The sequence below is a fragment of the Carnobacterium sp. GW821-FHT04C06 genome (genome assembly GCF_059420345.1).
On record NZ_JBWKTN010000004.1, the window covers coordinates 175162 to 232832 of the forward strand.

Genomic DNA, 57671 nt, shown 5'->3' on the forward strand with positions numbered 1-57671 from the left:
TCATTGTTACTTTCAAAGGTTTGAGCCTGCGCGCGGGCTTCTACAATTCCAAAGTCGATGCTTGGAACATGGTCTAATCTTAAAGCACCAGTTGTTTTGTTTCCTGTTTCTGGAACAACTTCTTCGTCTTTTGATCCTGGTTTGATGACTGGACCACTTGGATCAGTTGGCGCTTTAAATTGTACTTTTCCTGTTGTATCTGCTGTTTTTGTCGTTTCTGCATCGGCCGTGATTGGAACGATTCCTGCTAAAATGATGGTACTTGCTAGTGTAATAACGCTTAATTTAGTTGCTTTCATTTTTTTGACTCCTCCAATTTTTAGAATGTTATAGGGCTTCACTTAATGTCCATGTCAATGTACTTTCGTAAACTTTTCCGACTTCAATAATATCTAAATTTCCTTTTTGTAATTCAACTCCAGCATTCCTATCTGTTTCTGCATATTCCGTTGCCTTATCGTAGCTTGTGTTAAAAACACTTGATGTTTGCGATCCAGTTGTTGACTTGCCAGCTTTTGTTTTTAAAATTTCAACTGACGTTTTTCCATCTGTCGAAATCGCTGTGCCTTTTGCATCAAATCCATCAAGTATTGTTGTTAAATCTGTCGCTGGTGTTTGGAAATCAAAAACTGTATTTGTGTGTTTTTGTTCATTTAATAAAATTTTTGTTTGTTTCAATTCGTCAGTTCCATTTTTGAAAACATCGCCAGTTACTGAAAGTGTCCAACCTTTTGTGATATCCCCACGCTCATCCGTTACTTGAACAAAGTTAGGCATATAGTACTTTTTAGCTGGATCCGCGTCATTTGGTTTAGTGTATGCTTCCATTTGCGCTGGGTATTTTTTTGTGCCATTTACATTATCAACAATCCCAAACTTAAATGCAGGTGCATGTTGAATTCTTAATGCACCTTTCGAACTTCCTCCTCCACCATCTGGATCAGGTAAAATTTCTTCTTCATCTTCGCCTGGTTTGATGACTTTTCCTTCTTCTTCGTCTCCTGGTGTTTTAAATTGTACGCTTCCTTTTGTAGTTGCTGTACCTACCTCTGCTGCTGAAGCTACTCCTGCAAAACTTGATACTACCACCGTACTTAATAATGCTGTTGCAATAATTGTCTTTTTCATTTTTAGTTCCCCCATGTTTTTATTTTTATAAATTATCTGAAATATTCCAATTTAAAACGGATTTATAAGCTTTGTCTGGTTGTATGATTTGTCCGGCTGGAATCTTCAATTCAACAGCGGGATTGCGCCCAGCTTTAGTTTCGTCGATTTTTCCAGTTGTTCCAAGCCCGTCTTCTCCTTGACCGGTAGTTTTATGATCCACTGATCCCATTGGCATCGTCCAAATTCCGTAACCTTGTTGCTTAGTTGTATCGGCATTTAACAAGAGATGGTCAGTATTATCGCTAATAGTCACTGCTGTCGTTGGGACAGTTGGAAACATACTTGGCTCTTTGATGTTGCTGCCTGAATAAACACTGAAATCTTTTAAGGTGATGGCAGCGCCTTCGATTTTATCTCCTGTAGAAGATGTAAATACGCCATCATTTGAAACGGATACTTTCCATCCTTTCGTGCCTCCACGTTCATCTGTTACTTGAAGATAATTTTCAAATTCTGTTTTTTCAGTTTCTGAAAATTTGGTTCCTGTTACAAACTTTGCATAGTACTTTTGTTCTGTTGCTTTGATTTTATTGTTGTTTCCAAAATCAAAGCTTGGTGTTACATCCATTCTCAATGCGCCTTTAGTAGGCTTTGGATCTGGATCTGGCTGAATAGGCTTGGTTGGATCTGGATCAACTGGAATCAACGGATCGGTTGTTCCATCATTATCTGTTTTAAATCCTACATCTGCATCTGTTGCTTGAAAAACTGGTGCTGCGTAGCTTACTAAATTTGTTGACCCTAGTGCTAGAACAGCTATTGCAGATACAAATCCTATTTTTTGAATTTTGTTCCATTTCATGCTCTTTCCCCCTAATAATTTATAATGAATCCCCTAAAGTCCAAGTTAAAGTAGTGCTGTATGCACCATCTTTTTTTGGTGTCTTTTCAGGAATCGTTACTAAAATACTTTCGATGCCTTCTTTTTCATCTTTTCCAAAACTGATACTCCAGCTGCCCATTCCAGTACCTTTTTGAGCAGTAAGGATTAAGCTGTTTGTTATTCCATTTGGACTTAAGGAAACAGGTTCCGTCGGAATTGCTGTTGGCTGTTTCCCAACACCATCCAGTGAACGAGGTGTTATCTGTTTAAAAGAAATAATTGCCCCTTCCAATTGCTCTCCTGCTTGATTTTGAAGTTGTCCATTCTGTTTAACTGTTAGATTCCATCCAGCATTTGATCCTCGATTATCTGTCAATTCCACAAAATTCGCACGTTTTTGTGTTTCTGATGCATCTAAATATTCAATCTTATCTAGTTGTGCGTAAAACACTTGCGTTGAATTGGAACGTTTATGTGTACCAAATTGAATGTCTGACACATAATTTAGACTTAAAGGTCCTTTAGTCGGCGGATGAACCGGTTTAATTGGTTTCTCTGGTTTCTCTGGATCAACTGGCTCAGTGGAATCATCGCTTAATTGAAAACCAGCACTAGCATCTGTTTGATTTGCAACGACAGTTGGGGAGTTGACAAGTAAAAAGAAAGCAATCGCTAACCACAAAAGAATGATACGGTTTTTATTTAGTTGATTAGTGATCATCTGTCTCTCTCCTCTTTGATTGTCGTCTTTTTGAAATAATAACCCCATACACACTTACAACCACACATAGCAAGCCACTAAAGAAAAGAAAACTTCCCATCTTTGCTTCACCGGTTTGTGGCAAACGAGTGATTAGATTATCAATAAATTCTTGAATGGGATCGTCGGTTTCGGTTTCTGGTAAAAAATCAGCTGACTCTTCTCCTTCAAACACTAACCCTACGTCAGTTGTCATTTCGCTTGCCTGACTAGTGGTCGGGAAAATCCCAGTTAAACCAATCACAGCTATTGTCAATTGACAGATGACTAGGACTTTAAAAAGAAGAGGTTGTTTTCTTTTGTTCATTTTCTCGTCTCCTTTTAAAGTGCATCGGTTAGCGTCCATTGAAGTTCTCCTTGATAGCTTCCAATTTTATTCATTCCTGCTTTTTGTTGTAGAAATAGACCTTGACCTTTTGTTCGGTCCCAAATTAAATTAGATGTTCCATTGCTTGCTGGATTTTTTTCGTACACTTGACTTGCTGTTTTGCTTAATTCAATGACAGATCCTGTATCTGTTACAAAGGTTAATCCGCCATTTAATAGGCTCGTTCCATTTGTAAATTCTTGGGTAATGGTTGCCATAATTTTCCAACGTTCGTTGGTTCCTCTGGTATCTTCTACGAGCATTTCAATATTCTTGTCTGGAGCATGTCGTTTTTCAGAAATACTGATCAGTTCTTGTACACCAAAATCCAATGAGGAAGTTGTTGTGAATTGCAACGTTCCTTCGCTTACTGCTAAATTAATATTTCCTGTAATCGGCTGAATAACTTGACCTTTTGAGTTGAGCCCTTCGATGCTAACAGGAGTAACAAGCGTTTCATTTAATCCAACATTGACACTGATTTTACCTGTGTATGTTAGGATTAGTTTACTACCACTTTCAGTGAAGGCATTAGTTGCTTCACTCGTTTCAAAAACAACTTTTTGAACTCCTGATTCGGTTATCAGCTTTAGTGGAAGTTCAATATCTGTTTGATGAGGGCGTCTTAAGATAGCCTTATCTACTGTGATATTTTCAAGATTATTTGGAATTGTTGCAACTATTTTTTGATTGCTCCAAACGGTATAATCATTGGTCAAAGTCGCTTCAATTGTATAATTGACTAGATCATTAGGATTAGCTTGAATTGTATCAATCCAACTACCTTCGCTTTCTTTTTGAACTTTCCCAGCAAATTGAACTTGTGGTTCTGCGTAGTCTTCCACTGTTAATTTTGCTGTTCCACTCACGTCGATTGGTGTAAAATTACTATCTTTTCCAGCAGCACTTACCTTCGTTTCATACGTTTGACCTAACGCTTTGTCTTCTACCTTTGTTTGAAACTGAATCATAATTGTGGCATCTGTCGAAAGAGTATTTTTTAACTTCGCAGTCAATTCGCGGGCGTTGCTATCGTATTGGATTGGTTCTGCTAATTCGATTTCTGTATTATTTTCATCCTTTACAGTTACGTTCCCTGTCTTTGGAAATGTGACGCCCTCTGGGACATTCATTTTTAAAGTGGGTTCCAACCAAACAGAATTAGCGATTGTTTTAACTACTTTCCCTTGGAAGGTAAGTTCATCATTGATATGAGCGGATTGGTTTGCTGAAAAACCAAGATTTTGAGTATCGTTTCGAATAGCTCCGCTAACGTTGATTACAGGGACTGGATCATTATTGGCAATCGTAACGTCAACGATAATTTTCTTTTCTATACCTTGAGCTGTCACAATGACAACTGTCACTTTTGCTGTTCCTGGTTTTGAAGTATCCGGTATATTTTCAAATCGAACTGCTTCTACAGGCTTATCAAGCGGCGAATCTGTGTCTACTCTTAAATTGGTCACAAAATCAGATGGATTTAATAAGTTGAAATCTTGATTGATTTTCACTTTTTTATCCATAACTGGATCACCATCTGGAATGCCTTTGTATTTCACATAAGAAATAGCTTTATCTTCTTCGCCTTCTTCTAATAGATTTGGGTCTTGTGTAATGGTTTTTCCATTAATGACAAATTCATTTTGGGCAGTTACTGGAATCGCTAAATAGCCTGTTGCAGGATCATAAGTTTTTACTCGATTCCCTGTTTTTCCTTTGTAATTAGCAAAATCAAAACTACTGTTGACTGTTCCTTCAACATAAATTTCATACATATCATCATTAAAAGAACTTGATTTTGGATTTATTGCTTCAATCGTTAATGTTCGTTTATCTGCTGATAAAGTCGGTTGTTTAAAATCGGTTGAAACTGTACCGTCTAATACATTCATAATTTTGATTGAATTTAAATCAATATCAAAATCGGTTGGAAAAGTTGTTGTCAACTTAAATGAATCTGAATAATAAACGGGTAGTTGAGCTGGTATTTCTTGTAATATATGGTATTTCAATCGCTTAGGGTCTTCATTGGATATTTCTCCTATAACTTCAGGTCGCCCTGGATAAATTCGAGTCAACGGAGTACGGTTATACATTAAAATCATTCCTGTCGAATAATCATCTTCTTTAGTAGCAAGATTCATAGTGATTGGATATTCCGCTACTTTACTAAATAAACTTGTTAAGTAAGTATCTGGACCTGATTCGTAACCATCTGCAGTTCCCCAAAATCTTGCAGTACCTGGAGTTGGAACATCTCGTTTATAATAAACAGTTGTGTCATTATTAGCATATAAGGAACTCATATGTTTTGAATCTGTTGGAATTTGGGCTTGCTTTTCTTCGTTCAAACGTTGATAATTCCACATTCCTGACATGGTGCTAATTCTTTTTTGTGAATCATGCTCATAAAACTCATAATGGTATTTAAAGGAATCGCCTTTAGTTGAACCTTCATAAGCACCAACTGACATAAAGTAATCAGCAAAGGTTCCTGTTTCCCCTAATCCAAAGTCAATATCCTTTGTATCATAGGTTGTCGTTGCAACTGAGAACGCACCACTCGTACTTTTAGCAATTACCTCGTCTACAACTAATTTAACGTCAATCCACTTTCCTCGATAAATACCTGCATTTTTAACCAGTACATAGCGATCTTTTACTGGATTGGCTGTTGTATCATAGAAAATAAACCCTGGCAGATGACTCCAATCGTAATTGCCTCGATAATCTAAGTCATAGCCTTTTGCTTCATAAGATAGACGATCTGACAATCGCATTACAAATCCATTTTCTCCAGGGATAACTGGATTGTTGACTGTATTAATTGGATCAATCAGATTGATTCCTGGATAATTTTGTACAGGCTGATAGTCACTATCTGCAAATGGAGCGATCACATCATCGATTAACGACGGTGCAAATTTTTGAGAAATAGGTTCTACAGGTACAACCTGAAGCTTAAGTGGTGGTGTAATCTGTAGGTCATTGGCTACTTTTTGCGTTGCTTCAATTGAATAATCGCCATACGTTTCAGCCCTAAAACATAATTTAATTTCTCTATTATCTGCTTCTGAATTTAGGTACACGGCTAGTTTAGATTGTTCTTCATTCAATGTAATTTCTTGATTATCGTGTCCATCGTTAAGTTGTTTTGTCATTTCAAGATCAACTACTAAACCTTTTGGAATATTCATCATAATCGGTTCTTTAGTTGCTTTTTGATTACTTTTAAGCGTGAGTGTGACTGTCTCTGCTGGTAGTATTTTTTGTTTATCACTAGTCAATACCAACGGTGTATCCGCTTGAATTGCCGCTCGTTTAAAATAATGATTTCCTGCTAAAAAACCGCTCCCTACGAATAGAAAAAATAAAAACATATAGCTTATTTCTTTTTTTCTAAAATGTCGCATTGCTCTCCTCCTCCTTCTTTATTTCTTTTTCTCCAATTGTGGTTCTCTTGACTAAAAAGAAAGTACTCAACCACAACCACTAGTTTAGCTTAAAAAAAACAGTTTGAATTTTATAATAAAATCAAAAATTTAGAAAATAATTAAATCATTCCTTAATAGACGGTCTAGTCGACCTATTCAAGAAAAGTGGATTTGTTTGTTTCAGTTTTTAATAAATAATGATTAAACTTTTGAATCATCAATTCTTCAATAATTTTTATAATTCTCATAAAATCCTTTACTTTAGGGTTTTCATTCCAAATAACAAGTGGCGCTACTGATTCGTCAAGCTCTTCATAATGGCGATCTGAAATTATTAAATCTACTTTTTCTCCTAGAGTATAGCTAAACTCAATTTTCTCTTCACAAATTTGCTGTAGTTTGGTTGTTAATTGAATGGTTTCTGCTTTCCCATAAACAGACAATAACTGTATTCGAACAGGACGATAATCGATTTCTAATTTAATAAATTTTCTAGCTAGTAAAGTATAATTAAGTAGTAAGTCGTTTTTATGCTTCAAAATGGGGTAATATTTACTCTCTTGAAGCAATTCCTTATAAAAATACGCCATCATTAAATGATACACATCTTCCTTTTTATGAATCTCATCCTCTCTTGAAAAGAAAGAACTTTGCTCTCCTTCAAAAAAATAAACACGAAAATGTAAATGGACTAAGTTAGTGTAAATCGCTCCATACTCCGCTGCCGATAAATTTAAACGAAAAAACTCCATATAACGTTTAAGCCAATAATTTGTTGCTTCAAAAACAAGATGTTCTTTGTTTTGCGAAAAAACAAGCATTTCACTAATCAGTGGATCTTCTAGTTCATATTGTGTGTAAATAAACAAAATAGTAAATAAAAATTTGATTTCATTGTGTATTTGACTTTCTTCTAGTGAAAAGAGTTCTTTAAAAAGTGGGTACATTTTTTGCGAGAATAGCTCAAATTTAGGATTTCCATCTATAACAATCTCCATTAAGGGGCTGTCTTCTATTGCATGTTGATTTTGAATTCTCACTGAAATAACACCTAACCAATAGAAGAAAAATTCTTGTTCCGAAATCATAAGCGGGCTGTTTTTAAATTGTTCAATTGCTTCAATAAAAGGAAGCAACTGCTTTTTTTTTATTCCTTTAAAAGGCCATTCCATTCCCCATGATGAATTCCAATAAAAATGAAAGAAAAAATAACGCAATTGCTTTTCTTCTCCTAAAAAATGCGCTTTATTGTTTGGTTTAAACTCTAACTGATATTGTTTTAATACTGGTCGAATTGCAATCAAGCGACCGTATAAAGTACTGTAGCTGATATAGTTTTCATTTGAAAAAGTTGCAATATCAACAAAGTCACCGTTAAAAATAGCATCACAAGCTTTAAAAATATGTGACTCTTTCAAATAACTTAATTCAATCACTTTTAGTGAAAATTTCTCGGACGTTTTTAATTGAATTTCCTTATTTTCTTTTACGACTAATTGAACTGTATTTGACCATTTTTGTAGTTCAAATTCTAATACTTCAATCATTTTTAAAATTGTTTTAGTCGTATATCCTAATTTTATCGCTAGTTCTTTTACTGTAAACGGTCGACTTTCTGAATAGAGCAAACTCAATATATTCATTTTCCTTAATAATATTTTCTCTAAAAATATATTCAAACAAAAAAACTCCTCTCTATTAAAATAACAACTCCTTTGAATAGTATACCGAATCAGCACTGATTTTCTTTTTAATTTTTTTCTTATTTATCCGCTAATAAATAAATTTGAAAAATGGCTAAAATAGTTTATAATCTAATACATTAAAAATTCAATAGCTCTTTACATTTTCTCTCGCTTAAAAATATTCCGGTTGTAATAATAGTTATTTATATGGTTTAACTAATGATTTGACTATTCAATATACCAATCATGAGTAATTATTATCGTAATAATAAGAAATTCTTTCACTTAACTATCAGAATTTTTTTTTCGCTTGTTTAAACGAAAAAAAAGATTTACGTGACGAAAAAAATAGCAAGTAAACTCATTTTAATTCTTCATAAAATGAGTTTACTTGCTATTATATAAAAATGATCTTTGAGCAATTTTAGTTTTTTCTACTTGTTGTAATTGCTGAGCCAATTTTTTCCACTCTGCTTGTGTAGGAGAACTATTCCAATAAAATATAGTTGCATGATTTGCCTTGATTTCGATACTATCGCTAATAATACAATCGCTAAGTTCTTGAGCTTTTTTATTAATTTCCACATTGTAAGGCATTTTTTTAATTTCTTTTATCAATAGAGTTTCTTCTATTTTTCCTTTTTTAGATAGTAGGTTCACATATAATCGTGGTCGATAATGATTGCTTTCAATGATGGTGCTTAATAATTGCTGAATATAATGATAGAAGCGTGTATCTAATGATACGCTCTCTTCTTTTTTTGCTAGATAAATGGATTGAAATTTTTCTTTAAATAAAGATGGAATGCCTTGAAGCTCTTCTTCAAACTCTAAATAAAAAATAAACTGATCATTCAAATAACGATGGTAAAACAACGCCTCAAAAAAAGATCCTTCTATCAACAGTGACTCATCTGTCGAGATCACTTCAAAAATTTGATGAAATTGGTTTAAATATCCTTGTGTTTGTTTGTATAAATTTGAGTCTGGTAACTGCTTTGTTTGGGCTTCTTCGATTAGCCTGTTAGTCACCTGAGGTTGAGCAATTAAAAAGAAGATAAAATATAAGAACTCCAATTCATTTCTAATTTCACTCTCGTTTAATTCACTATTTTCTGTAGCAATGATTTTTTTTAGCCATGGTAACAAACGTTGATAGCTTGTACTTGCCCTTGCTATTTCATGAAATAAATTTATTTTTGGAAGAGCATGCTTTGTTGATATTCTAGTTTTTTGAATGCCAATCCAATAAGCCATACGTTCTCTTGAAAGCTCTGTTAAATTCAGTTCAAGGAGCTCTTCTGCTTCTTTTATCTGTTGCTTAACGCTGGATGGTTGGATATCTAAAAATGGCCACTTATTACTCTCATAATGATCCCAGAAAAAATGATATGAAAAAAAGCGAATTTTAATTTCTTCTCCTACAATACTTAGTGGATCGTTTTCAAAATCTAAATCAAAATGCTTTAAATAGTTACTTAATCCCTTTTTCTTTTTATAAAAATGACTGTAGCTAAAAAAATAGTTTTTTGAAAATGCTGTTGAGCTTTCATGTTTTTCAAAGAAAAGGGTTGTATAAAATAGATAGAAAAACGTTTTTTGTTTCAAATCTGAATAAACTATTTCGATATTGAATGTATTTTTTTTAATTAGTTTATAGTTGGTTTTCTGTTTTACTAACTGAATTTGGTCGTTCCATTTTGCTAAATAATCCTTCACGTCAGATAATTCTACTATCGTTGTTTTAACGCTTAAATCAATAAAATTTGCTAGCTCTGATAATGGAAAAAAATCCTCAGTTGAATTCAAAAGTTTCAATAACTTAATTTTTCGATCAATTACTTTATCCATTAATGGTTCCATTGTATCGTTCTAACTCCTTTAATAGTAACCCGTCTCCTAATTCATCAATAAATAATGTTTTTTTTACATTTTGAAATTTAGTTCCTACCATCTGTTCTATTTCTTTGCTAGTATATTTTTTTGGCAATACAATAAATTTCGTAATCTTTCGTTCGATTTGTTCCGCTGTTAAAAACTGTACGCAATAAATAAATCCATCGTTCCAATGATCTTCAATTTTCATTATTTTTCTCCTTTCTATTCCTCATAATGGTTAGGTTTTACTCCAAATAATAGTTTGCCTGTAATTCCTGCACAAACTTGACTAATGTAACTCGGCTCATCTGATGCTCCTCCACCTCCCTCGTCATCTTCGTTGGTAGTTAAAACAACCGTTTGATTTTCTAATAAGCAAAACCGTTTGACTGGATATTTAGGTGCATTTTTAACTTTGATTCGCTCGGGAACCTCACCATTAGGCAATGGAATTTCACTTCGATTTGGTTGTGGATTGTTAACTTCTTCCGTTTCCGACTCAAACGACGCCTCTCTTTGCTTTTGTTGATGAGGTACCGGTGTGATTTCCACGCTCGGATCTAAGGGATCAACGGGATGAGAACGAACAACGTTTTGTTCCTCATTCGAAGGATCATCTTGAACCTCTGCTTGAGTGACTTTATTAGGAACTAAGTAACCTAATGACAAAATACTGCCAAAAAGAATCCAATTTTTGATAGATGAATACTTCGTTAGTTTATCCATTGGCAATACCCTCAGTTTCTTTATTTTTTTTAATTCTCATTAAAGCTTCTCCAACATTTGCCCAATCAGATGCTGTTGGTGGCATATTCCAGACTAAATATTCACAATTCACTAATTTTTCATTAAAGTAATAGTCAGAAATCAATAAATCTGTCTCACTGGTTAAGGTATCAGAGACTTCAATATTCAAATAGCTAAACGTTTGTAAGTTCGTCAAAATCATTTTGTTGTAGTTCACGCCTAATGAAAAATCGACACAAATTTTAATTGGCTTCATAAAAAATGCGGGTGGAAAGATATTGATAATAATAAATAAATATTGATAAAATAAAAATTCTTTGTTTAGCGCGATGTTTTGGTAACTCTTTTCTTTTGATACTTTTTCTAAAAACTCAATTGAAAAATGATACGCATCCCAATAATTTTCTTTAATATATTCAACGTTCATATTTTTCGTAAACTCCGTATTAATTCGCTCAAAATAAAATACTTTAAAATGAATAAAATCTAATTGCTGTAAAAATTGTTCTTTTAATTGATCTGGAATTTCCTTTGCTAAATAGCTACTAAGTTCTTCCATCAAAAAAATAGAAAACAAATGATAGTCTCTTTTTTCCGATTGGAATGGGATTTTTTTGATTGCTTTTTTTTCAGACAACTGTTCCGTAATAATGGTTTCGCCAATCAGAAAGGCAAAAATAAAGTTTGCTTCTGCAATTAAAAAATTTTGCTGCTCTATTCCCGTATACGTTTTAACAAATTCAATAATCGTTGGATAAATAGCTTCATGATACTGCTCGCGAGGAAGCTCTTTATCTTTTATTTTACTAGCATTAAATAAATAACAATCTGTCCCAATTCTGTTAAACATCACGCCAATAAAAAAAGACAATTTTGTTTTTGTTGCTTCTGAAAACGATTTTTGTTCGATTTTTTCTAAATTGACAATCAAATCTTGAGAAACTGCTTTTAGTTCGTCTGCGAAAGGAAATTCAATTTGATTAAAAACAGGTACATAAAACTGGTAAAAAAACATTCGAATCTTGATTTCGTCACCTGCTAGTTTGAATTTTGATGAAAGTCGAATGTCGTGTTCATTCAATATTTTTTTTATTTCCATTAATCGCTTATAGATTTTTGTGTAACTGACAAAGTTTTTTTCAGAGTAATAATTGATTGTTTCAAAGGTTCCTTTAAAAATTTCATCTAACAACTCGAAAGATAAGGACTGCTTCAAATAAATCCATAGAAGTAAGTTAATAGAAGCAGCTCCAGACTTTTTTAAAAGAATCAATTTATCTGTTTTTGAAATGGTGAAATAGCTGCTCAGCTGGTGTTTTTCGATGTCTTCAATCAATTCGTCTACTGTTCTTACTAGGATGAATTCTGATATTTTTAAATTTTTACTAATTGTTGCAATCGAAGCTTGTTGCAAATAACTTTCTTCTAAAAAATTTATTACTTCAATTTTTCGGCTATCTGATTTTTCTAAAAATTTCTGCAAAGTTATCCCTCCGATAAATTCATTTAACTTTAATGTTCATATCTATTGTTGATTTCCGTGTACTTACTTATTTTCATTGCTACGACTCTTTTTTCCATATCGTTTAACAAGAATAAGTACAGTAAGTAGCAACAGAAACAAACACAGGAAGATAAGCCAATTATTTTGCTTAAATGCGCTTCTTTTTTGTTGGTTTATAAACTGTTTTTCAACTTCTTGATATGCTTTTACTGATTCTGATAATGCGGTTTCCTTCTCCTTTTTTACCAAATTGTCTTGATGGACTAAAATAGCTGTAACAATCCAGCGTTGGTCGGTTTGAAAAGGAACATCACATGTAACTAAAGTTAAACGATTATCTCCTTGGTTCGCTAAAATAGATAACTCTGACTGGTGAACAATTTTGCTATTCAATACTTTATAGGTGTATAACTCTGATTGATTCGTTAGTTGAATGAGCGCACCCTCTTTTATTTTTAAAAGTGGACCAAACAATAAGGTTTCATCATATAGATGATGGCCTGCTAAAGCATAGTTTCCCACACCTAACTCTTGTTGCTCTGTCATTGTTCCTACACCTGAAAGTAAATTTTGATTGGTTGTGCCTTTAAAAATTGGTAAATTCATATTCAAACTTTCGATTGTCAACTTTCCAATAATTAATTCAGGTTTAGGCTTTATTGATTGAAAAGCGATTTCTTTGAGGTTTGGTGGCTGAATACTTTCATAATCAAAAGTAGCAGGTTTTGTAGCGTTCGTAATCCATTCATTTTGCTTATATTCTTTAGTGAGATAATGGTTGGAATAGCTTGCGATTAATTCATTTTTTAACCACGGTGTAAAAATAAAACACAAGCCAATTCCAATTGCTAAAACAATCGAAGTAAGTTGAAGATAGTCTTTTATTTTCTGGTTTTTCTTTTTTTGACTACTCATTTCCAACTGACTCCTTTAGGTTTATTCGTTTCTGTTTTGTCTTTTTCTAGCTTCCATTGCTTTACGTTTTTTACGTTTTTGAGCCATTTTCTTTCTTCTTTCAGCTTCCTCTTTTTGTTTCTTACGACGTCTGTACAAGATGAAAATAAGAAGTGCAATAGCTAATAGAATGACACCAATAATGATATACAACCAGTAAGAAGGATCTTTAATTTGGACATCCTTTGTATTGAGCTCTTTTGCAACTTCGGCTGAAATCGTAAAATCTTTTTTCCATTTCCAGACATTGTCTTTAGATTTTGCTGTCATTTCTAGTGTGTATTCGCCAGCTTCCAGTTTTTTCCCTTCTAGTGAAATGGGATAAGCAAAGTGTGAATTAGGAGCCATCTGCATCCCTTCTTTTGAAGAGCTGTATAAGGTTTTGGTAGTGTCTTTATAGGATATTTTAGACTGAACCGATAGCTGATTAACATAGACTGGAGTTGTATTTTGAATCGTTGCGTTGATTACATTTCGCGCATTTACTTGCCCTGCTTCTACTTTGTTCAATTTTAATAGAGGATCTACTGTCTTATCGTTTACACTTAAAACCATTGCAACTACATAGGCATATTTATTTTGAATTGAAAGGCCTTTGTCGTCACTCGATGTTTTTTCTTCAGTATCTTGTTTTTCTTGTAGTGTAATTCCACCTGCTAAAATGCCATCAAATTCTTCTTTCGGCATTTTCACTGCTAAGGGCAATACAACACTACTTTTAGCGGGTATTTTAATCGATTTATCAACTTCTACTAAATCACTTAACTGATATTTCAATGTTGCATCTTGTTTTTCTTTAGTTGGACTGTATTCCACCACTCCATTTAAATTAGTGGTTGCACTTGTTATTTTGGGCTCTACGATTACATCTTTTTCCGTATCATTTCTCAGTTTTATTTCTAGTAGTTGATCTTTTCCAGGTGCCATTTTCAAATCAAAATATGTCTTGGTTTTATCAATTTGATTTTCGGGAATAACAGGTTCTACGGCAAAATTGAGTTCTGCTCCTTGCACTTCATTAGAATAAAAACCAACAAAACCGAACAAAACTGCTAATATACTAAGTAACTTAATTATTTTTTTCATGATTGGCTCCTTAAAATATAGTATGAAAAGCATCGACCTAGTAGCTGTCGATGCTTTCCATCATTAAAATGGGTAAGCTTTATTCTGGTGTATCGTTTCCGGGTACATCTGTTAAAGTGTACGTTAAAGTTGTTGCATAGGTTTCAGCAAGCTTAGTCAATTTACCAGGAACTGATAATTTAATACTTGTTGCTTTAGCAGCATCATCTCCTGAACGGTAAACATGTGTTCCGGCACCTTCGCCAGCTTTTGCAGTCATCACATTTTGTGCTGCCCCTGTACCGTCGGCTACTAAGGTGAACTCAGTTGCAATAAGTGAAGGTACTTTTGAATCCGTTGCTGTTGCAACTTGACCATTTGCAAATGAAATTTGTGCACCTGTTAATTCACGTTTAGATGTTTTTGAGATAAATTGTCCATTTTGTTTTACTTGTAATGTCCAACCTTGTTCGCCTCCACGGTTGTCTGTTACTTGAACGTAATTTGGACGTGTTGTTCCATCTGATAAAGGTTGCGCTTCTGCGAAATAATCTTTATCGCTTGAAACAATTTTGTTTTCACCAAAGTATAGTGGGGACGCAAAATCGATACTCAAAGGTCCGTTTGTACCTGGTTTGATTGGTTTATCTGGATCTTCTGGATCTACTGGTGTTGTTGGATTTTCTGGATCTAATGGATCTACTGGTGGTGTAATTTCATCACTTGGTGAAAATTTTACCGTTGTATCTGTTTCGTATGTTGCTGGTAATTTACCTGCTTCTGCTGATGCTACTACATTTCCTAATACAAGTGTGCTTGCTAATACTGCTGTTGTTGCCATTAATTTTGTCATTTTCATTTTTAAGTTCTCCCCTATACTGTTTTTTTTAGTTGTTTGCTGGTGTATCCGTTAATGTCCAAGTTAATTTTGTTGTATATTTCACTGCATCTTTTGGTGTTTTACCTGGAATTTCTAAAGTGATTGCTTTATTTTTTTGAACGGTTTCAGTTCCTTCTGTTACTTCTTCAACGGTTCCGAAACGGTCAACCCAAGTACCCGCACCGGCTCCATCTGCTGCATTCATCACCATTGATGCTTCACCAGTTGGATCTAGTGTAATATTTTCTACTTTAGGTGCTAAGATTCCTTCTGAAACACTTGCTGCTACTGGACTTACCAATTTAATAACTGAACCTGTCAATTCTTTGTTCATCGCTGTTTCATTTTTTAATTGACCTTCTTGTTTCACTGTCAATGACCAACCTGCATTACTTCCGCGGTTATCTGAAATTTGAACATAGTTTGAAACAAAACGACCATCGCTTAATTTAACTGCATTTGCATGATAAGTTTCATCACGGTTTGTAATTTTATTTTTTCCAAAATCTAAACTAGAAGCGTAATCAATGCTCAACGGTCCAGCTGTTCCTGGATTTGGTTTTTCATCTGGATTTGTTGGATCGATTGGTTGAACCGGTTTGTTAGGGTCTGGATTTTCTGGATCAACTGGTGGTGTAATACCATCAAATGGCACAAATTCAATCGAACCGTTTGATTCATATACGCCGCCGTCTGCTGCTAACGCTACTGATGCTGTGCTTAGTGCTGTTAAGATAATTGCTGATGTTGTGATTAATTTAGTTAATTTCATTTTTATTTCCCCCGAATTTTTTATAATTTATTTTTTAGTTGAAATCGATGATAGAGCAAATATCCATTCCAACATAAAATGACTCCCCCGATAACAAAAAAACTGATTGGTGATTGATCACCTGTTTGTGGTAATTTAGCTCCGTTGGTCACCCCACTGTTTACTGGTACATTAACTTGCCCATTTGTACTTGGTAAAGTAGGGTCAACCACTGGGTTTTCTTCTTCTGTTGGTTCTTCATAGACCCCATAAAATTCAACTTCTCCATTAGACTGATACGCATTTGTTTCAGCTGCAGATACTTTTTTATCCCCCATGGAAAAAGTTAAAATTAGGATGACTGCGATTAAGCAACTATATTTTTTCATCTTTTTCCTCCTTACTTATTAGGTGGAGTATCTTGTAGTGTCCATTGAATCGTACCAGAATAACTTTCTGCTTTTGCTTTCCCACCGTCAATTTTCAAAATCAAGCCTTCGTTCTCTTTGTTCCACGTATCATTAATGGTTAGTGGATCTTCATTTTTATTGGTATGTTCCATAATCGTTGTTGCCGTTTGATTGATAATGGTTGAATCTCCATTTGATGAGTACCGAACTGCATTTGGCAACTCATGACCTGACGTGCTTGTTAAAATAGAAACCATTTTAGCCGTCATTGTCCAGCTTGATTTAATGGCACGTGAGTCTTGTACGGTTAAGTTGTCTTTCATTGTTTCAATACCATAAATTTGATTTTTAGCTGACACTTTCAAATCCTCACCAAATGAAATGGAACTTGGTGCAGAAACGAATTCTAATACTCCAAAAACAGAACCCCCTGGATTGGGAATCGTATTTGATACCGCTTGATACGTCTGCATAGTAGCCGTTGGATCGTTTGCTCCTGGTTTAAAGGGCTCGACTTCTCTTGGTGACTTTCCAACTGCTGTTGCTGTATTCAAAATGGTTTTGTTAATTCCTTTAGCATTCACTTTTGTATCAAATGTTACTCTGACACTTTCTTGTGTATTTAAATCATTGACGTTTATTTTTAACTCCCTAGTTGTTTCATTAAATTGCACTTTATCTGCTGGAAGGTTGCTTCCATTCACCTTAACACTTGATAAATCGACATCTAATCCAACATCTAAGGTATCTACAGCATAAATATCTTTCCATTTTGTGTCGATTGCTGCTGCTTTATTATTTGAAATATCTAAGGTATACGTTAAGATTGATCCTACTTGTGTTGTATTGTTAGAATTATTCACCGACACTGATTTAACCACTTTGTTGGTATCAGGTAATACATCTTGGATGGTTACTTTTGGTGCTGCTTCAAAGATTGCATCATGATAAGCTAACGTTGTTTTTGGATTTTTATTTCCAACTGTATTATTTGTCACAGGTGGATTGTCAACCCCTATCGCGCTTCCAGCTTGATCTTGTAAGAAGATTTGCACAACGTCATTTTTTTCTAAATATCTCGGTAAATCAAAGGTCCAACTTCCATTACTTGCAACGATTGCCGATCCTGTTATTTCTGTCTCATTAACTGTAATACTCACTAAACTATTCGGTTCAGCTGAGTGACCTGAGATTTGTTTAGTTGCATTATTAATTGTGGCTTCATCATTTATTTTTGTTGGTGTTGGTGGCGTTACATCTTTAGAAATTCGATCTGGTGCAATCAAATCTTCTGGTAAGCTACTGTGATTCCGATTTGAATTTGGATCACTAACACCACGCCACGCTTTGATTACTTTTACTTGATCGCCAGTTTCAACAAACTGATTATTGGGTAGAGTGATCTTAAACATCCCTGCACGTGGTTTTTCTCCATAGATACTCAAACCTGGGCTATTATTATTCATTCCAATCGTTGGCGCAGTAAACTCTGATACTGTGCCATTAGGCTTGGTTACTTGAACAACCACATAACTCTCATCTGTCCATGAATCACGGCCATCCGTTGTCCCAATTGGAACTTTTACGTGACCAAAAATCGATTTATCCGCATTGGTGGGCATTCTTAATTCATCTACAATTGGAGCGGCATTATTTCCACTCATTCGTGAGTAAGAAGAAGCTCCTTTTGATCCATATGAATTAGCACTTGTATTAAATTCCGTTGGTACATTTGTAGAATTGATAGTGACAAAGTTGGCTCCAGATAAAACATAATCAAATAATGACCAGTTTTTAGCAGGATCTCCATCTAGGTTGTCTCCGATGTTCCAAACACTTAAATCAGATTGAGTAGAGGTAAACGTTGAGTTTGCTCGCACATCAAAAACATAACCACCACCTGTACGATCATTTCTAAAATCGTAAAAAAGTGGTTTATCTACTGAGATAGTGCTGACTCCAGTATTAAAGATTCCTGAAGTTGCTGCTCTTGTGTTCCCTTGGGCAACAAAAACCGTCCCCTCTCCAGCTGTAATACTTCCCGTTCTAGTTCCCATATCAATAGCGGGTCCATTATCAGCAACTACTTTTACTTCAGATCCTTTGCCTGTTAAATTAAAGTCTCCCCTGTTATCTGTATAGTAGATTCCCTGATTTCCTGCATCTACTCCACCATTATTAGGTGTCCCATTTCCATAGTTTCGAATAGACACTTTTCCACCAGAATTAACAATAAACTTGTTATCCGTTCCATACATTCGGACTGCCGGTGCCGCTCCACCTGTCTTAGTAATATTAATCTCTGAATTTTCACTAACGTTAAACGTCATATTTCCTGAAATTCTAAAACGTAATGTTGCTCCTAAATTATTCGCATTATTGTCAGATTGAAGATTTAATTTTGATCCCCCAGAAACATTAAACACCCCACCCGAACTATTCATTAGCATGGCTACAGTTCGTTTGCTGTGGACTTTTATTTCCGCTTGATTTCTAAGATTGATTTCTGTCCCTGCTCCAACGATGGAAATTAACGCCCCACCATCACCTGTTGCATTCGAATTTCCTTCAATATTTAACAGAGTCCCGGGATCACTCACTTCAAAATCGGTTCTAGCTGTCATTTGCATGGCAACATCTGCTTCACTATAGAAATTAATAACTGATCCGCCATTAATTGTTACTTTTGAACCAGCAACACTTGAATAATAATTGTTTCCATTGACACTAGAGTTTAGTTTAGCACCATTAATTACATTGAAGTTCATGGCTGTAAATACTGTATTCGCATTGCTTAAATTATACGTACTATTTCCACCATCAACTGTAATTGTTCCATTGGGTACATTGATAAAACTAGATACATTCCCTGTCTCAGCACCATTTACATTTCTAACCACAACTTCCCATCTACTACTATTAGCAGCTGTTGCTGTAACGATGGCTGCAGCTCCTGCTTTTTTTACAGTCAAGTCATTTAGTTCTAGTACACTCCCAACAGGTCCAGCGCCTAACGTAATACTGCCATTGTTGGCTCCAAAATCAATTGTATGACCGTTACCGTTAATAGTGATGGAACGCGTGTACGTACCTGCTGCGGTACCTGTTCCACGAGTTAAATCTGCGGTTACATTAATACTTGATACTGCCGCGTTTCCCAAGGCGCTAATAAATTCAGCCCATGTTGATACATTAGTTCCAGCACGAGGTTCAACTGCTAAGGCGTTGATTTTCATCGTTTCAAAAGCTGGGTCTTCCAATATCTTTTCTGTTGTTTTGGGTTCGATTGAATCCGTAATTAGTGTTGAATCAACTGGCGCATCATCTTTTTGTTCTGGATCTACAATAGAAACTTCTTGAGTAATAGTTTCTTGCGATGCTACTTTTGCGTTAAAGGTTCCTTCACCAATTTCTTTGGCAATAAAAGGCAATTTTAAAACCATATTGCTTATCTCGCTCGCATCGTCATCAATAGTTGCTACTGCTTGTTCTTCTTGATTTGGTTGAATGGTAACAGTAGACGTTGCTTGTTGATAAGTAATAGTTGCTTTTACGTGTTCATTTTGTTTGATTGCTTTAATTTCATCAAAAGAAACAAGTGGGGGTACTTCTAATTCTACTTTCGTTGTTAAATCTGCTGGTAGTTCTAATTGGATATCAAAAGAGGTATTCAAATCCTGAACTGGATTTGTCTGTAAACTTAGACCCTTTACAGTTGGTTGGTCTTCTTGCGTTGCTTTAATTGTTGGATCAGAATTTAATCCTCTCACAATGATTATGCTCATCAAAACAAACAGACCTATTATTGTAACTATTCCTAACCAATGTTTAGATTTCAACTTGTTCTCCTTTCTTTTACAACTATTTTTCTATTATTGAAAAATACTAGTAAAGTTTTAATTTTATTTAGCTCCCCCTCGTGAACCAAATAAGTAAGTTTCCTTCACCTTTTAAAATGAAGTTTTATACATCAATTGCTCACTGTCCCCTTTCCTTTAAGCTATAACAAAATAGTAGCATAGGTCTTTTTTCAAAACTGTTTTACTTTTTGGAAAATTATCAAAAAAAAAAATCAAAAATCAAACTATCGTTGTTATATCAGAATCAGTATATATCGTTATTTTATTTAGAAATTTAAAATCTCTCCTTTTCTCTTAAATAAAAATTCATTTATCGGGTAAAAAAAACAAAAAAAGCTATTTTCTACTTAAAGAAAATAGCTTTTTTATTAAATTAATTACTTTTTATACATTTAAGGACCTGCTATCAAACGCCATTTCATTTCACCCATATAAGCTCCTTGATGCATTTGATTAGGAGGGATTGATAGCTCAACAGTTTCAAAAGGAATCACCACTTGCTTCGACACCTGACCTTCTTTAACAGCTGAAATCAAGGTTTCTGTCCTATCATTGCTGATTTCAAATGTTTCGGATGGACTGAACTCAGAAAGGGTCTCATGGTCTGAGTTTATATGGAAGATTTCAGCTTCTTTCGCTTTTAAAACTACTTTTGCACCTTTTGGACGTAAATCCTTATTCTGCTTATTTAGAAAATTCAAGCTAGCAGACAATTGCCATCCTTCCATATTCTCCTCACTTAAAGCTCTTTGATCTTTTATTCTAATTTTAAACCCTTCAGTTAATGCATTGGAATAAAGTGCATCTCCCTGCTGGTTCTTTGCCTGCTTGTCTAATTTTATTTTTGTTGTAGTTGAGCGGATTTTTGCAGTTTCAAAATAAAAATGGCCTGGTAATTTTTGTAGAACCAGCTCCCCTTTTGCGCCTGTATTAGGGCTATCTTCCTTATAGACAGTTAATGTAATTATTTTTTCTACTGCAGCATCGCCTTTACCATTTTTTAGATTCAGATGAATCCGATACTCTCCTAACTTGTCTGGCGTAAAGGTAGTAATTGTTTGATTATTTAACGTCATATGAATCAAATCTGTCAGTTTGCCTTCTACTTTATCAAGTCCTTCAATGCCAAAAATAGCCATCAAGTCTAATGGGCCACTAAATTGTTCTACTTTGATAGATTCAAGGCCTTTTGTAAAATTAATAACAGGTAAGCCTTGTTGAAGATTCCCATGATCATCGTCATTGTATACAATAACGTGAACTTGTTTTGTAGTTGTAAAGTGATTGGTATCTGTGACTTGATACGTTACTTGGTAGACACCTAATTTAGAGGGATCGACATTGTTTTCCACAACTGTTATGCCATTCGTTAAATCCTTATTATCATAATCCTTAGCCGTTACTTCCTGTAAAAGAGGCTCATAGTCTGTTCCTTCAACAATAAATTGCGTATCTCCATTTATTTCAGGAGCATTTTTAACCTTGATTGTCACATAATGAAAAGTGAAATTTGCGGATTCATCAATAGAGACTATTTCAATCAGATATTCTCCGACTGCTTCTAACATACTTCCATCAAAATTAGAAAATGTATCTGCTTCTTCGTTTACTTTCAATTGAATATCTTGAAAAAATTGTTCTTCTTCGATAACCGTTCCTTTTTGATAGATTATTTCAGCCTTACTTTCTAAAATAGGTGGATGCGTGTCTTCTACATAAATCAAAAAATCCGTGGAAACAACGTCTTCAATGCCACCCTTCACTTGATACTTGCCTATTTTTTGTAAATTTAAATTGGAGGACAAAAAAGTCAATTCTTTTGTGCGATTTTCACCAGTCACTTGGTCTTTTGCTTCCGCATTAAAGAAGGGAATAATCTCGGTTAATTCTTGATACTCCCCTCGCTCTACCACAATGTCTTCGCCATAAATAGCAAGAGGATTGTTCTTCTTTACGACAAAATCGTGCTGAATTGTAGCTGACTTTTTTTCTCCATCTTCTCGATAAATCGTTACGTTGACACCGATTTCTTCCTCACTTACCGAAGTAATTAAATAGCTCAGTCGGTTTTTTTCATCCATTCCTTTAAAGGCAGTTGACTCTATCACTGGAACCTCAAAACGATCGCCAACTTGATACGTTCCATCTACTGGTAATGTAAATTCTTTATAGGGATTAATTTTTTGAATTTCACGATAGCCTATTGTTTTCAGCGTATTCGTCAATTTAGATTGATAGTAAACGGTGTCTACGCCTAATACATTACGGTAATCAGAATGAACAATTGTACTCGTTAAGTCCTTTCCACTACTACCTTTTGATGAAACATTTTCCATTAAATTGATTTCTGTCGAAAGATTCGCAAGTATCGGTGTCCCTGTTATAAGTAGTGGCGCATCGCTGATTCCAAATTCTATCAACAGAGTTGCAGTATCTTTAATAGCTGTCGTCGCTGTTGGTTCTGGGTAATGAACATCACGAATATAATTATCAGGCTCAATACCTTCATAACGAATAAACGCTTCGATTTTTTCATCGCCATTTTCCATTTCCAAAGTGACGAAAGTTAATAAACTTGACTGTTGCGTTGTTTCAAGGAAGCGATACTCTTTGGGTTGCAATTGCTCATCTAAAATAGTGTAAAAGCTTGTTTTTTTAGATACGATTTTGGGGACGATTTCATCATTTCCTGCACTGTCTCCGCCTATCACCAATCCCTTACCTGCTAAGTATTTAAATGTATTTAAATTGGAATTTTCTGTTGCAAATACTTTGGTGTCGTTAACTTGGTTCGTAGTGGAATCATACTTAGAGATAACCATCTTCGTTTTTTGTACTGCGATAAAATAGTAAATACCTGACTGATCTGAGGCGACAACATAATTAGAGATAGGTTCCTGTTTGGGAAAAATAATCTCTGACGAAAGTGGGATTAATTCTGATTTTCCAGTTCCATTTTCTATTTTAACAGCATACAGTTTGTGATTTAAAATTATTGTAATAAAAAAAAAGGTGTCTTTATTTACAAAGCTTCCTCGATAGGCTTGATTTGGATCCTCCTTATAGCCGATTGCATCAATTGTTTCAACAGCAATCGGTTGATTGTTTTTATCAATTAAGACCGATAGAATTTTATCTTCATAACGTAATGCTACAATCACTTGCATAAACGTTTCTCCGTCACGACTGACCTCCTTTGCAGCGAGCGCCTTAGAGTATTTCATATCATAACTTAGAATTTTTGATAATTTCAAATTAGAATGAACGGTGCCATTCTCATCTATTTTTTTTACAATAGGGTAGGATCCTCCAGTAGGAGCAACGCCAGTTTGTGCTCCAGCCACAATAAAGCTGCCATCATCAGATTTTGCTAAATACGTGTATTGAGTACCACGATTGCTTGCAGCGATATAACCTGTTTCCTTAACTGTTTTAATCCAAACAATTTTTTTAGTTTTTTGATTGATTCGGGCAACAAAACCAATAGTAGCAATTTTGTTAGTAGCAAATAAATAAGGTTCATTGTTTTCGTCAAGAATTGGCATCCCTTGAACCTCTTCTACCGAAGTCGTACCAATCACGATAGCATCTCCGTTACTGGCATAAGCTATACTTTCTGAAAAGTTAAGGGAATTTAAACTATTTGAGCTTTTAGTACCTGAAAGATCATAACTATTTTCAGCATTAACATCAATGGCCCCACCTTTAAATACACCCTGTGCGTGATCAATTTCTGGCGATAGCTCCCACAACTTTTTTTCATCCGCTAAGAATGGCTCTTCCTCAACTGCAAAAACAATTCTTAATGAAAAAATACTCGTGACTAGTAGTAGAAATAGTAGCAATTTTTTTACGTTCATTGCTAAACTCCCCCCTTCTTTTTAATGTCTTTTTTAGTTTCTCTCTATCAGTATAAAAAATTAAACATTTTAGTCAATCAACAAAAAGAAAGAGAACAATTACATTCTTCCTTAAATGAAAGTCTCTTTAACCTTGTAAAAGCTTTAGGTATCTAGTTTTATCTAAAAAAAACAACAATTTAAGCTTGTTCTTTTTTTATTTTTGACACTTGAGATTGGAAATTAAGAAATTGTAAAAAGAATGAGAACTTGCTATGTTTGCTATGTATTCCAAATATCGTTAACACTCGTTGGAGTACGCAACAAAAAGATGATAGCATTCAGCTATTATAAACTTTAGGAGGAAAAAATGAAAAAAAAATTACTTATCATCGGCTTGATTTCAACTGCAACTCTTTTAAGTACGTCAGTCGTTTTAGCAGCAGATGCCCAAGAAGGAACAACAGACCTACAAGCTGAATTTTTAGCTGGAACGGTTACCCCACCTGAAACAACAGATCCATCCGATACATCAAACCCCGGTACAGGAAATGAAGCAGCCTCATTAGCTTTAATGCGTATTCCTAAATTGTTCAACTTTAAAAGTACTGCTATAGCAACAGGAGCTGCCTCTATTCCCTTAGCAGATACTTCTCCTACTTATTATACTGAAGTTGAAGATGTACGTGGAACACATGTTGGCTGGAATCTTACCGCTAAAATCAGCAGTAAACTTACTAGTAGTTCTCAAGGTGCATTATCTGGTGCAGCGATTTCAATGCCCGGCGTTTCCATGAAGAGCATTCGCGGAACTGTAGGTAGTCCTACCGTTACTCCTATTCCAAATGATGCGATTCTTCTTTCAAATGACAGTACACCTGATTTGATTGTGGATGCTACAGGAGGTCAAGGCGCTGGAGCTTGGCAAGCCTTAATCCCTGCAGATCAGCTTCAATTAAAGGTAGCAGATTTGGCAAAAGTAAAAGTTGGCGACGATTATGCTGGAAAAATTACTTGGACCTTAACTGCTGGACCAAATCAAACACCTTAATAAACTATCAGCATTGCGTAGGAAATTTAATCAAGTTCTTACGCAATGAATTAAAGGAGTCCTACTATTTTGAAAAAAGAACCATCCGTTTTCCTTGTATTGCTTACGACATTTTCTCTATTCCTTAGTTTCTATTGGTTCCCCTCTTTAAGTGTTGCCGAAACAAAAGGCAATAATCAATCTGTTGCCTTTACAGTCAAAGCTCTTTTGCCAGAAAACCAACTCACTCCTGAAAATTCATACTTCGATTTAGAAGTCACTCCAAATTTTTCACAAGAAATCCAACTTGAATTGCACAATAACACCAATGAAGAAATCACGGTTGAAAATAAATTCCACTTAGCTAAAACGAATCGTAATGGATTAATTGAATACTCTGATCGATCAGGTCTTGAATCCTATCGATTAGAACAAACTATTACCAAATTGGTGGAAATTCCTAAGGAAAGTCGGGATGTAGTTATTCCACCGTATCAAAACCGATTCGTTTCCATATATATTAAAATTCCTGATAACCACTTCCAAGGGGTACTTCTTGGTGGAATTGAATCTCAGTTAAAAATTAGCAAACAAGACGAAGCTCAGCTCACCAACAATTTTTCTTATATTACTGCACTGATGCTGTCTGAAAAAAAATATGTTTCAGCAAATTTAAATCTGCTTCGTGCAAAGGCAGATTTAGTAAATGACTATCGATCCATCAATATCAAAATTGCCAACACCACTCCTGCTATCGCCAACAATGTGACTATCCATGCAACACTTACCAAAAAAAATCAAACAGAAGTATTAAAAAAAAGTCAGCTTAAATCCGCTACCTTTGCACCTAATTCTGTAATGGATTTTCAAATTCCTTGGGGAAACACGGATATGAAACCAGGTAAATACACCGTTCATACTACAGCAAAAAGCGCTGATAACTCATGGTCTTGGTCAACTGATTTTGATATAAAAAAAGAAGAAGCAAAAAAATTAAATGCCAACGCGATTGATCGTTTTGTCTTGCCTAAACTCTGGGTCATTCTTTTTGCGAGTTGCAGTTTGAGCGTGGGAATATTATTGATTGTTCTTAATAAACGAAATCGTAGGAGGAAGGCTGGATGACTTTAATGTATTACTTAATCGCTTTTGGCGCCATTCTCGTTACAATTAGTTTCGTTGAATTTTTTTATTTTTACCATCAAGAAATCACTTATCATCATAAACATCCTGAAACCTCTAAAAAAAGTTGGATTCCTATCCTCTTACTTTTTTTAGTTACGTTACTAGAATTGATGTTAGTGGCATTTTTACTTGTTTTTTATTCTTTTTAACAGACGAAAAGCTCAGATTCTATAAGAATCTGAGCTTTTAAATTAGACGATTAAATTCAAAGTCAAAGCACCAATCAATCCCACGATTGAAATAATTGACTCTAAAACGGTCCATGTAGCAAATGTTTCTTTAATGGATAAGTTAAAGTACTCTTTGAACATCCAAAAACCTGCATCGTTAACATGAGAGGCAATCAAACTGCCTGCTCCAGTAGCAATCACCATCAATGCTGGATTGGTTCCAGTAGCTGCCATTAAAGGCGCAGCCAAACCAGCTGCTGTCAATGCAGCTACTGTTGCAGAACCTAGACAAATTCTTAAAACTGCCGCAATTACCCAGCCTAAAATCAAAGGGGATAACGTTGAGTGGACAAATAATTGTGCCACGTAATCTCCGACACCACCGTCAATCAACACTTGTTTGAAGGCTCCTCCTCCACCAATAATCAATAACATCATTGCAATTTGTTTAATGGCTTCCTCTGCTGATTTCATAATTTCTGGCATTGTTTGTTTGCGACGTATCCCCATCGTATAGATTGCAAACAATAAGGATAAGAGCATTGCCATACCTGGAGTGCCAATAAAAGCAATCACTTGATCAAACATAGAAGATTTTTCTGTGATTTTTCCACCACTTAACAGTTCATAACATGTTGCAAGCGCCATCAAAATAACTGGGAATAATGACGTCAATGTACTGATTCCAAAACCTGGTGTTTCTTCAAGAACAAATTTTTTCTGTTTTCCTAAAGCTGCAATATTTCCTGTGCGATTAAATGCATCTGGTACAAGTTTTTGTGCTACTTTTGTATATAACGGACCTGCAATAATACTTGTTGGAATCGCTATCAAAAAACCATAAAGCAATACCATACCGATATTTGCGTTATAAATTCCTGAAATCGCTGTTGGAGCTGGATGAGGAGGTAAAAAACCATGAGTGACAGATAAGGCTGCAGCCATTGGGATTCCTAAGTAAAGTATTGAAATCCCTAGCTCACTTGCAATGGTAAAAATAATCGGAATTAGTAAGACAAGACCTACTTCAAAGAACAGCGCAATCCCAATAATAAATGATGCAATTAACACCGCAATTTGAATTTTCTTACGACCAAACTTATTAATAAGGGTTGTGGAAATACGGTATGCTCCGCCGGCATCTGACACTAACTTACCTAAAATTGCTCCAAAACCAAAGACCAATGCCAAATGGCCCAACTGACTACCAATACCATTTTCAACAGTGGTAATAATTTGCGTTAACGGCATTCCTAACCCAACTGCGACTAAAATGGAAACAATGACTAAAGAAACAAATGTATTTAACTTCACCTTCATAATCAAGAACAAAAGAATTAGAATACCTAAACCTACTATTAATAATTCCATCTATTTTCCCTCCTAGTGGTTGATGCTAATGAGTATATTTTCGTTGAAAATCGGCAATCGCTTGAAATTCACTTTGTAGCAGTCGAGTAGTGCGGATAAAAATAGGCAATAATTCACGATAGACTGGAAAATGAGCTTCATTAGGAATATGTTGATTCGTTACCCCAATCATCGAGGACACTTCCTCAATGGATTCAATCAAGCCTAGACTTTCCATTCCAATAACTGCTGCTCCTAAACAAGAACTTTCATAACTTTCTGGAATGGAAACCTCTTGTTCAAATATGTCTGCTAATAGCTGACGCCATAATGCAGAACGAGCAAATCCCCCTGTGGCATGAATTCTTTCTGGTCGTTCAACCAGCTCTTCCAAAATCAACATCACTGAATATAAGTTAAAAACAATCCCTTCAAGTGATGCTCGCACCATATGTGCTCTTGTATGTCTCGTTGTTAAGCCAATAAAAGAGCCTTTTGCGTTGGCATCCCAAAGAGGTGCCCGTTCCCCTCCTAAGAAAGGATGAAACAGCAATCCATCTGAACCTGCTGGAATTTTTTCTGCAATCTGTGTTAAAATTTCATAACTGTCAACTTGCATTTGTTCTGCAGTAATTTTTTCAGGGGCAAATAATTGATCTCTTACCCAGCGGAAAACAATTCCCCCGTTATTAACTGGCCCACCAATCACCCATTTATCCTTTGTAAGAGCATAACAAAACGTTCTACCCTGAGCGTCTGTCACAGGTTTATCGGTAACCATCCGAACAGCTCCACTCGTACCAATTGTCAAGGCAAGAGTTTTTCCATCAATCGCATTGACTCCTAAATTAGATAAACAGCCATCACTTGCGCCGACAATAAAAGGTGTGTCAATCGGCAATCCCATAACTTCAGCATAAGATTGTTTTAACCCCATTACTTGATGATCAGTTTCAACTAACTCAGAAAGTTGCTCGTTGGAAATATCCAAAAGCGCAAGAACTTCATCGTCCCAACGTAATTCGTGAATATTGAATAAGCCTGTTGCCGATGCAATTGAGAAGTCCACTTTAAATTGACTGAATAGTTTATAAAACACATATTCCTTAATCCCAATAAAATGAGCCGTCTGTTGAATCAAGTCAGGATGTTCCTCTTTTAGCCACAAGATTTTACTTAAAGGCGACATCGGATGAATCGGTGTTCCTGTCCGGTGATAAATTGCTAAGCCTGCAGCTGAATTTTTTAGTTCCTCTGCTTGATGATAAGCGCGATTATCCGCCCATGTAATGCAACGAGTCAACAATTGATTCTCTTCATCTAGCAAAATTAAACTATGCATCGCGCTTGAAAATGAAACCCCAGCGATTCTAGCCACATCTGCTCCACTTTTTCTAACCACCGCTGTTAGAACATCAATCACAGTTTCAAAAATCTCATCCGGATCTTGCTCCGCCATATCTGGTATTTCTTGATACAATGGATATTCTTTATTAGCATATCCTTTAACATTTCCATTTTTATCATACAAAACAGCTTTCGTACTTGTTGTGCCAATATCTACACCAATGACATAATCTTTCATTTTTCTCCACCCCTATTTCTTTTCAACATCATGACCACCAAATTCATTTCGTAATGCTGCAACGACTTTTCCACTAAACGTATCTGGATAAAGCGAGCGATAACGCATCATCAAAGACATTGTAATAATCGGCGTAGCCACTTGTTGTTCTAAAGATTCCTCAACTGTCCACTTGCCTTCACCTGATGAATACATGATTCCTTGAATTTCTTCTAAACGTTGGTCTTTTTTAAAAGCGGATTGAGTCAGTTCCATCAACCATGAACGAATAACCGAACCATTATTCCAAACCTTCGCTACTTTTTCATAATCAAACGAATAAGGAGCATGTTCCAAAAGATCAAAACCTTCGCCAATGGCTTGCATCATTCCATATTCAATCCCGTTATGAACCATTTTTAAATAATGTCCACTTCCAACTGCTCCAGCATATAAGTATCCGTCGGCAACTGCAATTCCCGCGAAAAGAGGTTCAATTTGTTTAAAGATGTGTTCATCGCCACCAATCATAAAACAAGCGCCTTCTCGAGCGCCCTTCATGCCACCAGAAGTTCCTACATCAAAAAAATAAAGCTGTTTTTCTGCCATTAATTTGCCACGTATCACAGACTCCTTATAATTAGAGTTCCCACCATCAATAAAAATATCTTCCGGTTCAAGGAGTGTCATCATTTCTTGAAAAATAGCTTCTGTTGGTGCTCCACTTGGTACCATTGACCAAATAATTCGTGGACGCGGTAGTTCTTCAATCATTTGACTTAAATGGTTGACCAGTGTCATTTCATTTTGATTTTCAGCTAATTGAGGTAAGTGTAAATCATACCCCACAACTTGATGTCCTGCATCCACACAATTTTCTGCTAAATTAATGCCCATTTTGCCTAATCCAATAATGCCAATTTTCATCATCGTCACTCCTTGATCTATTTTCGAGACGTCATACGTCGTATGTCTATAAAAATGATAACGCTTTCTAAAACGAATGTCAACCATAAAAAAAACATCCCTGGAGTTTGGATGCTTTTTTAAATATTTAATTCATCTTTGTTGTAGCCTAAATGTCGCTGCATTGCCTTTTTAGCAGCCTCACCATCTTTAATTTTTATCGCTTCCACAATTTGTCGATGGGTGTCAATCGTTTCTTCTTTTAAACTTCGATTGGTTAAATTAATAAATAACGAAATGGCCGTTTGAATAATCGGAATTAAACTAGGTACTACGACATTTTTACTCGCTTTTGCAATAGCCGAATGTAGCTGGATATCTTTTTCTTCATGGTTTTTATTTTCATGAATCAGCTTCTCAATCGCTAAACATATCGCTTCCATTTCTTCTACCTCAGCAGGAGTCGCGTGTTCTGCTGCTAATTTGGCTATTTCAGGTTCAATCATCACACGAACATCCATTAAATCGTGGCTTAGCCTTTTTTTATCTGTAATAAAGCTCAAACCAAGTGGATCTTCTGTCAAACCAGGGTTTTCAGATACAAATGTCCCCTTTCCTCGTTGGATTATTACAACATTTCGTGCAGCTAATAATTTAATGGCTTCTCGAATCGTTCCTCTTCCAACGTTTAATTCGGTTGCTAGTTCAAATTCATTTGGTAGCTTATCTCCCACTTTATAGCGCTGTTCCTTAATGAACTCTTCCATCTTACTTGCCACTTGTTGTGCTAATGACTGACCTTTTTGTTGACTGCTTTCCAACATAATTGTGCTCTCCTTTTTAGCTAAACCGGTTCAAGGCTCTAGTCCGCTGGTTCTTTCTATTATTGTACTCAACTCCTTGACTTGAATCAACTCTTACTAATAGAAGATTAATAGACCAATTTAACTGAATTTTCAAAAATTATTAAAAATCAATTGAATTATAATTAAAATTAGATTAGAATAAACCTAATACTTTTATTTGACTATCATAAAAGTAAAAAGGGGGATTTTAAAATGGAGAAGTTTGGTTACACAAGAAAGCGCAAAAGAAGGAGTCGTTTTTTACTAACGATTTTAATGCTTTCTACTGGTTTTAGTACCTTTTCAGCAACTGCTTGGAGCGAAAAAGCAACACCGCCACAGCAAATAACCAATTATCAACAGTTGATGGAGGCTCACAAAAAAAGCGAAGATTCTATCCATGATCTTAGTAAAAAAGCTTTTGAAGAAAATGTAAAAGCCCAGTTAGCAAGTCGTGGTTTTGACATGAACCAATTTAATGAAAACTCTTTTGACGACAATCAAGAAATTCGATTAATCATTCAATTAAAAAAAGATGCTGCAATTGAACGTCTGGATGTCCCAACGGGGTCAAAATCTTCTGTTCAATCAATTGATCAAGCAGCTGATTCCGTTATTGAAAGTCAAACAACCATTAAAAATAAAATCGAATCATTAACCGGAAATAAAAGCGATCGTTCATTTGGTTACTTAATCAATGCTTTTTCAATCGATGCAAAATACAAAGATGTTGATGCGATTAAAGCAATGGACGGCGTAGAAGCCGTTTCTGCTGCAAAGGTTTATTCCCCAACATCCATTGATGCAAATCAATTAGCAAACGTCCAGCAAGTCTGGGAACAACATCAATTAAAAGGAGAAGGCATGGTTGTTGCAATTATTGACTCTGGTGTTGATCCAACCCATAAAGACTTACGACTATCAGATGATACAAAAGAAAAAATTTCTCTTGATGCTGGAGCCGGAAGCGTTAAAAAGCTTGGCTATGGTCAAGCCTTTACTCGAAAAGTTCCTTTTGGTCACAACTACGCTGATAACAACGAAGATATTGTCGATACAAATCCAGGTACTGGCATGCATGGGATGCACGTTGCTGGCATTGTTGCTGCAAATGGCGTCGGCGATGATCCAGCAAAAGCGGTTCTTGGGGTTGCACCAGAAGCACAGCTACTCGCAATGAAGGTTTTTCCAAATAATACTCGTGTGGCAACCGCTTTAGATGATGATGTGATTGCAGCTATCGAAGACTCCGTTAAATTAGGAGCAGACGTCTTGAATATGAGCTTAGGATCTGTTTCTGGTACCGTTGATCCTAACTCACCTGAACAATTGGTCATTAAACAAGCGGCTGAAGCAGGTGTCTTGTCGGTTATTTCGGCAGGAAATAGCAGCATGAGTACCACTGATAATACAAGTGTTAATCCACAAAATAAATTAGGAACGTTAGACACAGGAACACTAGGGTCTCCTGGCGTCACAACAGAAGCTTTAACGGTTGCTTCTGCTGAGAATACGTCTATTACAAGCGAAGGTTTACTGGTTCAATTAGTAGATGCTGATGGGACTAAGCACCCTCACAAAATGGAAACATCCACTTCTCCATCTGGTGCGATTGTTTTTTCAAATGCTACAACAGCTGATACCAGCATCTTAAATCAGCCAACAGATTTAATTGAGGTGGGCGTCGGTGCAGAACGAGACTATCAAGACAAAGACGTAAAAAATAAAATCGTCTTAATCCAACGGGGAGCCATTGCCTTTTCTGATAAACAACGAATCGCTAAGGAACATGGTGCTAAGGCAGCTCTCATTTATAACAATACACCCGATAGTCCGCCTATTAATATGCAGCTTGATGATCCAAGCTACTTAACACTGAGCCTTACAAAAGAAGATGGGGATGCGTTAGTTGAGTTAGCAAAACAACACACTACGCAACAATTTAGCTTTGACATCAGCAGTTATCAATTCGCCAATCCAAAAACAGGAAAAATGTCTGATTTTTCATCATGGGGGCTAACACCTGATTTGGAATTCAAACCTGAAATCTCTGCTCCAGGAGGAAATATTTATTCAACAGTTAACAATAATTCCTACCAAACAAAAAGTGGAACATCAATGTCTTCTCCATTTGTTGCGGGTTCTCAAGCGCTTGTATACCAAGCCTTAAAAAAGAAAAAAACAGACTTAAGTGGCATTGAGCTCACTCGTTTTGCAAAATTATCCGTTATGAATACAGCCTTGCCAATGTTAGATAAAAACCACGATGAGGTTATTATTTCACCACGCCGACAAGGCGCTGGGCAAATCAAAGTAGACAAAGCCATCGAAAACACAACCAGTTTAACAGACTCAACAGATGGCGATGGTGCGTTAGCACTAAAACAAATTGAGCAAAATACTCGTTTTTCAGTGACCTTACAAAATAACGGTTCTAAAGCTGCTACGTATCAATTCACTGATTTTGGAGGTGTTTATACAGAGGCTCAAACAAGTACCGCTGAAGTTTATGAAACAAAAATCAACGATGCTAAACTCACAACATCCAAAAATAGTGTCACTTTAAAACCCGGTGAAACACAAACGATTCAGCTTCAATTAGACTTGCCCTCATCGTTTGCAAAACAGCAATTCGTCGAAGGGTATATTGGTTTCACAAGTGACACTCAACCAAGTTTAACAATACCCTTTGTTGGATTTTATGGTGACTACAGTTTAGCTCCTGTTATTGATGCACCGATTTATGATCAAGCATCCATTCAAGGCTTCGGTTATTTTACAGATAAAAACAATACCTTCTTAGGCTTAAAAAACAACACCATTGATCCTGAATTAGTGGCCATTTCACCAAATAAAGATGGACGCAAGGATGAAGCAAAACCAACTTTTAATTTTTTACGTAATGCTAAAAACGTCACTTACGAAATAGTCGATGCAGATAAAAAAGTTTTACGTCGTTTAACCGAAGAAAAACAAATTCGTAAGGATACTTTTAATGCTAGAGCTGGTCGCTTCTCATCACACACTATCACAGATGCCAATTGGGATGGAACGATTTATAATGTTAAAACTGGGAACAATGAAGTTGTGCCCGACGGTCAATATCAATTAAAAGTGGTGGCTAAAGCTGATCTTGCCGAGGCAAAACCTCAAGAAATGTATTTGCCTATTAAAGTTGATACGACAAAACCTAACATTGAAAAACTTGGCTTTGATGATACTCTGAAAGCTCCAAGCTTAAAGGTTAACCTAACCGATCAATTAAGTGGTGTGGATTTAAGAGCCGTAACGGTTGCCATAAATGGAAAGATTGAAACCTATGACCTCAGCAATCAAACAGCAGGTACCGTTTCGATTCCTTTGAACGATTCGCAAAAACCAAAGGCGGGACAAAATCAAGTAGAGCTCATGATCTCAGATTACGCCGGAAATTCCACCTATCAAAATCACTATTTGCAATACGGTACAGACGCTGGCTTCGTTTTATTCAACCTTACAGATAATCAGGTCATTACAAGCAATACAGCAAGTTTTTCAGACGCTGACCAAACGTTTACTATTCAAGGCGCTTATCCGCAAGACTTAGCAGTCAATGGGATCAAAGCCACTACGACAGATGGATTCTTTAAAGTTGCGGTTCCAATAACTAATGCAACAAAAAGCCTGATTTTTTCAAATGATCTTGAAGGAAAATCAGTGATTCAAGAAGTTCCAATTACCGTCTCAACACAAAAACCAGTATTATCCATTATCAATCCAGATCAAGAAAGTAGTACAACAAATCAAACCACGGCTACACTTACTGGTACTACAGGAAACACAACAAAAAAACTCGAACTTGAGCAGTCAAGCAATTCTGCAAAAATGGATTTAACTTCTGTAATCAAACCAGATGGTAGCTTTCAAACCACCCTGCAGCTTGTTCATGGGCAAAATTTAATTACCCTTCGTGCAACAGATGAATACGGCAACCAAACAGTGGAAAAAAGACTGCTCACCACAACTGGCTACCAACAAACAGAGCTTCTTTCACTCGAAAACATCAACGTCAATGGCATCACTTCGGTTGGTGTTGGCAATCCAAGCTACGACTCGGCAACGGGAATTTATACAATCAAAGGGCGACTACGTGAAAAAGTCGATCATTTTACAATCAACCAACAAGAGGTTGACTATGATCCAATTACATTAACCTTTAGTTTTCCAATTGAACTAAAACAAGGGAAACACAGCGTGGCTTTTTACCTTCAATCTAATCATGAAAACGATGGAAAACCGCTTATTAATGAAGGGTATTATGTCATTGTCGACACCGTTTTGCCAACCTTACAGTTAGATCAATTGACGGTTGATGAAAAGGGGGCCTACTCTGTTTACACCAATGAAAATCCGTTCCATTTAAAAGGCTTGATTTCCGATAATTTCTCCGGCTATAAATTAGTTGTCAACAATGAAAACATTCATACAGACATTAATTATGATACCTTTGATGAAAAATTCTTTGAAGGAAAACCAGCGGCTGCTTTCGATTATGAAGTTCCAGTAACTGATGGAGAAAATCATTTGCAGGTTGGTTTAACGGATAGCTTGGGAAATACAGCTAGCAAAGCAATCACCGTTTTCTATAAAAATGAAGTCTTGAAAGCACCAACTATTACACCGAGTACTACAGCTTTAACCAATCAAGCAGTAACGTTAATTGCAACGGCTAATGACGAGGAAACCCTTTTTTATAGCTACGATGGTGAACATTACGAGCCTTATACAAAAGAATTAGCGATTGCAATCAATCAAAAAGTCTTCTTTTATGCCACGGATCGTTATGGCAATAAGTCTGAAGTAGCGGTCTATGAAGTGACGACGATTCAACCTGAGATTGCTGCTAAACCCGTTATTACTGTCTCCTCTAAAACACGTGGACTAAGCTTTACGGCTCCTGTTTTCGTTACGATTGGCTACGAAAAAGAATTGACTCAGCAACAACAGCAATTTACTCATCTTCGTTATAGCTTAGATCAAGGGCAAACTTACCACCCTTACACCGCCTCGTTTGAACAAGCAACGTCTACAGAAATTTGGGCACAAAGCTACGACGATGCTGGAAATGAAAGCGAAATTGTTAAAACAGCTATCGCCTTTCCAGAACAAGAAAAACCAACAGATCCAATTGATCCTTCAAATCCTGAGCAACCGTCACTGGAAAAACCAAGTGACACTCAACAACCAGCTCCAGTAGAAAAACCAGTAGATACTGTTGGACCAGCAACACCACTTTCACCAAGCTCCACATTACCATCTGATTTAACGCCTTATCAAACAAACAAGAAAGACACTAAAGCATCCACTCTTCCACAAGCAGGTGAAAGCAACAAGAATTCTCCAATCTTGATAGGTGCCCTTTTTATCCTTGTAACGTTTGGTTATTATGTTAAAAGAAAAGTAACCGCATAAACGAAAAAGCACAAAAATCGATTTACTATCGGTTTTTGTGCTTTTATTTTGCGCTATTTAAAATTCTGATTCTTACAATGAGCTTCTAAAAATTTTTCCACAATCAGTTCTCCATCTTCAACGGAGTAATTCAATGAATTGCCAACCATTCGTAAAGCTTCTTTAAAAAGTGTTCGGATAATTAATAAACTTTCATAAAGCGTTTCTTTTGAAGTAGTATCAAAACTGCTTAGTAACTTTTTCCATTCTTTTTTTGGTAGATACCTTTGCAATAGGTGATGCTCTTTTCCTAAGCTTAAACTAAAATCCGTTTCAATTCCCACCTGCCAAGATAGCATGCGAATCAACTCACTACGTGTCAAGTTTAAATAATAAACCGCCACAAGTAATTCATCTCGATGATAGGCTTTTAACACATTTAATACTTGCCACCAAAATTCATTGCAACTTGCTTGATACAATTCTTCGCTAGGTCTTTGAACATGATAATTAGAATCATTTGGAACAGGTTTTAATGGCATTCGTTGCTCTTTATCTATTATTATTTTAGTCAAGGAATCTTCCTTTAGATAGCTAGCTAACAAAGACACAGGTCTTAATTGAATATCCATTCGTATACCGTCTGTAAAAATCACCAGAAAAATATATCCTTCCTTATCAGTAAATAATGGCTCTCCTAAACCATCAATTTCAGGCTCACATAAAATTAAAATATCACCAAATGTTGTTAACCAATTTTTTTGACTTTGATAAGGTTCAAGTTTTTCTACAAAAAAAACCAAATCATAATCTTTAAATGAGTCCTCTGGAACCATTGGATTGACACGAGATCCATTCATTGCAACTACTTTAATGTCGTCGTTTTCCATTGCAAATGCTTTGATTTGCTGTAACACTTCAGATTCTGTTCGCATTTCATTTCCTCCTACTATCAAATTAATACTTTCATTATGAACATAACAACTAGCATCTTACCTCCTAAAACTAACTTTTAAGACTAAAATAAGCCATCGATTCTTTATTAGCAGCATGTCCAAAGCTAATCCTCATTCCTGGCACTGTATCTCCAAAAAATTGCCCTTCCCCCACAATGATGTTCTCGTCTAATAAATCATCCAACAGCTTATTAAAAGCCTTCACATCAAGCTCAGGAAAACGAGCATATAGATGGTACCCTCCTTTTACCTCATCAAATTGAACCATGTCTGAAAAACGCTCCATTAACCAATCCTCAGCATACTCGGCTCGTTTACTAAGTTCTTTCTTTAATCGGGCTTGTTGACTAACAAAATCCTTCACTAAAAAAGTATCTGCTAAAATTTGTGGCAACACACTTAAACCCGAATCAATTTGATGGCGAATGTGAGCCAGTTGAGTCACGATATTTTGCGGTGCTACCATCCATCCAATTCTTAGATGCTGACCAACGTATTTTGACAAGGAGCCTAAGTAAATCACCTGATTTTTTTGATCCATCTTTTTTAATGGCGTGACCTCATCTGTTGAAAAATTTAAACCGCCATAAACGTCATCTTCGACAATTGGAATCCGTCGTAGCTGACAAAATTCTAACAATGCTGCTTTTCGCTCAAAGCTCATAATAGAGCCTGTTGGATTTTGAAAAATAGGATTAATAAAAATCATTTTGATTGAATAGTTTAAACACGCTTCTGCTAAAGGCCCCATCATAACCCCTTCCTTATCTATTGGCAATGGAACGATTCGGACACCTGTTGCTTGAAAAAGTGGCAAGGAGTAAAAGTAGGAGGGCGCCTCAACACCAATTGTATCTCCTGGCTTTAATAAACCTTGGGCAATTAAGAAGAGCCCTTGCTGTGTACCAGAAGTAATCAATATCTCTTCTAACGGAACCTTCATCTGATAGTTTTTTGCTAGATGACGTTGCACGGATTGCCGCAACGATAAAATTCCCAATTGGTTCGTAGTCATCTCATTTTCTTTTTGGATTAATTCTCCCCAAGAAAGTTCAGGTGTTTTTAGCGCTGGCACTAAATCAGTGGGCAAATCCCCATTCGATAAATCTAAATAAGTTTGCATTTTACCAGATTTTTTTAAGGCATCAATTTTTCGCTGATAGGGGCTTTTTTCAATGGCTGTATTAACCCCAAATAGTGGTTGCCAGTTGATAATAGGTTGCGTTTGAAGTCCCCATTTTTCAGTATTTACATAAGAACCGCTTCCTTTTTTTCGGATAATGATGCCTCTATCACTGAGTTCTTCAAATGCTCTTGTAACGGTTGAACGATTGACTTCTAGCAATTCTGCTAATTTACGTTCAGATGGAATCGGACTCCCCACAGGCAAATTTCCTATTTTGATCTGCTCTTCGATTAACAGCATAATTTTTTGATACAACGGTATTTTTTGGTTGTTGTAAGGAATTAAACTCCACATTTACATCTTCTCCCACTTGTTTTTTTTATAGTATAGCACAGTTGATTAAATTGGATGGATAAAAAACAATCCAATTGGCTGTAGTGAAGCGTTAAAAAGTTCATTATGCTAAAGGAGAACGAACACTAAAGGAGGACGAGAATCAAATGAACAAACAATTAGGTACTGATTTAGTAAAACGAGGAATGGCACAAATGCAAAAGGGTGGCGTCATTATGGATGTTGTAAATGCGGAACAAGCACGAATTGCCGAAGCTGCTGGAGCGGTAGCAGTGATGGCGTTGGAACGCGTGCCTTCAGATATTCGTGCAGCTGGTGGAGTGGCTCGAATGGCAGACCCAACCATTGTCGAAGAAGTGATGAAGGCTGTTAGCATTCCTGTCATGGCTAAAGCTCGAATTGGACACATTAGCGAGGCGCGTATTTTAGAAGCGATGGGCGTTGATTATATTGACGAAAGTGAAGTGTTAACACCTGCTGATGAAGAGTTTCATTTGTTAAAATCAGACTTCACTGTGCCCTTTGTTTGTGGCTGTCGCGACTTAGGAGAAGCACTGCGTCGGATTGGCGAAGGAGCATCTATGCTTCGTACGAAGGGAGAACCAGGTACTGGAAATATTGTGGAAGCCGTCCGTCATATGCGCAAAGTCAACCAACAAATTAAAATGCTCGTGACAAAAGAAAACGATGAATTAATGAACTTTGCAAAAGAAATTGGTGCGCCTTTCGAGTTGGTTAAAGAAATCAAAGCATTAGGAAAATTACCTGTTGTTAACTTTGCCGCAGGCGGCGTTGCTACACCAGCTGACGCTGCACTAATGATGAGTTTAGGCGCAGATGGAATGTTTGTTGGTTCAGGTATTTTTAAAGCTGAAAACCCAGCAAAATTTGCTGAAGCCATCGTTCGAGCAACGACTCATTTTGAGGATTATGAACTGCTAGCTGAATTGTCTAAAGGACTAGGCGAACCAATGAAAGGCATTGATATTTCTACGTTAGATAAATCTGAGCGTATGCAAGAAAGAGGCTGGTAACATGATGAAGACTGTTGGTGTCTTAAATTTACAAGGTGCAGTGGCAGAACATCAACGAATGCTTGAAGCTTTAGGCGTCAACGTTGTTTTAGTTAAGGAAGCAGCTGACTTAAACTCCTTAGATGGCTTGATTATTCCTGGCGGTGAGTCAACTGCTATTGGACGTTTAATCAGAGACTATCAGCTTGAATCTCCGTTGATCGAATTTGCTAAGGCAGGGCATCCAATCTTAGGTACCTGTGCTGGCTTGATTTTGTGTAGCACTACGGAAAAAGAACACCCTAGTGAGGTTCGCTTAAATCTAATTGATCTCACCGTTGTTCGGAATGGTTTTGGTAGACAAGTGAACAGTTTTGAGACATCTTTATCTGTCGCATCAATTGGCGATCATATCCCTGCTATCTTTATTCGCGCACCTTATATCAAGGAAGTAGGGACTGATGTACGTGTACTAGCAACCATTGACGATAAAATTGTCGCTGCTGAATGTAACACTATTTTAGTGACCTCCTTTCATCCTGAATTAAGTGAGGATACACGGGTCTTATCTTACTTTCTTTCTAAATAAAAAAAGCATGAATTCTTTTAAAGATAAGAATTCATGCTTTTTTATTTATACGGATAAAGGTAAATTTCTCCTGAATCGTATTCACCCATATAGATATCGCTTAGTTGGTACTGCTTTTTCGTCAATTCTTCGTGGACCCATTGGCTGTCCTTGTGGATTAAGTCTAAGACATCCTCGTTAATTTGACCGTCAATGATTAACGGATATTTAATGTTATCATCTCCGTATTGAATGACAGTCAACTGACCATTTTGCTCCATAATGGCTTTCTTAACTAGTTTGATTTCATAAATTCCTACTGCTCTAAGCTTAAAGGTCAAATCATTAGCTGAAATACCACAACGTAAACATTCGCCAACATCTACCTGACCATTAGCAATCAAGGTAATCGGCCTTCCATCAATCAAACGCTTAGCATATTTATTATGATTTTTAATAAACTTGATCGTAAATACAAGAATCGTCCATATAATGAGGACTAAAAAAAACTGCAAAATCGTGATATCGCCGTTATAGATTACGCCACCAATAATGCCACCTAGCACATAATTTTGCACCTGATCCATTGCAGAACTAGGAGCTAAATTGCCTTTCCCTAATAAATTGATTTGAAAAATCAAACAAATAAAACCTAGTCCTAATTTAATAATAGCTGCATAATATAAATCCAAACCAAACACTCTCCTACTGGTAAATTTTAATTTTCTTTAACAATCGTAATAGCTGGATTTACCAACTGAACATTTTGGGTATGATAGGCTGAAAAATCAGAATTAAAATCCACTTGGTAAAATTTTTGATCGATTTTAACGACCATTTCATCATTAAGTACTGTTGAATTGACTAGAATCTCATCCGCTTTTACTTTCTTTTCCTTACCTAATTGTTCGATAAATTGAACCATTTGTGCGGATTGTGAAACCGTTGATTGAGATTGGGAATAATCCGTAAATTGGATGCCTATAATAAATACCAAAATTAAAAAGAAAATAATACTTAAATCTCGGTATTTCGTTTGCACTCGATCCCTCATGTATTTAATAATCACAAAAGTTAAAAATAATAAAACAAAGAAAATGATGGTATATTTCACATAACTGTTAACGTTAGACTGACTGACTAAATAGTCAAATGTATAAAACTGCATGTTTTATGAGACTCCCTTCAAAAAAATTCAGTAAAACAGCACTTCTTGTTATGATTAAAGTATCATCCAACAAAAAAATAGTGCTGTTTATATACAAAAACTATACCATGGACCAAGTCGTTTTGTCATTCATTTAGAGAGTAAAATCCTAGTTAAGATTATTTATCAAGAAGCTGGATATCCTACTTATCATACTAAAATAATGTTAAATGGCATTTTATTGGACTATACTCAGAACAAATACACATTTTTTATATGATTCCACTCATAACGGATTCAATCTAGCCTTGCTGAGCGTCAAACTGTATTTATAGATGATACCAAAATTGAAGCTGATGCCACTAATTTTTAGTTCCTTTGACGTAAATTTTTTGAAAAATCTACTAAGACAGAATGATTAATTAATTTGTAATCAAAGTCATTAACTACCGTTTTATGGGATTTTTCAATTAATAAATGTGCTTCATATAAGACTAAAAAGCTCACTTATGTGATAATAACCATATTTTCAATACTAATTATGTTACCTTTAAATTAGTTTCAAGTGTACGTAAAAAACTAAAAGGAATGGTGTTCATTATGAAAAAAAGCTTATTTATTTCTGCAATAATTCTTACCAGTCTAAGTTCAGTTATTTTACCTGCTTCATTTACAGTATCTGCAGCAACTACTATGGAACAATCAACTTACCAAGAAGATAGTTCTGTGGGAAACATTGAAAGTTTAAATAGCTATACAGATGCAGTTAACCAATATTTAACTGTAACCGATGGTGTTTACACACTGAACGAAAAAGCAAAAAATATTATGACAGAAAACGATTATACAGTTTTAAAAAATACCGTATATGATTTAAATAATCCAAATACGGTTAGAAGCGCACGTGCTAACTCATTTAGACTTACACTTTCTAACCAACAAGCAAAAACTCTTGTTTACAATTTAGGAAAAGCAACAGGAGCTGCTTCAATCATTGCTATTATTGCTGGTTTAGGTGGTGTGACAGCCATTATTAGTGTAGCCGTTGCTGCTGCAGGTATTACAGCTGGAGGACTTGCTAATCAAATTAATTATAGAAATAATGGAAAAGGCGTAACTCTAGATGTTAGTTTCACAGGCATTGTTGTAAAATCAAGATAAGGAGTTGATTAGTATGGATAAAATAAATACTCCACTTAAAACCATTATTGCCATAGTGATTGTATTATTATTAATGTTAGTTGTATCTAAAATAATATGGAAGCAACCATTGAATTATTCTGATATTCTCATGATTATCGCTGGTATCCTAGCCATTTTTGGAACTTGGCTTAAAACAAAAAAATAAATTTGCAAAACGCCATCTACTGATAGATGGCGTTTTTAGTTAATCTAATTACCTTCTTCAAACTTTTGATCTGTCCATATACTGCTAATCTAGCAAGTAGTATAATTAAAAATGTTAGACTTACTGTCAAAAAGAATTATTTTCGCCTATTTAAATGTAAAAAAAATAGCGCTATATATTTGTCACTATTTTTTCTATTATCTATCTGACGTAAACAACCGTTTTTAGCACTGTTCTATTATAAAGTAACGAATATCACCTCTAAATCTTATCAGTCTAGAATTTCGCTATGTTATAATAAAAATATCAATTCTTGGAGGTTAATATAATGTTTCAATTCAATCTTTTTTTCTTTTTTACTTTTATTTTTATGGTTATCCTTTTCATTTCCAACTATATTTACAAATTTAAACTTAAACAATTTAAAACAAAATATGATTCTCATCAATTTTCATCAGATAATAGCCCCTTATACAAAATATATCCTGTTGAAAAAAAAATCCACAAACTGATCTATTATCTGTATATTATTGGTTTAGTATTATTTGTAGCTGGATTATTTTTAGTCTTGTCAAATATGGATGTGTCTATTAGTTACATGCAATTTGGGCTATTTTTATTAATCCTTTCTGCTGTTATTAACTTAGTTGTGACTATTAATTACTTCAGGATTATTAAAAAAGAGCAACTTGCTTTGCAAATATATTCATCGTCCAACAATCTTGAAAATAAGGTGCTTTTTATATTGCCTGCTAAGATTACATTCTATAAAAAAATTTCATATGTTAGTTTATTTTTGGCTCAAAGTTGTTTACTAGTATCACTCATTACAGAGTCTGGTCTTGTTTAATTAATAATATAAATATCATAAAAAAAGCGATTAGATTATAAATAATCTAATCGCTTTTTCTATCTTTCTTATCATATTCTTTCTCAATTATTAATTTAAGAAATTAATTCTTTTCCCCAAGTAATTACTGATAAAAATACTGTTGCGGCGGCCACAGCTGCAGCCCCTACTACGGCTTCTGGAAGAAGAGCAATCCCCCCTATTACAACTAATGCACTTATCGCTACATATCCTGCCTGCATATTATTATTTTTAATCGAATCTGCTACACGTACATAATCTACAACAGGAATCGGAGCAACATTAAGTGGATTTACATACGTTTCAACTGTCACTTCCAACTTTTCAGTGATCGTTTGACCATTGCGTTTGACTTTATACTCTGTTTTCACAATTACTTTAGTTCCAATTCGTCCATTTCGTGCAACTAGACCCGTCTCAATCATCCCATTTTTTACAGTAGGTCCCAGTTTATTAATGGCACTTTCAAGGTTATCTTTCTTCACGTCATTAAAAATATCGTTGTATTTATCAAGGGTTTCTTGAATCGGATTAAGATAAGGTTTCATATCTACAACCCCGTTGGTTACTTTAAGTTTTGCTAATCCGTTTTCTGATTCAGAAGACCAACTATTCTTAACCGTTACATACACATCAATTGCGCCTAAATGTTGCTCGTAGGTCTTATTCGCTTCAATAGTGACGTCTTTGAAATATAAATCCTGATTCAATCCATTTAACAAGCTATGGCTGATTGCATTCACTTTTTGACTAGAATCAACATCAAATTTTATCACTCCTGCATCTCTTCCTGAAGAAGCAACTTGATCAATGGCAAACAACATATCTCCTCGTCCAACTGTCATTTCAATAAATTGATCAAAGGCCCATTCTTTAGGCATTTTAAAACCTAAGTTCCCACTAAATCCTGTCGACATATCGGACACAAAACAATTCGTTACAGCCCCTGCATCTACAGCTCTTTGACAAACATTTCGAGTGCCGTAGATACCTGATTTGTATAAAGAAATAGTGGATAGTGTATCATGAACCGCTTTGATATAAGGCAATACAGTCGATCCAATATTTCCATCTAGAACATCTACGTCAACTGCAAAGTAAATAGTAGAACCTGCTGGGAAACCTAAGTCCATAGCTGCTTTACTCGCTAAAATGGCATCCGTTTGTCCTTGAGAACTAGTAAAGTAACTTTCTTCCCAACCTCCATCTTGATAAATAGGGAAAATGCTAAATCCTTCGTTAACTAAGTTTTCAATTTCTTCACTGGTTAAATATTTATTCCGTTTGTTTGCGCCTGTTCCAACTGAACCTGTTAAATATCTTCCTACCACACTAAATTCAATCGCTTTTAAATATTGAATTTGTTCCAACGTCAACTGTGTAGAGGTATCACACGCAATAGAATCTCGACTTGTATTTCCTGCACTGGACAATAATCCTTTAATCACAGTCATATCCGCAGTGCTTGTATACGAAGGCAACTTCATGAATTTTCTAAATGAAATAATTTCATCTCCTACACCATTAGAAAATACACCATTAAAATCTCCTGTTTTGTAAAATCCGTTAACGTATAATCCCCATTGAATAATTTTTACGATATTGCCCGTTGCTCCTATGTTTACTACAGGGGTTCTACTAGTAGTCCCTGGTCCATAAATTCCATTAGCTTCTGAAGGACTCATCCCTTCTTCCGCTTGTAGAGCGTAGATTAATGCTGTGTTCGTCTCTCTTTGATAAATACCATCACAAGGTAAAATACCAAAGTATGCTTGATAAGACGCATTTAAATTTTGTTGCATAGCTCTAATTTTAGAGTCTCCTCCTGGAACTAATACAAAAGCGCTCATATCAAACAATGCTTTTAATAAAGGTACGGTTAATTTTCCATTACTAGCAACACCAGCATTTTTTTGTAGGGAACTAATTGCTTCCTCTGTCTCTGTAGTATATTTCCCATCCAACGCTTGTGGAGACATTCCTTTGCACCAAAAAGCTCCTTGAATCAAATACACAACATTCCCAGTGTATCCATTTTTCAATTTAGGCAATAGTTCCGCAGCTTTTTTCTGTGTTGTTGGTCCAAAATTATCCGATAAATCCGTAATACCTACTTCGTGTTGGAATCCTCTAATTAAACCATAAATAGTCGGCCATCCTGTTTTTCCATTTTCAGGAACACTCCCAAAACCATTGACATTTTTATACGTTTTATTTAACCATTTTTGTGTTGATAATACCATTTGATCGACCATTCTACATTCCTCCCAATTTCTTTTATTCTTGTAAATTAGCTTTCTGTTTGCTTTTAATATCAAACTTAGTGACTTAGTTCGAGTTCACAACGTCTTGTGAAAGTTGAACGACCGTTCTAATTTAGTATAAGATAGTTCCTGTTAAATAGACTCCTAACTTTCTGTCAGTATTCCTTTTAGTTTCCATCAATGTTCTTTTTAGAACAGAGAATAAACAACCTCTTTCTGAATCTATCAAAAAAACCTGAAGGAAATCCCCTTCAGGTTCATATTTACTATATTTTAGCTAGCATACTTAGTTTCCATAGTTTTCAATTTCTTTGTCTAAGGGTTCTACTCTATTTCCCTTATTATCAATAATAGTCGTTTCTGATTTAATCATGTGGCTCTTTTTTACATAAATAAAACCTACTGCAATAATAAGAATCATTACAATCAAACTCAAAAATAAAACTACTTTTTTCTTCATAGGCCACTCCTTAACGTTGTCTATCTAATCTCAATCTATTGAATTGCTCTTAGGTGATAGGTTTGTCCAGATCTTGGATTATCTACCAAAAAATAAAAATAATAAGGCGTATAGAATGTGTAAGGCGAACCACTTAGTGGTAAATTATAGGACTCAATGACATGTCCAGGATCGTTTGGGTTAGAAAATGTATTTACACCAAACCCACCAATTCTAAAAGTTAATTTGAATGTTTCTGAACTGTTCATTGTTCCAAAAGAATAACCGCTATATCTACGGCCAGATCCAGAAAATCCGTCCGATTGATAGGATGCCGAGTTGTTAAGCCACTTAACTGTTGTAGGTGGACTAACGCCTCGGAGTATTTCCTTGTATTGATTAGTTGGCTTCACTTCTTTACCATCTTTGTCATAGATAATCGTTTTGTTGGGAATTTCATTTGTTTTTTCATCTGCATGGACAATCGTTGTTTCCCATAAAAATGATAGAGAGAATAAAACAAGCAGGGATACCAAAATATTTTTTTTCATGTGAATCTCCTCCAAATAACAGTATTTTATATAAATAATGAATGAATCATTTTATATATAACAAAAAACAACAACCCTATTAAACAATTTGAAAAGTTCTTATATATCGTAGCCTAGATGTGTACCTGCATCGATTCAATGTGTATTTCGTGTTAAATGAGAATTAGTTATGAACCTATCCTTAGTATATCAAATTGTATTTTTATTCCATTCATTTTTTCTTGATTGTTTAATTTTCTATCTTATTCGTTTTCTGATACTTTTTAAATAAAAAACTGTCCATTTTCATTTGTATTCCTGTAATTTTATTTTATCGATTTAAATATTTAAATTCCTCATTTTTTTAAATTCACTCCGCAAACGACCGTTTTTGACATATTCTGAGAATATATGTTTATTTACAGTGTTTGAATTATCAGCTACGAAATTATTGATGTCATTTTGTATTTTTTTGATTGTGTACAAAGTAATATTCTCTCCATTTAATGCTTCTATTTTTTCTATAAACTTGTTGCCCTCACTTTTATTTTCTAGTCTGTAGTCAGACGGATATAGTATAATCAATCTATATCCATTATCTTCTAATTCATCTTTTTGTTCATAAATTTCTGAATTATCTAAACTAATTGTGTTAATACTGGGTTCCCCCTCATTAAATCCAATCACAACTACATGGATTTTTGCATGACGGATTTTTCTATATTTGTTCAATAATTCTTTAATCAGTAATAAAAGTATCTCTTTGCTTAGAAATGGCATTTCAGTAGAAGAATCTGTTTCTCCAACTGCTTTCTTTATTAAATCAACTGGGCCAGTGCTATTTCCTGTAAATCCAATCAAAAAATTATTCACTTTGATTATCTTTTTGTAGTCTTCTTGTACTGCTTTTTTATTTTCTCCTGTGACTTGACCATCTGACATTATAGAAGCAAAGTCTTTTGTTATAAACGCTGAAACAAAACTCATTATAAACCCATCCTTCTCTAATCATTTTTGATCATCCTAATAATTCGTCTTTAAGAAGTTGGGCTACATACAACTGTAGTAAATAGTTCACTTTTTAAAGAATTTATCCATTTAATTTTCAGCTTCAGGAATTGAAAACTCAGTCCATATCCGAACTATCGTTTTTGAAAATATGATGTCCTATTTATTAATACATAACTGTTGATTGACTTAACTCAATATTTTTATTAAATTCAATAAATTCAGCTTCTATTTTCTCTTTAATCTGGCTCTCATCACTATCAGAATATACACTCATATAAAAACTAAATTGACTCATTGAGTCAATATGCGAAATATTTTCATTTTCGATAATTCTTTTTAATCGACTCTCAGATGTTTTATTAGCAATTAATAAGCTATTCGAAATTAATTCTAGTATCGATATTGGTTTATTAAGTCCAAGGTGGAAGAAATCATCATTTGCTGTGATATTTTTTTTCCCTTCTTCATCATCTATGAGAATATTCCAAGACAAGTGCAACAAAGCTATATATTGTTCTAAAAAATATCTCGCATTACTAAACGAGTCAAGAAATGCTAGTGGAACCTCTTCATCATCTATTTCATTCCAATTCTTTATATATATTTTCCAAAGTAGTAATCCGAGCAACAATATTCAACGTATTTTGTACACTGTCTCTAAGGTTAACGTATTCTTTTAATAACCTATAATTCTTATAAATGAACACAATACCTTCAGGTCTTCTTGTTCTTCTTAACTCAATAGCAGTCTTTTCCATATATTCAGCTATTTTTTCCTGCTGTATATTCTGTTTTTCTAGTCTTTCCAATATTTCATTATATATTGACTGTTGTTTATCATTATTCTTTCTTCTATCTTTTTCGTCTGTTTCTCTCTGCCTTAGACTAATATAAAAAAGTAAAAAGTTACAGATAATGGAATCAACCTACAGATTATCTGAACTAAATAGTTCCCTGGATCATCATTTAACTTACTCAGTATAACTTGAAAATTATGAATAAATATTAACATTAATGCAGAAGCTACTCCTAAAAATACATACATAAACTTTTTCATAAATATCCTCCAAAATATAATAGGCAAACTTTTTTCTCTCAACATACTAAACTAGAACAGTGAAACTCCATACTTTCAGCCTTTTTAAACATTTTTGATAGTTTGATTTTATTGAACTTGCTAAAATATTCTAATCATGTAAATAACTTGGTCATTTGGCATTACGGTCATTAAACCTCTTGCTTCTCTAGCTAATGGATTCGATTGAATTATTTGATCGTTCAAGTTAAGTTCTGAAAGAATTTGAATCTGTTTAATGATAAAAAGTGATCGAGCATTATTATCACCGTTAATTTTCTTTTCAAAAATCGTAGACCCTCTATCTTCAATTTTTACTAACCACTTGCTGGACATTTTATTCTCTTCTTTCTGATTCTTTATTGGATAGAAAAGAGAGTGCTTCAACAAATCAAGAGAATTCTCAACCTAAACTCAAAAAAGTGAAGAAGAAAACTACTACTATACGCTGTGAAGTAAATACATCTCATAGAATCAATGCTTTCGTTACTGTAGGTGGACATGATAGCGTACAAGAACTATTAGAAGTACTGTTAGATGAACATGAACAAACATTTTCTACCGATGAACGTAGAGAAATTCGCACATTAATTGATGTATATCAAAGAAAATAAAAGAAGCATATCAATCTACATGTAGATTGATATATATATATATTACTAAAACAAAACAGAGCTCTAAAAAGTAAATAACCAAGTATACGAATCTACATGTAGATTTGTATACTTGGTTATTTTAATATTAAAATAACTAGTCAAAAATGTTGTTTGTAACGATTTAATACTTTGATCTCCAATTAAAGTTTTGACAACTTTATCATTTTTAATATGAATTAAAGTTGTCAAAACTGTTACATCATACCTCTCTAAAGTATCCTTCATTTTATCTTCACTATTTTTACGTTCTTTATCAATATTGTAATACATTATTTTAATTTTATTATTCTTAGCAAATGTTTCTAATTTAGGTAAAAAAACAGCGTACTCATTACAGGTTGGCCTTCCGAATATTATCCATGAGTCATTAGTATTATTTTCTAATTTTAGAAAGTCCTCATTAGAAATTGGGGTTAACGAATATGTTGAGTTCACATATAAATGATAAACAGGTCTTATAATTAACACACCAAGAAAAATGATAAAAATGATTAATTTAGCTTTATTTTTCATTTAAGTCTCCTAAAGAGTAACACAAGTAACAACTCCTCCAATTCCTCCAGCTCCAAGAGCACAAATACCACCAATACAAGCAGCACAAACTGGGTTAACCGTCAAGCAAGCTGCTGTACATGTCCCAGCAATAAGATATGCAACTGATCCATCAATGCCTAAAACTGCAGCAATACAAGCAACTTTATTCCCAAAACCTCTCGATTGTTTAACATTTATATTTTCTGTATTTTGTAAGTTTTCAAGTCCTTTTTGTAAGTCTCCATCTGAAACATAATCTAAATCAGTAGCTTTGTTTTCTATTAATTTACCATCCATAAAGTTACTTATAATAAATTTATTATCGTCACTTTTAGTGATTAATGACTCTGAATACGTAGATAAGCTAGAATCTTGATTAAACTAGAGTAAGATTACTGATTAAACTATAATTATCACCCTTTACTGGTAATGTAATTGAAGTGTATGTCGATCCAGCTTGATTAATTTCTAATGCTGTAACACCTTTATAATCATAATTTTCTAATGGAGCATTAGTTTTTACTTTTTTTGTAGCAATAAGATTAGCTACATTATTTTTCAATTCGTTAATTGCTAATTCATTTTTAATTTCTGTTGTTGTTTTGGAGTAATCATTCATATCTTTAAATGTTCTTTGCAACTCTTTATCTTCATAAAATTCTTCTGTTTTGGTATCTGGTTCTTCTGTCATTGAAGCATCTACTGATCCTATGAAGAGGTTTCCTATAAAAGCAATTAAGATAGCTGATACAGCCAATTTATTTAGATGATTTTTCAGTTTTGTTGATATTTTCATTTGTTATCGTCTCCATAATATAGTAAAATTTAATTTTTTGTTAAAAAAGATAGGGTATTTTTAGCATAAGCCAAACACCAATTACAATTATAAAGATAATAAAAATAATTTTTTTATTATTTGCGCAATAAATGTTTTTATTTACATCTTGGTTTTTAGTATATAAATACATAGTTACTAAGTTCAGCATCATAATACTAATTATTATTGCCATTTGTATTAAAGAAAAATTGCTGAAATCTTTTTTTGGATTTAAAAGTAAAAATAAAATTAATAATGCTGTATTGAATATGGGAATACAATAAATAATTTTTTTTTTCATATCACACCTGATTTCTTGAAAATTAAATAATTCACAATACTTCACCTTAATTCCTGCTTTGAATGGAACATTTGTTTTCTATTTTTCAACACCCCTCAATTCTTATAATGATAAAATAACACAATTTCATATCTTGTGTTATTAACACGATGATTATATAACGTTTAATACATATTGTAAACACCATACATAAATTCTTGCATGTTTTTTTAATTAAATATAATTTAATAAAAAAAACCTACACAAATAAATGTAGGTCTTTTTACGCCAATCTTCTATGGTTGATTGTACTTATTCATTTCCTTCTTTCTCCCTTCCTTTTTTTATATTCACTAACGAATATAAAACTAGCTGCTTTAGTGTCAATTGTAAAGTTTAATTGGACATACAGAAATATTTCCATTCTCAGATGGTATATAGTATTCCATGCCTCTTTTACTATTTTCTCTCTGAATAATCATCTCGAAAGCCCAATTTTCGTCTACCCTTATTGGAACTAAAACGCTAATAACACCTTCTCTATTTTCTTTAAGTTGCTTATTTTCTTTATTCATGCTAAATATCTCCTTTATATTATATTTTCCCAAAGAAATATTAAACTTACTAATTTTTTCTCTGTATACATAATATAGCTGATGTCGTTATTACTTCGAAAAATCTTCATTTTTTATTTTTCTAAGATATCTATATAAAGTAGATTGACTTATTCCAGTCATCTCTTTAATCTCTCGGCCTGAATACTTCTTTGTTTCATATAAACTTATCGCTTGATCTAATTTCTTTTGATCTACAGGCGGACGACCACCCACAAGTCCTCTTGCCCTTGCACTTTTAAGACCTTCTTTCGTACGATCAACAATTAAATCACGTTCAAACTCTGCAAATGCTTGAAAGACGGTTAGCATTAATTTCCCCTGGGGAGTAGACGTATCAAATTTTTCTTTATCACTGATCACATTGACTTTTTTTTGAGAAAAGAAATCAACAAGATCAATTAAATCTTTTGTACTACGGCCAAGTCTACTCCAACTTTCAACGATTACCGTATCACCTTCTCGAACAACATCTTTTAATTTATTTAATGCTGGTCGATTAGATTTAGTTCCTGATATTTTTTCTGTCAAAATTTCATTACAATTATATTTTTCTAAAATATCTAATTGACAATTTAATTCTTGAGAACGAGTGCTGACTCGTGCATATCCGTAAATGTAATTCATATCATCACTCCTACCTCAATTATACCATAAAGGGAGGTTATTAAGACATAGTTTTTAGCATAAGTTTTAGCACTATTTAATTAAAAAAATAATGGATTGTACTTTTTTATTTTAGATGACACTGATTCTATATCGATAAATGACACAAACGCACACTATACTGAGAAGAACGACTATTTTTTTGAGTACATTTAGTTCTTTTGCCAAATAAGTTGAAAGAAATTGTGCCATTTAGATCAAAAATTGACATATATGTTGGACTATAGAAATATAGGTCGTCAGGTAGTAGATAACCCTTAAGAAATTTTGAGAGCGAATACAATATTTTACACAGCACCCGCGGACAGAGCGACTAAATTATCTGGACAATTACGTGTTTTAGGAACTCAGTTAGAAAGCGCAAAGCACGATTATGAGGAAAACGCTGAAGAAGAGAAAGATAATTATCAATTTCCCGGATTTTTCTCCGAAGTAGATTTGATAATAGTGGACGAAGTAGATTGGTTAAAAATACAGCATTTTGAACAATTAAGAGAAATTTATGATGAAAATAACCTTGCTCTTATATTGGTTGGAATGCCGGGTATTGAAAAACGTTTATCTCGTTATCCTCAACTCTATTCTCGTATTGGATCTGCACATGAGTTTTCTGCTTTAAGTAAGGATGAAACGCACCATATTCTCGAATTCAAATGGGAAGAACTAGGTCTTCCCGTTAAAATGGAAGATTTTTCAGACTATAAAGCTGTTACAAAAATCATAAAAATAACTAATGGAAATTTCCGTTTAATACAACGACTTTTCACCCAAATTGATAGAATCTTGGAAATAAACAATTTAACGACCATTACAGTTGAAGTGGTAGAAGTCGCCCGCGATAGTTTAGTAATTGGAATTAAGTAGCGAATTGTTTTATTTGGCGTCATTTATCGTAATAAATGATGCTACATAACTTAAAAAGTGACAGATTAAGCTTAATATGTTTTCCAAAAAAGTTTTTCATGAAAAATTCTAGTTAATTGTGAAAAAAATTAAAAATCAATTTATTTGTTCTTTCTGAACTTCTTTTTACTTTTCATTTGAAATGTATCAAGTATTATTAAAAAAATCAACTATAAAAATCATCTACAGGTTTACCCACTGAACCTAATCCAAAATATCCCCAAACAATTAATCCTAAAAATAAGATTACTTTATTTTTTTCATAACATCTTCCACTATCTGTTAATTAGTACGTAAAAAAATAGTTTGTTCATTATTTAATTCAGTCTATTAGGAATTTAGTGAAGAATAAATATCCCAATGTACTTATATAGTAAAATTATAACGTAGTAAATATTTATTTCATTTTCACTAAAATATAATACCATAACCTCAACATAACACAACTCGCTTGTGTCATGTTCGGTTTCTACTGCAAAATTTTTTATTTTTTCTCGTTGCCATCTTTCATAATCATTCGTTTTAATTCTGCTAAACTTTCAATCCACTCGCCAACGGCTCCTATAAGAAATTATATCGAACAAGTTGTCCGTAATTCCATTATAGGATCCAAGTATATAGTATGAAATGACTAACTCATTTGAATCTAATACTTGATCAGCAATAGATATTGAATTCATCCCAAAATTCACTTTTAATATATTTCACCTTATAAATCTCTACTAAATTACATACAAAATTTAAATTAGGTATTAAGCTTCATTCTTACTTCTTATAATAGTTGCGTTCTTTCAATGGATTATTTGAGTAAAGCTTTATCAGCCTCCAACTTTTTCTGTACTGATTTAATCATTCGAGCAGAGCCATAGCAAGTTTCCCCATTTTTAAGCAAAATTTTCTTTTCCTTAAAATTGACTTCCTGAATATTATCAATATTTACTACAAAGGAATTATGACAGCGAATAAAACCTTCGTATTCTTTTTCTAACTCTTTTAATTTCCCATAGAACTCAATTTGGCGATTATCTAGATGCAATACAACCTTATGCAATGGAGATGATTCAAAAAACATAATATCTTCATAATCAACACTAACGATTTTTTCAGCTATTTTTTGCACAAATTTCTTACTTGTAACTTTGTTGGTCAGTCGATTTCGTTCGCTTGCTACTTTTAGGCAGCTAATAACTCGTCCTTGAACTTCTTCAAAGTTATCTTTAATAATAAAGTCCATCGCAGCTACCTTATATATGAAATTTAAATAACTCAGCTCTGAGTGAGTAGTTATAAATACAATGTCACCATTTGGGTCAACCGCCCTAATTTCTGCACCAAGATTGATACCATTTATCTTGTGATTTAAATCTATGTCAAGAAAATATAAACCAGCTCGCTTACTTTCCTTTACGTAGGTTAATAGCTCTTCTGGATTATCTGTCGCCAATGCTAACTGCATATCCAGATTTTCAATCATAATATAATTGGTTACATAGTTAATTATTTTTTCTCGCTGCTCTTTTTGATCCTCACAGATAAAAACATCAATCATAGTTGGCTCCCTCACTTCATTATTTTAATTTCTTGTTTAAACTGTCGCTCATCAGTATAAGTATCTAGCTGAACATTGGTTACCTTAGCAATCAACTCTTTTAAAGTAGTCAAACCTAAGCCACGATTCTCACCTTTAGTGGAAAATCCCTTTTCAAAATATTTAAACACCTTATGTCCTTCATCTACAAAACTATTCCAAATAACAAAAGAAATCGAATTATTGAACTGAACAAAAGCTACTCGAACTTGCTTCTCTTCAGATTCCGTGGCTGCTTCTATCGCGTTATCTAATAATATCCCCACGCAACGGCAAAGAGTCACACTATCTACATTTAGGTAGTCAATCTCCTCTGGACATTCAAATGCAACATCTAATCCCTTCTCCTGAGCTGTAATCAATTTAGAAGAAATCAACCCTTTTACTTCTCGAACCTTCAGTTGACTTAAATCTTTCATTTTAAAATTGTTATTTTGGATTTCATGACTAATTTTCATAATATTAGTGTTGAAATAATGCTCTAAAGATTCAATATCACGATTAGCAATATAATCTGACATCGATGCTAAAATGTTGATATAGTCATGGCGAAAACGCCGAATTTCAGTATAATTCCGCTCCAATTTTTCAGTGTATAGCCGCATATTTTTCAGCTCGGTTTTCTTTTCTTTCATTTCATAATTTTTTTGGAATGTATAAACTGAAAATGACAGACTGATAATAAATAGTGTAAAGTAGATAAATAAATAAAGTGTATTCATCAATATTAACGAGCTTTGACTACCAGTTATCCTAACATACACAATCATAGTAAAATAAATTATATACGTGAAAAAGCTAAAAAATCCTAGAATGTATTTCAAATTTTGATTTTCCATGCCTCGAGCAATAATATCAATAATTACTTTTTTGCAAATAATAAGCAATACAGAACTCACAATTAGTACAAAAATTTGACGCATTATCATAGCTGATAAAACAAATTCATTGCTTGTTTGAAAAACGCTAGTTACCCCTAATATTTTCTCCATAACAAAGCTAACAATATGATCACCTAAAATTACACAAATCATCACCATTGAAGAATAATGAAGAGCATCAATCCATTTCAATCGACTACATCTAAACATAATTATAATACCAAAAAATACAAAAAAAGAACCAAATATATCTACATATTTATATAAAATCGCCATAATCAAACTAAAAAGTATCTCAAAAAATATAAACCTTTTCCTAAAGAGTTTTTTTTTTGTTAGTACAGTTGATAGTATAAAGATAAAAATAACTTGTAAAAACATAACTATTTCCATACTTAATTCCTCATTTTCTATATAGATAAATTCATTATACCATATATTATTTGACAGTATAGTAGGAATTAATTATATATTTCAGTGTTCTTTTGTTTTTCATGTACTATATAAAAGGGAGCCACTTTTAAATCACAATAGGTAAAGAGAATACTTTACTTATTGAAGAACCCTGGAGTGATTAAAATTATGGATAAGCATATAATTATTCGCTTATTAGAAGCCGGACGTTTTCAACGATCCGCTATCCGTGAATTAGGGATGAATAGAAAACCTATCTGATTAAGCAGGCGTTAGATTTAGAATAAAGTTACGAAAATTATATTCTCACTATTCTTACTACTGACCTGGAGCCGCGTCAAAATAATCGGATTCAAACACTTATAGGTCAAGCCAAATTACGACATAAAGTGACTTTTGATAAATATATGGATAGCCATTTAGAAATAAAACTAAAAAAATAAATTAAAGAATTAAAAAGTCTAAACTTTATCAACCAAAAAGAAAATATGATTTTAATGGGTAATACAGGAGTAGATAAAACACATTTAGCTATCATTTTATGAATTGAGGCTTACCTTTCTGGAAAAAATGTTTTATTTACAAATATTCCCAATTTAATGATTGGGCTTAAGGAATCTATGAGTGTAAATCAGTTTAATTATTATAAACGACGATTTAGTAAATATGATTTGGTTATCTTGGATGAACTTAGATACATGTCTTTTGATCAAACGGGAAGTGAAATTTAATTTAACCATCTTTACAACAGAACTACAGTTGGAGCAATTATTATAACCACAAATTTATCATTTGATTGATGGGAAGAGACTTACTTTTAAAGATCTAATGTTTACAGCAGCTATGGCAGATCGTCTGGCCCATCCGGCCCATGTGCTGGATTTTAGTGGTCCCTCATTTAGAGTCGAATACACGAAAAACTGGCTTAATTAGCACTATTTTTTTTGCCTCTTTTCACTTGCATTTAACACTTTAAATGTTTATTTATATTTATTATTTCTTCAAT

At 34.3% G+C, this 57671-nt stretch carries 52 protein-coding genes (2 of these 52 only partly in view); 12 read left to right on the forward strand and 40 right to left on the reverse strand.

What is annotated here, in order from left to right:
• From AC07SW_RS08215 to AC07SW_RS08300, 18 genes are all read right to left on the reverse strand, one after another.
• Positions 1–299, reverse strand: the 5' portion of a protein-coding gene (locus AC07SW_RS08215; protein ID WP_119908456.1) for a WxL domain-containing protein. It extends 508 nt beyond the left edge of the window; 299 of the gene's 807 nt are visible here — the first part of the coding sequence; the start codon lies at positions 297–299; its stop codon lies off the left edge, out of view.
• Between the two features lie 28 nt (positions 300–327).
• Positions 328–1128, reverse strand: a complete 801-nt coding sequence (locus tag AC07SW_RS08220; protein WP_162919168.1) for a WxL domain-containing protein — start codon at positions 1126–1128, stop codon at positions 328–330.
• A gap of 25 nt (positions 1129–1153) precedes the next feature.
• Positions 1154–1972 (reverse strand): WxL domain-containing protein, encoded by an 819-nt coding sequence (locus AC07SW_RS08225; protein ID WP_034568354.1) that lies wholly within the window; start codon positions 1970–1972, stop codon positions 1154–1156.
• Positions 1973–1991: 19 nt separating this feature from the next.
• Entirely contained in the window at positions 1992–2714 is a 723-nt protein-coding gene (locus AC07SW_RS08230) for a WxL domain-containing protein (RefSeq protein WP_051915585.1), read from the reverse strand.
• A complete protein-coding gene (locus AC07SW_RS08235; protein WP_494632641.1) occupies positions 2704–3060 on the reverse strand; it encodes an LPXTG cell wall anchor domain-containing protein in 357 nt (118 codons plus the stop codon). The genes AC07SW_RS08230 and AC07SW_RS08235 overlap by 11 nt, the downstream gene beginning before the upstream one ends.
• Positions 3061–3074: 14 nt before the next feature.
• Complete coding sequence (locus tag AC07SW_RS08240; RefSeq protein ID WP_494632643.1) at positions 3075–6536, reverse strand: WxL domain-containing protein; 3462 nt, start codon at positions 6534–6536, stop codon at positions 3075–3077.
• Positions 6537–6709: 173 nt separating this feature from the next.
• Complete coding sequence (locus AC07SW_RS08245) at positions 6710–8236, reverse strand: AcpB/EbpR/MafR family transcriptional regulator (protein ID WP_034568350.1); 1527 nt, start codon at positions 8234–8236, stop codon at positions 6710–6712.
• A 393-nt stretch (positions 8237–8629) separates the two neighbouring features.
• Positions 8630–10105, reverse strand: coding sequence for an AcpB/EbpR/MafR family transcriptional regulator (locus tag AC07SW_RS08250; protein ID WP_487528613.1), 1476 nt, complete (start codon positions 10103–10105; stop codon positions 8630–8632).
• A complete protein-coding gene (locus AC07SW_RS08255) occupies positions 10086–10328 on the reverse strand; it encodes a hypothetical protein (RefSeq protein WP_034568346.1) in 243 nt (80 codons plus the stop codon). Before AC07SW_RS08255 ends, AC07SW_RS08250 begins: the two co-directional genes overlap by 20 nt.
• A gap of 14 nt (positions 10329–10342) precedes the next feature.
• Positions 10343–10846 (reverse strand): hypothetical protein, encoded by a 504-nt coding sequence (locus tag AC07SW_RS08260; protein ID WP_119908462.1) that lies wholly within the window; start codon positions 10844–10846, stop codon positions 10343–10345.
• Positions 10839–12350 carry an AcpB/EbpR/MafR family transcriptional regulator gene (locus AC07SW_RS08265; protein ID WP_167736674.1) on the reverse strand — a complete coding sequence of 504 codons (1512 nt, stop codon included), beginning with the start codon at positions 12348–12350 and terminating at the stop codon, positions 10839–10841. The genes AC07SW_RS08260 and AC07SW_RS08265 overlap by 8 nt, the downstream gene beginning before the upstream one ends.
• Before the next feature lie 63 nt (positions 12351–12413).
• On the reverse strand, positions 12414–13286 hold the full coding sequence (locus tag AC07SW_RS08270; protein WP_119908464.1) for a class A sortase: 873 nt from the start codon (positions 13284–13286) through the stop codon (positions 12414–12416).
• Between the two features lie 21 nt (positions 13287–13307).
• A complete protein-coding gene (locus AC07SW_RS08275; protein WP_034568340.1) occupies positions 13308–14411 on the reverse strand; it encodes a WxLIP family cell surface protein in 1104 nt (367 codons plus the stop codon).
• Between the two features lie 79 nt (positions 14412–14490).
• The gene (locus AC07SW_RS08280) at positions 14491–15249 is read right to left on the reverse strand and encodes a WxL domain-containing protein (RefSeq protein WP_135023025.1); all 759 of its coding nucleotides are present in this window, start codon (positions 15247–15249) and stop codon (positions 14491–14493) included.
• A gap of 28 nt (positions 15250–15277) precedes the next feature.
• Positions 15278–16042: a WxL domain-containing protein gene (locus AC07SW_RS08285; RefSeq protein WP_034568338.1), complete on the reverse strand. Its 765-nt coding sequence runs from the start codon at positions 16040–16042 to the stop codon at positions 15278–15280.
• 20 nt (positions 16043–16062) lie between these two features.
• Positions 16063–16410, reverse strand: coding sequence for an LPXTG cell wall anchor domain-containing protein (locus tag AC07SW_RS08290; RefSeq protein ID WP_051915582.1), 348 nt, complete (start codon positions 16408–16410; stop codon positions 16063–16065).
• Positions 16411–16421: 11 nt separating this feature from the next.
• Complete coding sequence (locus AC07SW_RS08295; protein ID WP_494632645.1) at positions 16422–20201, reverse strand: pectate lyase-like adhesive domain-containing protein; 3780 nt, start codon at positions 20199–20201, stop codon at positions 16422–16424.
• A gap of 482 nt (positions 20202–20683) precedes the next feature.
• Entirely contained in the window at positions 20684–24151 is a 3468-nt protein-coding gene (locus AC07SW_RS08300; RefSeq protein WP_494632646.1) for an immunoglobulin-like domain-containing protein, read from the reverse strand.
• A 349-nt stretch (positions 24152–24500) separates the two neighbouring features.
• Between AC07SW_RS08300 and AC07SW_RS08305 the strand changes: the two genes are divergently transcribed.
• The 3 genes from AC07SW_RS08305 to AC07SW_RS08315 all read left to right on the forward strand — a co-directional run bounded on the left by AC07SW_RS08305 (position 24501) and on the right by AC07SW_RS08315 (position 26494).
• A complete protein-coding gene (locus tag AC07SW_RS08305; protein ID WP_494632647.1) occupies positions 24501–25181 on the forward strand; it encodes a WxL domain-containing protein in 681 nt (226 codons plus the stop codon).
• Positions 25182–25250: 69 nt separating this feature from the next.
• On the forward strand, positions 25251–26285 hold the full coding sequence (locus tag AC07SW_RS08310) for a WxLIP family cell surface protein (protein WP_494632648.1): 1035 nt from the start codon (positions 25251–25253) through the stop codon (positions 26283–26285).
• Positions 26282–26494, forward strand: coding sequence for a hypothetical protein (locus tag AC07SW_RS08315; RefSeq protein ID WP_119908470.1), 213 nt, complete (start codon positions 26282–26284; stop codon positions 26492–26494). Before AC07SW_RS08310 ends, AC07SW_RS08315 begins: the two co-directional genes overlap by 4 nt.
• Positions 26495–26536: 42 nt before the next feature.
• Here AC07SW_RS08315 and AC07SW_RS08320 read toward each other — a convergent pair whose 3' ends face one another.
• From AC07SW_RS08320 to AC07SW_RS08335, 4 genes are read right to left on the reverse strand one after another with little or no spacing between them, the layout of a single operon-like run.
• Positions 26537–27886 (reverse strand): gluconate:H+ symporter, encoded by a 1350-nt coding sequence (locus tag AC07SW_RS08320; protein WP_034568327.1) that lies wholly within the window; start codon positions 27884–27886, stop codon positions 26537–26539.
• A 25-nt stretch (positions 27887–27911) separates the two neighbouring features.
• Positions 27912–29450, reverse strand: coding sequence for a gluconokinase (gene gntK, locus AC07SW_RS08325; RefSeq protein WP_494632649.1), 1539 nt, complete (start codon positions 29448–29450; stop codon positions 27912–27914).
• A gap of 12 nt (positions 29451–29462) precedes the next feature.
• The gene (gene gnd / locus AC07SW_RS08330) at positions 29463–30443 is read right to left on the reverse strand and encodes a phosphogluconate dehydrogenase (NAD(+)-dependent, decarboxylating) (protein ID WP_135023031.1); all 981 of its coding nucleotides are present in this window, start codon (positions 30441–30443) and stop codon (positions 29463–29465) included.
• Positions 30444–30475: 32 nt separating this feature from the next.
• Positions 30476–31159: a FadR/GntR family transcriptional regulator gene (locus AC07SW_RS08335; RefSeq protein WP_494632650.1), complete on the reverse strand. Its 684-nt coding sequence runs from the start codon at positions 31157–31159 to the stop codon at positions 30476–30478.
• Positions 31160–31393: 234 nt separating this feature from the next.
• Between AC07SW_RS08335 and AC07SW_RS08340 the strand changes: the two genes are divergently transcribed.
• Positions 31394–36631, forward strand: coding sequence for a S8 family serine peptidase (locus tag AC07SW_RS08340; RefSeq protein WP_494632651.1), 5238 nt, complete (start codon positions 31394–31396; stop codon positions 36629–36631).
• A gap of 53 nt (positions 36632–36684) precedes the next feature.
• Here the strand turns inward: AC07SW_RS08340 and AC07SW_RS08345 are convergent, their stop codons facing one another.
• Positions 36685–37545, reverse strand: a complete 861-nt coding sequence (locus tag AC07SW_RS08345) for an aminoglycoside 6-adenylyltransferase (protein WP_135023033.1) — start codon at positions 37543–37545, stop codon at positions 36685–36687.
• Positions 37546–37615: 70 nt separating this feature from the next.
• Positions 37616–39046 carry an aminotransferase-like domain-containing protein gene (locus AC07SW_RS08350; protein WP_494632652.1) on the reverse strand — a complete coding sequence of 477 codons (1431 nt, stop codon included), beginning with the start codon at positions 39044–39046 and terminating at the stop codon, positions 37616–37618.
• Positions 39047–39192: 146 nt separating this feature from the next.
• On the opposite strand from AC07SW_RS08350, the gene pdxS reads away from it, so the two are divergent.
• Both pdxS and pdxT read left to right on the forward strand, forming a co-directional pair.
• Positions 39193–40080 (forward strand): pyridoxal 5'-phosphate synthase lyase subunit PdxS, encoded by an 888-nt coding sequence (gene pdxS / locus AC07SW_RS08355; RefSeq protein ID WP_494632654.1) that lies wholly within the window; start codon positions 39193–39195, stop codon positions 40078–40080.
• A 1-nt stretch (position 40081) separates the two neighbouring features.
• A complete protein-coding gene (gene pdxT / locus AC07SW_RS08360) occupies positions 40082–40648 on the forward strand; it encodes a pyridoxal 5'-phosphate synthase glutaminase subunit PdxT (RefSeq protein ID WP_238328291.1) in 567 nt (188 codons plus the stop codon).
• Between the two features lie 41 nt (positions 40649–40689).
• Here the strand turns inward: pdxT and AC07SW_RS08365 are convergent, their stop codons facing one another.
• Both AC07SW_RS08365 and AC07SW_RS08370 read right to left on the reverse strand, forming a co-directional pair.
• The gene (locus tag AC07SW_RS08365) at positions 40690–41319 is read right to left on the reverse strand and encodes a DUF421 domain-containing protein (protein WP_034568316.1); all 630 of its coding nucleotides are present in this window, start codon (positions 41317–41319) and stop codon (positions 40690–40692) included.
• 26 nt (positions 41320–41345) lie between these two features.
• Positions 41346–41795, reverse strand: a complete 450-nt coding sequence (locus tag AC07SW_RS08370; protein ID WP_034568314.1) for a DUF3290 domain-containing protein — start codon at positions 41793–41795, stop codon at positions 41346–41348.
• A 579-nt stretch (positions 41796–42374) separates the two neighbouring features.
• On the opposite strand from AC07SW_RS08370, the gene AC07SW_RS08375 reads away from it, so the two are divergent.
• The 3 genes from AC07SW_RS08375 to AC07SW_RS08385 all read left to right on the forward strand — a co-directional run bounded on the left by AC07SW_RS08375 (position 42375) and on the right by AC07SW_RS08385 (position 43972).
• Entirely contained in the window at positions 42375–42935 is a 561-nt protein-coding gene (locus tag AC07SW_RS08375; protein ID WP_135023036.1) for a hypothetical protein, read from the forward strand.
• A gap of 13 nt (positions 42936–42948) precedes the next feature.
• Complete coding sequence (locus AC07SW_RS08380) at positions 42949–43122, forward strand: hypothetical protein (protein ID WP_162532950.1); 174 nt, start codon at positions 42949–42951, stop codon at positions 43120–43122.
• Positions 43123–43450: 328 nt separating this feature from the next.
• On the forward strand, positions 43451–43972 hold the full coding sequence (locus AC07SW_RS08385) for a hypothetical protein (protein ID WP_135018197.1): 522 nt from the start codon (positions 43451–43453) through the stop codon (positions 43970–43972).
• 95 nt (positions 43973–44067) lie between these two features.
• Here the strand turns inward: AC07SW_RS08385 and AC07SW_RS08390 are convergent, their stop codons facing one another.
• The 6 genes from AC07SW_RS08390 to AC07SW_RS08415 all read right to left on the reverse strand — a co-directional run bounded on the left by AC07SW_RS08390 (position 44068) and on the right by AC07SW_RS08415 (position 49648).
• Entirely contained in the window at positions 44068–46248 is a 2181-nt protein-coding gene (locus AC07SW_RS08390; RefSeq protein ID WP_494632656.1) for a glycoside hydrolase domain-containing protein, read from the reverse strand.
• Positions 46249–46543: 295 nt separating this feature from the next.
• Positions 46544–46717 carry a hypothetical protein gene (locus tag AC07SW_RS08395; RefSeq protein ID WP_485400912.1) on the reverse strand — a complete coding sequence of 58 codons (174 nt, stop codon included), beginning with the start codon at positions 46715–46717 and terminating at the stop codon, positions 46544–46546.
• A 35-nt stretch (positions 46718–46752) separates the two neighbouring features.
• Positions 46753–47247, reverse strand: coding sequence for a hypothetical protein (locus tag AC07SW_RS08400; protein WP_494632657.1), 495 nt, complete (start codon positions 47245–47247; stop codon positions 46753–46755).
• A gap of 318 nt (positions 47248–47565) precedes the next feature.
• Complete coding sequence (locus AC07SW_RS08405; protein WP_135023042.1) at positions 47566–48213, reverse strand: hypothetical protein; 648 nt, start codon at positions 48211–48213, stop codon at positions 47566–47568.
• Positions 48214–48400: 187 nt separating this feature from the next.
• Positions 48401–48865, reverse strand: a complete 465-nt coding sequence (locus AC07SW_RS08410) for a hypothetical protein (protein WP_494632658.1) — start codon at positions 48863–48865, stop codon at positions 48401–48403.
• 549 nt (positions 48866–49414) lie between these two features.
• Entirely contained in the window at positions 49415–49648 is a 234-nt protein-coding gene (locus AC07SW_RS08415) for a hypothetical protein (RefSeq protein WP_135023044.1), read from the reverse strand.
• A gap of 26 nt (positions 49649–49674) precedes the next feature.
• On the opposite strand from AC07SW_RS08415, the gene AC07SW_RS08420 reads away from it, so the two are divergent.
• The gene (locus AC07SW_RS08420; protein WP_135023045.1) at positions 49675–49926 is read left to right on the forward strand and encodes a DUF5388 domain-containing protein; all 252 of its coding nucleotides are present in this window, start codon (positions 49675–49677) and stop codon (positions 49924–49926) included.
• A gap of 63 nt (positions 49927–49989) precedes the next feature.
• On the opposite strand, the gene AC07SW_RS08425 is transcribed toward AC07SW_RS08420, so the two are convergent.
• The 5 genes from AC07SW_RS08425 to AC07SW_RS08445 form a co-directional block, all read right to left on the reverse strand.
• Positions 49990–50481 (reverse strand): thioredoxin family protein, encoded by a 492-nt coding sequence (locus AC07SW_RS08425; protein ID WP_494632660.1) that lies wholly within the window; start codon positions 50479–50481, stop codon positions 49990–49992.
• A 9-nt stretch (positions 50482–50490) separates the two neighbouring features.
• A complete protein-coding gene (locus AC07SW_RS08430) occupies positions 50491–50799 on the reverse strand; it encodes a hypothetical protein (RefSeq protein ID WP_238328709.1) in 309 nt (102 codons plus the stop codon).
• Positions 50800–50878: 79 nt separating this feature from the next.
• Complete coding sequence (locus AC07SW_RS08435) at positions 50879–51298, reverse strand: hypothetical protein (RefSeq protein WP_463684780.1); 420 nt, start codon at positions 51296–51298, stop codon at positions 50879–50881.
• Between the two features lie 684 nt (positions 51299–51982).
• Complete coding sequence (locus AC07SW_RS08440; protein ID WP_463684782.1) at positions 51983–52174, reverse strand: hypothetical protein; 192 nt, start codon at positions 52172–52174, stop codon at positions 51983–51985.
• A gap of 90 nt (positions 52175–52264) precedes the next feature.
• A complete protein-coding gene (locus AC07SW_RS08445; RefSeq protein WP_494632661.1) occupies positions 52265–52840 on the reverse strand; it encodes a recombinase family protein in 576 nt (191 codons plus the stop codon).
• A gap of 306 nt (positions 52841–53146) precedes the next feature.
• Here AC07SW_RS08445 and AC07SW_RS08450 point away from each other — a divergent pair, with 306 nt between their 5' ends.
• Entirely contained in the window at positions 53147–53743 is a 597-nt protein-coding gene (locus tag AC07SW_RS08450) for an AAA family ATPase (RefSeq protein ID WP_463684786.1), read from the forward strand.
• An 838-nt stretch (positions 53744–54581) separates the two neighbouring features.
• On the opposite strand, the gene AC07SW_RS08455 is transcribed toward AC07SW_RS08450, so the two are convergent.
• Both AC07SW_RS08455 and AC07SW_RS08460 read right to left on the reverse strand, forming a co-directional pair.
• Positions 54582–55331: a LytR/AlgR family response regulator transcription factor gene (locus AC07SW_RS08455; RefSeq protein WP_119908491.1), complete on the reverse strand. Its 750-nt coding sequence runs from the start codon at positions 55329–55331 to the stop codon at positions 54582–54584.
• An 11-nt stretch (positions 55332–55342) separates the two neighbouring features.
• Positions 55343–56644, reverse strand: coding sequence for a sensor histidine kinase (locus tag AC07SW_RS08460; protein WP_162919175.1), 1302 nt, complete (start codon positions 56642–56644; stop codon positions 55343–55345).
• 509 nt (positions 56645–57153) lie between these two features.
• On the opposite strand from AC07SW_RS08460, the gene AC07SW_RS08465 reads away from it, so the two are divergent.
• Positions 57154–57210 (forward strand): hypothetical protein, encoded by a 57-nt coding sequence (locus AC07SW_RS08465; RefSeq protein WP_238328675.1) that lies wholly within the window; start codon positions 57154–57156, stop codon positions 57208–57210.
• 448 nt (positions 57211–57658) lie between these two features.
• Here AC07SW_RS08465 and AC07SW_RS08470 read toward each other — a convergent pair whose 3' ends face one another.
• Positions 57659–57671, reverse strand: the final stretch of a protein-coding gene (locus AC07SW_RS08470) for a cyclic lactone autoinducer peptide (protein WP_119908492.1). Its footprint extends 119 nt past the window's final position; only the last 13 of its 132 coding nucleotides appear in the window; its start codon lies beyond the right edge, outside the window; it ends in the stop codon at positions 57659–57661.

Coding starts and splice junctions, on each gene's coding strand:
- AC07SW_RS08220 (WP_162919168.1), bottom strand. CDS start 1,128: ATGAAAAAGACAATTATTGCAACAGCATTATTAAGTACGGTGGTAGTA.
- AC07SW_RS08225 (WP_034568354.1), bottom strand. CDS start 1,972: ATGAAATGGAACAAAATTCAAAAAATAGGATTTGTATCTGCAATAGCT.
- AC07SW_RS08230 (WP_051915585.1), bottom strand. CDS start 2,714: ATGATCACTAATCAACTAAATAAAAACCGTATCATTCTTTTGTGGTTA.
- AC07SW_RS08235 (WP_494632641.1), bottom strand. CDS start 3,060: ATGAACAAAAGAAAACAACCTCTTCTTTTTAAAGTCCTAGTCATCTGT.
- AC07SW_RS08240 (WP_494632643.1), bottom strand. CDS start 6,536: ATGCGACATTTTAGAAAAAAAGAAATAAGCTATATGTTTTTATTTTTT.
- AC07SW_RS08250 (WP_487528613.1), bottom strand. CDS start 10,105: ATGGAACCATTAATGGATAAAGTAATTGATCGAAAAATTAAGTTATTG.
- AC07SW_RS08255 (WP_034568346.1), bottom strand. CDS start 10,328: ATGAAAATTGAAGATCATTGGAACGATGGATTTATTTATTGCGTACAG.
- AC07SW_RS08260 (WP_119908462.1), bottom strand. CDS start 10,846: ATGGATAAACTAACGAAGTATTCATCTATCAAAAATTGGATTCTTTTT.
- AC07SW_RS08270 (WP_119908464.1), bottom strand. CDS start 13,286: ATGAGTAGTCAAAAAAAGAAAAACCAGAAAATAAAAGACTATCTTCAA.
- AC07SW_RS08275 (WP_034568340.1), bottom strand. CDS start 14,411: ATGAAAAAAATAATTAAGTTACTTAGTATATTAGCAGTTTTGTTCGGT.
- AC07SW_RS08280 (WP_135023025.1), bottom strand. CDS start 15,249: ATGAAAATGACAAAATTAATGGCAACAACAGCAGTATTAGCAAGCACA.
- AC07SW_RS08285 (WP_034568338.1), bottom strand. CDS start 16,042: ATGAAATTAACTAAATTAATCACAACATCAGCAATTATCTTAACAGCA.
- AC07SW_RS08290 (WP_051915582.1), bottom strand. CDS start 16,410: ATGAAAAAATATAGTTGCTTAATCGCAGTCATCCTAATTTTAACTTTT.
- AC07SW_RS08300 (WP_494632646.1), bottom strand. CDS start 24,151: ATGAACGTAAAAAAATTGCTACTATTTCTACTACTAGTCACGAGTATT.
- AC07SW_RS08305 (WP_494632647.1), top strand. CDS start 24,501: ATGAAAAAAAAATTACTTATCATCGGCTTGATTTCAACTGCAACTCTT.
- AC07SW_RS08315 (WP_119908470.1), top strand. CDS start 26,282: ATGACTTTAATGTATTACTTAATCGCTTTTGGCGCCATTCTCGTTACA.
- AC07SW_RS08320 (WP_034568327.1), bottom strand. CDS start 27,886: ATGGAATTATTAATAGTAGGTTTAGGTATTCTAATTCTTTTGTTCTTG.
- gntK (WP_494632649.1), bottom strand. CDS start 29,450: ATGAAAGATTATGTCATTGGTGTAGATATTGGCACAACAAGTACGAAA.
- gnd (WP_135023031.1), bottom strand. CDS start 30,443: ATGGTTGACATTCGTTTTAGAAAGCGTTATCATTTTTATAGACATACG.
- AC07SW_RS08335 (WP_494632650.1), bottom strand. CDS start 31,159: ATGTTGGAAAGCAGTCAACAAAAAGGTCAGTCATTAGCACAACAAGTG.
- AC07SW_RS08340 (WP_494632651.1), top strand. CDS start 31,394: ATGGAGAAGTTTGGTTACACAAGAAAGCGCAAAAGAAGGAGTCGTTTT.
- AC07SW_RS08345 (WP_135023033.1), bottom strand. CDS start 37,545: ATGCGAACAGAATCTGAAGTGTTACAGCAAATCAAAGCATTTGCAATG.
- AC07SW_RS08350 (WP_494632652.1), bottom strand. CDS start 39,046: ATGTGGAGTTTAATTCCTTACAACAACCAAAAAATACCGTTGTATCAA.
- pdxS (WP_494632654.1), top strand. CDS start 39,193: ATGAACAAACAATTAGGTACTGATTTAGTAAAACGAGGAATGGCACAA.
- pdxT (WP_238328291.1), top strand. CDS start 40,082: ATGATGAAGACTGTTGGTGTCTTAAATTTACAAGGTGCAGTGGCAGAA.
- AC07SW_RS08370 (WP_034568314.1), bottom strand. CDS start 41,795: ATGCAGTTTTATACATTTGACTATTTAGTCAGTCAGTCTAACGTTAAC.
- AC07SW_RS08375 (WP_135023036.1), top strand. CDS start 42,375: ATGAAAAAAAGCTTATTTATTTCTGCAATAATTCTTACCAGTCTAAGT.
- AC07SW_RS08380 (WP_162532950.1), top strand. CDS start 42,949: ATGGATAAAATAAATACTCCACTTAAAACCATTATTGCCATAGTGATT.
- AC07SW_RS08385 (WP_135018197.1), top strand. CDS start 43,451: ATGTTTCAATTCAATCTTTTTTTCTTTTTTACTTTTATTTTTATGGTT.
- AC07SW_RS08390 (WP_494632656.1), bottom strand. CDS start 46,248: ATGGTCGATCAAATGGTATTATCAACACAAAAATGGTTAAATAAAACG.
- AC07SW_RS08395 (WP_485400912.1), bottom strand. CDS start 46,717: ATGAAGAAAAAAGTAGTTTTATTTTTGAGTTTGATTGTAATGATTCTT.
- AC07SW_RS08400 (WP_494632657.1), bottom strand. CDS start 47,247: ATGAAAAAAAATATTTTGGTATCCCTGCTTGTTTTATTCTCTCTATCA.
- AC07SW_RS08405 (WP_135023042.1), bottom strand. CDS start 48,213: ATGAGTTTTGTTTCAGCGTTTATAACAAAAGACTTTGCTTCTATAATG.
- AC07SW_RS08415 (WP_135023044.1), bottom strand. CDS start 49,648: ATGTCCAGCAAGTGGTTAGTAAAAATTGAAGATAGAGGGTCTACGATT.
- AC07SW_RS08425 (WP_494632660.1), bottom strand. CDS start 50,481: ATGAAAAATAAAGCTAAATTAATCATTTTTATCATTTTTCTTGGTGTG.
- AC07SW_RS08430 (WP_238328709.1), bottom strand. CDS start 50,799: ATGGATGGTAAATTAATAGAAAACAAAGCTACTGATTTAGATTATGTT.
- AC07SW_RS08435 (WP_463684780.1), bottom strand. CDS start 51,298: ATGAAAATATCAACAAAACTGAAAAATCATCTAAATAAATTGGCTGTA.
- AC07SW_RS08440 (WP_463684782.1), bottom strand. CDS start 52,174: ATGAATAAAGAAAATAAGCAACTTAAAGAAAATAGAGAAGGTGTTATT.
- AC07SW_RS08445 (WP_494632661.1), bottom strand. CDS start 52,840: ATGAATTACATTTACGGATATGCACGAGTCAGCACTCGTTCTCAAGAA.
- AC07SW_RS08455 (WP_119908491.1), bottom strand. CDS start 55,331: ATGATTGATGTTTTTATCTGTGAGGATCAAAAAGAGCAGCGAGAAAAA.
- AC07SW_RS08460 (WP_162919175.1), bottom strand. CDS start 56,644: ATGGAAATAGTTATGTTTTTACAAGTTATTTTTATCTTTATACTATCA.